Origin of the sequence: Burkholderia sp. 28_3, from assembly GCF_003253915.1 — a bacterium.
Taxonomy (GTDB): domain Bacteria; phylum Pseudomonadota; class Gammaproteobacteria; order Burkholderiales; family Burkholderiaceae; genus Burkholderia; species Burkholderia cenocepacia.
In genome coordinates this window covers 114,145-168,887 of the sequence record NZ_QKZF01000010.1, presented here as the reverse complement: position 1 = coordinate 168,887, position 54,743 = coordinate 114,145, and the positions used below count along the sequence as shown (strand labels likewise).

Sequence of the window (54,743 nt, the reverse complement as noted above, 5' to 3'; positions counted from 1 at the left end):
CGACCTGGTTCTGCACTTGCGGATCGAGTTCCTTGTAGTCCGCGCGCAGGCGGCCTTCTTCGTCGACGTGCGGCGTCGCGCCGTACAGGCTGTCCTTCAGGAGCCCGTACACCTGCTCGATGCAGCCTTCGTGCGTGCCCTTTTCCTTCATCACCTTGAACAGCAGCGACAGGTACAGCGGCATCATCGGGATCGCCGAGCTGGCCTGCGTGACGACGGCCTTCAGCACCGACACGCGCGCATCGCCGCCGTGCGCGGCCAGCTTGTCGCGGATCGACAGCACCTTCTTGTCGAGATCCTTCTTCGCTTCGCCGATCGAGCCGTTCCAGTAGATGTCGTGCGTGATCTGCTCGCCGAGGTACGTGAACGCGGTGGTCTTCGCGCCGTCGGCCAGCACGCCGGCGTCGGCCAGCGCGTCGATCCACATCTGCCAGTCCTCGCCGCCCATCACCGCGACGGTGCCGTCGATCTCTTCCTGCGTCGCCGGTTCGAGCGAGACTTCGCGGATCACTTCCTTGTCGGTGTCGAGGCCGCGGAACGTGACGGCCTTGCCGACCGGCTTGAGCGTCGAGCTGATGGTTTCGCCCGTCTTCGGATGCGTGCGGCGCGGCGCCGCGAGGCTGTAGACGACCAGATCGACCTTGCCGAGATCCTGCTTGATGGTGTCGATCGTGACCTGCTTGACCTTGTCGGAGAACGCGTCGCCGTTGATGCTGCGCGCATACAGCCCCTTTTCCGTGGCGAATTTCTCGAACGCGGCGCTGTTGTACCAGCCGGCCGTGCCCGGCTTCGTCTCGCTGCCGGCACGCTCGAAGAACACGCCGAGCGTGTCCGCGCCCGAGCCGAATGCGGCCGAGATCCGGGCGGCGAGGCCGTAGCCGGTCGACGCGCCGATCACGAGCACCTTTTTCGGGCCATTGGCGATCGGGCCGTGCGAAGTCACGTAGTCGATCTGTTCCTTGACGTTGGCTTCGCAGCCGACGGGATGAGTCGTCACGCAGATGAAGCCACGCACGCGCGGTTTGATGATCATGGAAACCTCTGTCTATCTATCGGAAAGGCGGGGACGGCCTGAAATCGGAAAAATCCCGCGCATTGTAAAGGAAGCGGCTGATCGCGGGCGGGCGCGGCCGGAAGGTGCCGGACCGCCCGGATATTTCTCTCTTGACAGAAATAACTGAAAAAACTAAATTCCCCACCATGGAACTCACACCGATTGCCGAACGATTCATTCTCCACTGGGGCGAAATGGGCTCGCGGTGGGGCGTCAACCGCACCGTCTCGCAGATTCACGCGCTGCTCTACCTGGCCGGAAGGCCGGTGGCCGCCGACGAGATCGCCGAGACGCTCAACGTCGCGCGCTCCAACGTCAGCACGAGCCTGAAGGAGCTGCAGGCGTGGCGGCTCGCGAAGGTCGTGCACGTGCTCGGCGATCGCCGCGACCACTTCGAGACGTCGACCGACATCTGGGAACTGTTCAAGCTGATCGTCGAAGGGCGGCGGCAGCGCGAGATCGAGCCGACGCTCACGGTGCTGCGCGATTGCCTGACGAATCCGGAGATCGCGAACGAGAGCCGCGAGACCGAACAGCGCATTCGCGACACGCTGCAGTTCGTCGAGACGCTCACGACCTGGTCGGACGAGATGTTGCGGCTCAAGCCCGATACGCTGATGAAGGCGCTGGGCATCGGCGCGAAGATCAGCCAGACGGTCAGGCGCAAGCCGTCGAAGTAAGCGGTAACGGGAGAGCGGGCACGCAGCCCGCTTTTTTCGGGGTTGTTATTTCTGTCTGTACAGAAATAACTGTAAATAAAGGATGGATATGAACGCAGCCTTGCCGTCGACCCGTCAGCCCGAGCGCACCGGCGCACCGGGCATGACCGTGCTCGTCTGCGGCGCGAACGGCTTCATCGGTCGGGCTCTGTGCGCGCAGCTCGAAGCCGGCGGGCATCGCGTACTGCGCGGCGTGCGTCACGCCGCCGGCCCGTACGACGTCGCGATCGACTTCGCGCGAGACGTCGATCCGCAAGCGTGGCTCGCGCGGCTGAACGGCGTCGACGTGGTGATCAATGCGGTCGGCATGCTGGCCGATCGACGCGGCGCGACGCTCGACGCCGTGCATCGCGCCGCGCCGTGCGCGCTCTTTACCGCGTGTTGCCGTGCGGGCGTGCGGCGCGTGATCCAGATTTCGGCGCTCGGCGTCGAGCGCGGCGATACGCGGTACTTCGCGAGCAAGCACGTGGCCGACCGTTTCCTGCAGACGCTGCCGATCGACTTCCGCATCGTGCGCCCCGCGCTCGTCTACGGGGCGGCCGGTGCCTCCGCGCGGTTTTTCCGGATGCTCGCGAGCCTGCCCGTGCACGGGTTGCCGGCGGGCGGCCATCAGCGGCTGCGCCCCGTGCATGTCGACGATCTTGCCGAAGTCGTCGCGCGGCTCGTCGTGCAGGCGGGCGATTCGCCGGCGACGGGCAGCCGCGTGATCGACGTGGTCGGCGGCGACGAAGTCGAATACCGCGAGATGCTGGCCGGCTACCGTGCCGCGCTCGGATTTCCGCCGGCGGCGCGCGTGACGCTGCCCGGCGCGCTGGTCGGCGCGGCGGCCGCACTGTTCGGCGCGTGGCCGGGGGCGATGCTGACGCGCGACACGTGGACGATGCTGCGCGCCGGCAACACCGGCGATCCGGCGGCCACCGCGGCGGTGCTGGGCCGGCCGCCGCGCGGCATCGGCAGTTTCATCGGCGCGGATGCCGCCACGCTGCGCCGCGACGCGCTCGCGATGTGGCGACGCCCGTTGCTGCTCGGCGCGCTCGCGATCGTGTGGATCTGGACGGCGATCGCCAGCGCATTCATCCATCCAGTGCACGCGAGCCTCGCGCTGCTGGCGCCCGCGCACGTCACGGGGCTGCCCGCGCTGATCGCGCTCTACGCGGCCAGCGCGCTGGACTTCGCGTTCGGCGTCGCGACCGTCGTCGCGCCGTCGCGGCGCCTGTGGGTCGCGCAAGCGGCGCTGATCGTCGCGTATTCGGCGGTCATCGCGGTCACGATGCCCGGCCTGCTGGCCGAACCGTTCGGCCCCGTGCTGAAGAACGTGCCGATTCTCGCGATCCTGTTGATCCTGTTTTCAGAAGAAGAACACGCATGAATACCTATCTCGTCGTCAAGGCGCTTCACATCCTGTCGTCGGTGCTGCTGGTCGGTACGGGCTTCGGCACCGCGTTCTACCTGTTCTTCGCGAACCGCACGCGGTCGGTGCCCGCGATCGCGGCCGTGTCGCGACTCGTGGTGCGCGCGGACTGGTGGTTCACGACGCCGGCCGTGATCTTCCAGCCGGCGTCCGGGCTGTGGCTCGCGCACACGGCCGGCTGGCCGTGGCATGCGCCGTGGCTGCTCGCGTCGATCGTGCTGTACGCGGTCGCCGGGGCGTGCTGGCTGCCGGTCGTGTGGCTGCAGCTCGAACTCGCATCGATGGCGAAGCTCGCGCACGCGAACGGCGACGCCGCGTTGCCGGAGCGCTACTGGCGCTATGCGAAGCGCTGGGAACGGCTCGGTTATCCGGCCTTTTTCGCGATGCTGACCGTCTACTTCCTGATGGTGGTCAAGCCGATGTAAGTCCGTGGCCATCGCGCGGTGTGGCGGCGTATGCGGGAAAGCAGGCCATCGATCGATTCATGATGCTGGCGATAACGAGAAGGAGTGCAAAGCATGGGTTCGAGTGAATTGGTTCTGTACTTCGACGGACGATGTCCGCTATGTGTCGCTGAAATCCGGCGTCTCGGCGCTCGCGACACGCGACACCGGCTGGCGTTCGTCGATATCGCCGGGCCGGGTTTCGATCCGGCGCCGCTCGGCGTCGACCTGCCCGCGTTGAATCGCGAACTGCATGCGCGCCTGCCCGACGGACGCATGCTGACCGGCATCGACAGCATCGTCGCGGCGTATGCGCTGGTCGGGCGCCGCGGGCGAGTCTGGCTGCTTCGCATGCCGGCGATGCGTGCCGGGTTCGCGTTGCTGTATCGCCGCCTGGCGCGCAATCGGCATGCCGTGTCGCACTGGCTCGGATATCGCTCGCAAGCCTGCAGCGAAGGCGGCGCGTGCAGCATCGGCCGGGATTCCGATAGTGCAGCAGCGAATCGCCCGCCGCGCGATACCCCGCGCCGTATCGTCGTGAGCTGGATGTACGCAGCGGCGCTCGTTCACCTGCTCGTCGGCGTGGTGATGCCGTGGATTGCCGGCGCATCGTGGCTCGACGCGTATCACCGGGAGATCGAGCGGCATTTCTGGACGGGAACCGCACCCGAGGCCGCGCGTGTCCAGCAGGTGTGGTGGTTGTCGCTGATCGCCGCGACGGTGCAATGCGCGGCGGTCTGGATGCTCGCGCTCGTCCATCTCGGCAACCGCTTGCGGAAGCGGGAAGCGTGGGGCTGGTTGCTGGCCGGCCTGTTGATCTGGGCGCCGCAGGACATGCTGTTGTCGTGGCAGGCGCAGGTGTGGGGGCACGTGGCGATCGACGTTGCCGCGCTCGTCGCGATGGTGCCGCCGCTGGCCTGGCTGTGGAGGAGGGATACCGCATGAACACGTTGCCGGCTTTCGACTGGGCGCTCAACCTGCTGATCGTGCAGGGCGCGATGGGCGCATTCGATACGCTTTATCACCACGAACTCACGCAGGACCTGCCGCACCGCCCGCGTGCGCGGCTCGAGCTGGCGATTCATGCGGTGCGGTCCGTGCTGTACGGGCTCGTGTTCGCCTCGATCGCGAACGTCGCGTTTCACGGCGCGTGGGTCGCGGCCGTCGCGGCGGTCGTGCTCGTCGAAGTGGGGCTGACGTTGTGGGATTTCGTCGTCGAGGACCGGAGCCGCAAGCTGCCGGCGACCGAGCGCGTGCTGCACACGCTGCTGGCCGTCAACGGCGGCGCGTTGTTCGGGATGGTCGCGATGCAGCTGTCCGCGTGGGCGCACGAGCCGACCGCGCTGCAGCCGATCGATCCCGGCTGGCGCGGCTGGCTGCTCAGCCTGTTTGCCGTCGGCGTGACGGTGTCGGGCGTGCGCGACGGGATCGCCGCGTGCCGCGTCGCGCCGCGCGCGCCGGCCGCCAACCCGTTCGCCGGGCAGCGGCCCGGCAACGTGCTGGTCACCGGCGGGACCGGCTTCATCGGCGAAACGCTGGTGAACCAGTTGCTCGACGCAGGACATACGGTCACGTTGCTGGCGCGCGATCCGCTGCGCGCCGCCTACCTGTTTCAGGGGCGCGTGCGCAGCGTGACGTCCGTCGAACAGTTGCAGCCGCACGCGCGCTTCGACACGGTGATCAATCTCGCCGGCGCGCCGGTGCTGGGTGCACGCTGGAGCAAGCGCCGGCAGGCGCTGCTGCTCGCCAGCCGCGTCGGCGTCACGCAGGCGCTGATGCGCTGGGTCGAAACCGCCGAGGCCAAGCCGCGCACGTGGATCCAGGCGTCCGCGATCGGCTACTACGGCGTGCGGCCGGGCGACGAACGGCTCGACGAGCGTAGCGGCGCGGGCACCGGCTTCATGTCGGCGCTGTGCCGGCAGTGGGAGGCGGCCGCCGCGCCGCTCGCACGCCACGGCGTGCGTGCGGTGGTGCTGCGGCTGGGCGTCGTGTTCGGCCCGGGCGGCGCGTTGCGCCCGATGCTGCTGCCGCATTACTTCGGGCTGGGTGGCCGATTCGGCGACGGCGCGCAAGTGCTGAGCTGGATTCACCGCGACGACGTGCTGCGGATCGTGGCGCGCGCGATGTCGCAGGCGGGCATGCACGGCGTCTACAACGCGGTCGCACCGGTGCCGCTGACCCAGCGCGCGTTCGTGCAGATCGTGTCGAAGGTGCTGCGCCGCCGCGCGTGGCTGCACGTGCCGGCCGCGCCGCTGCGTGCCGCGATGGGCGAGATGGCCGAGCTGCTGCTGGACGGGCAGCGCGTAGTGCCCGCACGGCTGCATCAGGACGGATTCATGTTCCGCTTCCCGACGGCCGAGCATGCGCTGCGCGACCTGACGAATCGGCCGCACACCGATTTCGCGCACGCGGCCTGCCGTTTCCCGCGAGGTCGTGTATAAATTCGGCGTGAATGCGTTCGGCGCGTGTCGCGCGCCCCGAATGCTCCGCACCCGACCTCACAAGGAGACTGCATGCTGCGCATCCTCGGCAAGATTCCGTCCATCAACGTCCGCAAGGTGCTGTGGCTGTGCACCGAACTGAACCTGCCGTTCGAACAGGAAGACTGGGGCGCGGGCTTTCGCACGACCCACGATCCGGCCTATCTCGCGCTGAATCCGAACGCGCTCGTGCCCGTCATCGAGGATGACGACTTCGTGCTCTGGGAATCGAACACGATCATCCGCTACCTCGCGAACCGCTACGGCGGCGATGCGCTGTATCCGGCCGAGCCGCAGGCGCGTGCGCGGGTCGACCAGTGGATCGACTGGCAGGGCGCGGATCTGAACCGCTCGTGGGTCGGCGCTTTCCTCGGCCTCGTGCGCAAATCGCCCGATCACCAGGATCCGGACGGCATCGCGCAGTCGATCGCGGGCTGGACGAAGCACATGCACGTGCTGAATGCGCAACTCGACAAGACCGGCGCGTACGTGGCCGGCAACACCTTCACGCTCGCGGATATCCCGATCGGCCTGTCGGTGAACCGCTGGTTCGGCACGCCGTTCGAGCATCCCGGATTGCCGGCGGTGTCGCGCTATATCGAACGTCTCGCGACGCGCGAAGGTTTCAAGCAATACGGCGGCAGCGCGAATCCGTAATGCTGTGCCCGTAGCGCGTGATGCGGCGGCGCCGTCGCGGGCGGCGCTTCATCGCATCCGGCGGGCACCGGCCCGTCGTCACGCACCGGGCGCCGGCACCGCGTCGAGCACGCGCGCGAGAAACGCCTCGTGATTCCACGCGGCTTCCGGCCGCGACAGCCCGAGCCGCACGACCACCAGCTGACGGCTCGGCACCACGCTCACGAACTGGCCTTCGTGGCCGACCGCATGAAACGCGTCGGCCGGCATCGCGCGTGCGTGCGGATCGCGATCGTTGAACGGCTCCGGCACCTTGACCCACAGCTGCGCGCCGAATTCCTGCCGCGACGATTGCGGCGTCGCGCGCGTCAGGTAGCGCACCCACCCTTCCGGCAGCAGCCGCTGCCCGTTCCACACGCCGTCCTGCAGCAGAAGCTGGCCGAAGCGCGCCCAGTCGCGTGCGCTCGCATACATGTACGACGCGCTGACGAGCGTGCCGGACGCGTCGGGCTCGAACACCGCGCTGCGCATCCCGAGCGGCGCGAACAGCGCGCGGCGCGGCAACGCGAGGTAGTCGCCGGCGTTGCCGCCCAGCGCCTCGCGCATCACGCGCGCGACGATCGCGCTCGTGCCGCTCGAGTACGACCATTGCGTGCCGGGCGTCGCGACCAGCGGCTTCGCCGACGCGAACCGCGCGGTATCGGGCTGCGTGAACAGCATCACCGCGACGTCGGACAGCGGGTCGTCGTAGTCCTCGTTGAATTGCAGGCCGCTCGTCATCCGCAGCAGCTCGTCGAGTGTGATGGCCGCGCGCGGATCGCCGCTGCCGCGCCATTCGGGCAGCAGCGCCGACGCGTCCGGCGACAGCTTGTGCTGCGCGACCAGCGCGCCGACCAGCGCGGCCGTGACGGTCTTCGTCATCGACCAGCCGGGCAGCGGCGTGTCGGCCGTGAAGCCGGGCGCATAGCGTTCGGCGATCACCTGGCCGCGCCACATCACGACGACCGCGCGCGTGCGGCGCGGCCGCGCCGGATCGGGTTCGTCGAACGCGCGGTCGATGGCGGTTTGCAACAGGTGTGCGTCGATGCCGGCGGGCGGTGTGGCCGGTGCGGGCGGATCGGGTTGCGCGGGCGGTGGATCGGGGAGGGGCGGCAACCCGGCAGGCAAGGTGGCCGCCGCCGAGCCGGTCGGGGGCCCGACCGCGAGCGTGCAGCCGAGCCCGGGCCGGAAGTCGGCTTCGCGTTCGGCGAAGCCGGCGAACGTCGCCACCGCGCGATGATGGTCGGGATCGAGCGACGGGCGCACCAGTTTCAGCAGCGGATGGACGCCGGCCATGATGTCGACGTCGATCACGGACGCGGCCGGGCGCCCCGACACGAACACGCCGGAACACAGCGCCTTCGCCGCATAGCCGGTCGCGATCGGCGCGAGCCGGTACAGCATGTAGGCCGTGTAGCCGATCGCGGCAACGAGCGCGAGCGCGACACCGCGCAGCATCAGTTTCTTGAGGGGGATCGTCATGCGCGAGCGTCCTCGGTGGCGTGCCGGCCGGCAACGATCCGGCAGTGTCGCAGGTTCGGGCGACGCGTTGCAATCGCCGCCGCGTGACGCGCGATGACGGCCGCATGCGTGCGCGCTGCCGCGTGCCGACGGGGCGGCCGGCGGCGCGCGTCGGGGCGAGTTGATATCGGGCCGGCCATCGGCCGATAATCGTCCGGCATTGCTCTCCCAGTCCCATTGTCCAACCGAGATCGGAAAACGCCATGTCCTACGACAACAACAACCCGTTCGCCAAAATCCTGCGCGGCGAACTGCCGTGCGTGAAGGTCGCCGAAGACGACGCGACGCTCGCGATCATGGACCTGATGCCGCAGGCCGACGGCCACGTGCTCGTGATCCCGAAGGAGCCGGCCGCGCAGATCTTCGAGCTGTCCGGCGACGCGGCCGCGGCCGGCATCCGCATGACGCAGCGCGTCGCGGCGGCGGTGCGCGCGGCGCTCGAGCCGGACGGCGTGTTCATCGGCCAGTTCAACGGCGCGGCAGCCGGGCAGACGGTCCCGCATGTCCATTTCCACGTGATTCCGCGCTGGGAAGGCGCCGAGCTGCGGATGCATGCGCGCGACGTTGCCGACGCGGCGACGCTCGAAGCGCTCGCGCAGCGCATCCGGGCCCGCTTCGTGTAACAGCGTGATTGCCCTCGGCGCGGCGGCCGCCCACTAGCGGGCCGCTGCGCCGACCGGGCCTGTTTCAGCGGTCACACGAGGTAACACGTGTAACCGCCCGGGAAACTCGTCCGGCCAGGCCCGGCGCTAGACTCCGCGCATTGTTTCATCGAGCGACAGGAAGGGCGGATCGCCTCTTCATGCCGGCCGCCGCGTGGTGCGGCGGCGCGGCCTTCGCGAGGTGCCATGCGTCTTTCTCGCCGGGAATCGAGCCATGTCCAGACTTGTTATCACGCTTGCCCTGATCGGCGGCCTGTCCGGCTGCTACGTCGCGCCGCCGTACGGCTACGCGCCCGCGCCGGCCTACTACGGTTACGGCTATGCGCCCGCGTATTACGCACCGCCGGTGAGCGTCGGCATCGGCGGCAACTTCCGCATCCGCTGATCCGGCTTCGGGCCTCGGCTCCGGGCCCGGCCGCACCGGCCCGGTCGGCCGCCGTTAGCTGGACGATGCGCGCGAATTCACGCGCCGCATGAAGGCGGCGCACGGCGCCCGGGGTGCGCGGTTCCTATACTTCACAGGAAAGCGCATCCTCGCGAGGCCGTCATGACAGTTACCCCCAAGGTCGTCGTCCTGTCGGGCGTCGCCACGCTCGTCTATCTCGGGCTCGCCGTGCTCGGCAGCGGCGGGTTCGCTGCGTTCTTCTCGCATCCTCAGTCAACCGTCGTGGCGATCGCGACACTCGCGATGGCCGTCGCCGCCCTGTTCACCGAAGGCAACCTGAGCAGCGGCGAACGCGAGAACCGCGACAACCGCTGGGTGCTCGCGGCGTTCGCGGTGAGCGGCTTCCTGCTCGCATACCTGCCGGCGCTGACCGACCGCCTCGACATCTGGACCTTCGGTGGCGACACGGTGCGCTGGATCGGCGTCGGGCTGTACCTCGTGGGCGGCGTGCTGCGCATATGGCCCGTATTCGTGCTCGGCAAGCGCTTCAGTGGGCTCGTCGCGATCCAGCCAGGCCATACGCTCGTGACCGGCGGCATCTACAGCCGCATCCGCAATCCGAGTTATCTCGGCCTGGTCGTCAATTCGCTCGGCTGGGCGCTGGTGTTCCGCTCGAGCGTCGGCGTGCTGCTGGTCGTGCTGACGCTCGTGCCGCTCGTCGCGCGAATCCGTTCGGAGGAGGCATTGCTGCGTTCGCAATTCGGCGCCGAATACGACGCGTATTGCGCGCGGACGTGGCGGTTGCTGCCCGGCGTGTACTGACCCCGTCATCTTTTCCCCGACCGTCGTCCGGATGCCCGTTACCGGCGTGTGCAGATGTGTTGCCACGTGTGTCTCGAGCGTGCGATCGCGTGCATGACCGGCGCGCCGCAACGTGGGGTCGGACCGATGCGGGAGCCAATGCCGGCAAGGGTTTCAGCCGGATTCTACGGCCCCGTTGAATGTCTGTGATTCGTAAACAACTTGTTACCACAATGTCCACGGCAAGGATGCGGGACCGGTGCTATTCTTCGCCGCAAGCTCATTGAAATGAATTGGTCCGCGGTTCGGCACAATGTCTGGCCCGACGTCGATCGATTCAGATCGTCGTACCGAGCGGACCTCGATAACCAGAATTGCGAACAAGGAAGAATACGGGAATGTGGAAGAAAATCGCCCCCGCTCTCGTCGTCGCCGCGTTGACCGGCGCGACTGCACTGCCGGCAATGGCCGGTGACTTGAACAACGCGCTCGGCGGCGCGCTCGGCGGGGTTGCCGGCGCAGCGGTCGGCGGCGCGGTCGGCGGCAGCACGGGCTCCGTCATCGGCGGCGCGATCGGCGGCGGCGCCGGCGGCGCGGTGACGTCGAACCGTCGCGAGCGCACCGGCGCGATCATCGGCGGCGCCCTCGGCGGCGGCGCGGGTACCGCGGCCGGCAACGCGATGGGCGGCCGCACGGGCGGCCTGCTGGGTGCGGCGGTCGGCGGCGGCGCCGGCGCGGCGCTCGGCGGCAACATGTCGCGCAGCTCGTACGATCGCGATCACGGCGACCGCGGCTACCGTCACCGCAAGCACCGTCACCACCGCGACTGGGACTGATCGCTGCTGGCGCGGCACGGTGCGCGATCCGCGCACCGGCGCGCCGACGGCGTCGGGACTTCGACGCGAACCTCAGCCCGGCAGCCTGCCGGGCCGCTTCGCCGGCCAGACCGGCGATGCGCCTCCGGCTTCAATCAGCCACTGCCATGGGCCCGATCGACGGGCCGGCCATCCTCCTCCCGCCGTTTCCCCCATTTCGCTTGTCGACGACATCGCGTCCCGCGCATGAATGTGCCCGGACGGGATGGGCCGAATGTCCTCTGCTTTCCGTTCGCCGCGTCGGCTCGTTCCAGCCTGACGTGAGCGTATCCCGCGACCCTGCTGCAGCGATCCGCTGTCGCGCGCTTGTCGATCGCCCTCGATCCGCTTAACGGGACGTGTTGAATTGCGCATGGGTACGCCGTATTGCCGGGTACGGACGCATCGCGCGCACCGCGCAACCGTCAGGATTTCCCTGATGGTCGGCATGCTCCGCAACGCCTCCCGACCGCGCGTCGCGGGCGGCGGCGGGTAGTGGGAAATCGAATGGATGTCATCGCAACATTTAATTGGTCGATCGAGATCGACTTCGCTATCGTCGGCGATGCTCGCGTACGGAGTCGAACCGTGCCGCTGTCCGCGCCTCGCCGCATGATCGCGAGCGCCGCGGCCCGGCCGCCGGCCCGCCGCGTCCGATGAACCGGACGGACCCGACGCGAAGCCTGGCCGACCGACCGAAGGCGCATGCGCCTTCAAGCCACCCCGGCAACGATGTCCCGCCCCGCATGCGTGCCCCACGCGCATGCGGACCGCCCGATGCCGTTTGCGCCCGGGGCCGGACCAACCCATTGCCTGGATGCAATATGTCTAAGACAACGTATTACGCGCCGCATGGCGGCCACCCGCCGCAGACGGATCTGCTGACCGATCGCGCGATGTTCACCGAGGCGTACGCGGTGATCCCGAAGGGTGTGATGCGCGACATCGTCACGAGCTGGCTGCCGTTCTGGACGCACACGCGCCTGTGGGTGATCGCGCGCCCGCTGTCGGGTTTCGCGGAAACCTTCTCGCAGTACATCGTCGAAGTGAATCCGGGCGGCGGCAGCGACAAGCCCGAGCAGGACAAGAACGCCGAAGCCGTGCTGTTCGTCGTCGAAGGCGAAGCCGAGCTGACGCTGCAGGGCCAGAAGCACACGCTGAAGCCGGGCGGCTATGCGTTCATCCCGCCGGGCGCGGACTGGACGCTGCACAACGTCAGCGATGCCGCGGTGCGTTTCCACTGGGTGCGCAAGCACTATCAGGCGGTCGACGGCATTCCGTTGCCGGAAGCGTTCGTGACCAACGAGCAGGACGTCGAGCCGATCCCGATGCCGGGCACCAACGGCGCATGGGTGACGACGCGCTTCGTCGACATGAGCGACATGCGTCACGACATGCACGTGAACATCGTGACGTTCGAGCCGGGCGGCGTGATTCCGTTCGCTGAAACGCACGTGATGGAGCATGGCCTGTACGTGCTGGAAGGCAAGGCTGTTTATCGGCTGAATCAGGACTGGGTCGAGGTGGAAGCCGGCGACTTCATGTGGCTGCGCGCGTTCTGCCCGCAGGCTTGCTATTCGGGTGGGCCTGGCCGGTTCCGTTATCTGCTGTACAAGGATGTGAACCGTCACATGAACCTGACGCTGAACCCGGCGCGCTGAAGCGTCGCGCAAGTCGGATATGAAAACCCGCTGGTGTGAGCCGGCGGGTTTTTTTTCGGGGTTCCGCGCGGGTTTCCTTGGATGTCGGGTGGCGACCCGGAACGGCCCTTCAGATTTTATCCAAAGCGGCCAATCGTTGCCACCTGCGGCGGGATTTTATAGCCACGCTCGACGAGTATCTTGGCCTCGGCGCGACTGCGGAATCATTCCCGATTAAATCGCTTCTCCCGCAGGGTGCCGTTGGAACCTTCAACGGAGTCGTTCTGCCAAGGGCGGCAAGAACGGACACAGCGTGTACGATCTGGTCTTCAAGAAAACCATCCAAGGAGAGAGGAATGAATCCGGAACAGGCCCGAGCCGAAGAAACCGAGGCGATGGAGCGCATGGTGGCCGCCACGCTGCGCGTGCAGAGTACGTTCGCCTCGATGCAGAAGCAATTTCCGCCGCAAGGCAGCGGCGAGCCTTCGCCGTTCGCGCTGCAAACCTTTGATGCTGCCCTGCAGGAACTTGAAGACGCACAGGCCGCGTTCGATGCGCTGCTGAACGATCTGATCGACGGTAACCGCTAAAGGCTACGCCCTTATCCGAACCGATTGTCGACGATCTAAAAAGCTGTGTCGAACGGCCGTTCGTAGCCGGCAGCCGCCGGTCGTGATCTCCAGCAACTGGCCGAACGGCGAACTTCGAGCAGTCCCGTGCGGGCCGCTGATAAGCTCGGGCAGCCAAAGCAACTTTTCCCGGTCACATGAGCACGCACCCCACCGCAGCCCCTGCACCCGTCACTCCAATGATGCAGCAGTACCTGCACCTTATCTGACAAGGCTTCGCGCGCAAACCTACGCTCACCTTTTTGAGGATCGTCCGCGAACGCCCCCCTTGAGCCATTCGCTGATAGCAAAAGCGATCATTCCGCCTGCGCGTTGAGGAATGAGCGGATTCTTTGAGCGCCTTCTTCGGGACTGCAAGTCGACGTATCCAGACGCATCGAGTAGGGCCTTGAGTAAGCTGGATGCCCGAATTGGGATCGCGCCATTCCTTCTCCACGGTCCGGCCTGCTGCGTTCACGCTCTTCCAGAACATCCAATGGGCAACAAACACCTATCACGTACGTGCGGCGAGGCGCGAGTGCAGAAATACATTCTTCGAAGGCGGTTGTATCTCGCAGCACAAGATCGAGAACAATCCCGAAATGACTTGCAGCTACGCGCTTCAGGGTGGACTGCAGATTGAGGTGATGTATCCTGAGCGCCTGATTCAACTCTTCATCCGATCTCATGTCACGCCTACGCGACATTTCGACGAATGCATCGAGCGATATGTGGAACATCGGCGCTTCCGAGCTATTCTGAAGCGCCTTGGCCAAGCTGCTTTTTCCCGCGCTGGTAGGTCCGTGCAATACGATCGCGATCTGTGTCATATGTCTCGCCGGCAACTCTAAGTCGATCCGTGCTGACAATTGTCGGCGATATTCTCAGCGCAGTCGATTGTCCGTTCATGGCCGAAAGGCGCCGATTCTCCCCGCATTCCCCCGTAACTCGTAACGAGTCTGTTTTCATCGGCGATGCGTATCGCTACAGCCCGAGCGCACCCGCCGCAAGCATCGCAACCTCCAGCCGTGTATCGGGCGACAACTCGTCTTCCATCAACCACACGGCCGACAGTCCCGACCACGCGAGAATCCACTGCAGCAGCCGGCGCCGGTCGAGTTGTGCGGTATCGGCCACGACCGCGACGCGCCGCCCGAAACGCACGGGATCGACCGCGATGTCGTGTGCGGGATTGCAGAACAGATTCGCGTAGTCGAACGTGCGCTCGCCGCGCAGCCCTTTCGGGTCGATCGCGCGCCAGCCGCGATCGCCGAAATGCAGGATGTTGTCGTGATGGATGTCGCCGTGCAACACGACTTCGTCGACGGACGGCTCGGCGAGCAACTGGCGAGCGATCGCCGCGGAGCGGCGCAGCACATCGTTGTCGGCATCGCTCGATAGCAGCGCATAGAACCAGTCGTGCAGCGGCACGACCGCAGGGCACTGCGGCGCACGGTGCGCGTGCAGCCGCGCGACGACGTCGCAAGCGATGCGCATCGTGTCGTCGTCGTGGCCGGCTGCCGACAATGCGGCGAGCGACGGCGCCGGCTGCGCGCGTTCGAGCAGGATCGCGTCGCCGTCGTGCCGCCACACCTGCGCGGCGCCTTGCCCGTTCCACCAGGCCATCAGCGCATTGCCGCGGCGTTCCTCGTCGCACGTCGCGACTTTCAGCATCGCGGGCCGCGCGTGCCAGACGACCGGCAACAGGCCGCCGCTCGCGGTCAGGATCGGGCCACCGTCGGGAACGAGGCCCCACAGGTCGAGGTATCGGTCGAACATCACGCGATGGTACAGGCGAACCGGCTCATGCGCCTCGCCTGCCCGGCCGCGACGACATGCCGCAGACCCACATACGCGCCGCGAGCGGGCCCCGGTGCGCTTTCCTAAATAAAATTTAGCCAGCCAAACTTTGGCTAAAGAATGTTCCGGTTTCGCGCCATCCCTTCGACAATGCGCGCCTTTCGTGACCGATCGGCGCCGCTCGCGCGCCGGCCGTCGCGGCACTGAAGAAGGAGCCCCGACATGACCGACCCCACCGCCAACCCATCGCCGCCGCCCGCGCCGCCATCCGCACCGCCGCGCCGCCGCCGCGTCTGGCGCACGCTCGCGGGCGCGTTGCTCGGCCTGACGCTCGCATGCGCGGGCATCGGCGCATGGACGATCGATCGCATCTGGACGCAGTTGCCGTCCGTCGAACACCTGGCCGTCTATCGTCCCGCGCTGCCGCTGCGGATCTTTTCGCGCGACGGCGACCTGCTGGCCGAATACGGCGTCGAGCGGCGCGAGTTCGTGCCGCTCGAACGCATTCCGCCGCTGATGCGGCACGCGCTGCTCGCGGCGGAGGACGCGAAGTTCTACGAGCACGGCCCGGTCGATGTCGGCGGTCTTGCGCGCGCGACGTTCGCGAACGTCGTGACGGGCCAGCCGGGCCAGGGCGGCAGCACGATCACGATGCAGGTCGCGCGCAACTTCTACCTGACGCGCGACAAGGTGCTGAGCCGCAAGCTCGCCGAGATCCTGATGGCGGCCAAGCTCGAACGCGAATACAGCAAGGACAAGCTGCTCGAGCTGTACATGAACGAGATCTATCTGGGCGAGCGCGCATACGGCTTCGCGGCCGCCGCGCACGTGTACTTCGGCAAGCCGCTCGATGCGCTGAGCGCGGGCGAGGCGGCCGTGCTCGCCGGGCTGCCCAAAGCGCCGTCCGCGTTCAACCCGGTCGTCAATCCCGCGCGCGCGACCGCGCGGCGCAACTACGTGCTCGGCCGGATGCACGCGCTCGGGCAACTCGACGATGCGACGTATCGTGCGGCCGTCGACGCGCCGATCGCGCTGGCGACCACGCCGCCGCCCGGCATCGTCGCGGCGCCGTACGTCGCCGAGCGCGCGCGCCGGATGATGGTCGAGCGGTTTCACGACGACGCGTACACGCTCGGCCTCGACGTGACGACGACGATCTCGATGCGCGACCAGCGCGCGGCCGAAGCCGCGCTCGAGCGCACGCTGAGCCGCCAGGCGCGCGCGAAGCGCGAGACGCGCAACGGGCTCGAAGGCGCGCTCGTGTCGCTCGATGCGGCCACCGGCGACATGCTCGCGCTGGTCGGCGGCGCGGATTTCAATCGCAACGTGTTCGACCATGCGCTGCAGGCGTATCGCCAGCCGGGGTCGAGCTTCAAGCCGTTCGTCTATTCGGCGGCGCTGGAGAAGGGCTACTTCCCCGGCGTGCTCGTCGACGATACCCAGCGCACGCTCACGCACGCGGAAACCGGCGCGCGGCCGTGGCGTCCGCGCAATTTCGGCAATCGCTACGAAGGCTTCATCCCGGTGCGGCGCGGGCTCGTGCGTTCGAAGAACCTGGTCGCGGTCAGCCTGATGCAGGCCACCGACGCGCGCTACGTGCAGCAGCACGCGGTGCATTTCGGCTTCGACGCGCAGCGCAATCCGGCGTCGCTGCCGCTCGCGCTCGGCGCGGGCGCCGTGACGCCGCTCGAACTCGCGAGCGCCTACAGCGTGTTCGCGAATGGCGGGACGCGGATGGAGCCGCGCCTGATCCTGTCGGTGAAGCAGCGTCACGGCGGCGCGATGTACGAGGCGACCGTGCCGGCGGGCGAGCGGGTCGTATCGGCGCGCAATGCGTTCGTGATGGACAGCATGCTGCGCGACGTCGTGCGGGCCGGCACCGCGCGCGGCGCGCTCGCGCTGCGGCGTGACGACGCGGCCGGCAAGACGGGCACGTCGAACGGGTCGAAGGACGTATGGTTCGCCGGCTATTCGTCGGGCATCGTCGCGGTCGCGTGGCTCGGCTACGACACGCCGCGCCCAATGGGGCGCGCGACCGGCGCGACGCTCGCGCTGCCGGTCTGGCTCGACTACATGAAGACGGCCGTCGACGGGCGCACGCCGGTCGCGGCGATGCCGCCCCAGGACGTCGCGCTCGTCGACGGCGACTTCGTCTACGCGGAATACACGCGCGGCACGTGCACGGCCGACGTGCCGGCGTATATCCGCAGCCGCTTCGCGTGCGGCGGCGCGGCGGCCATCGATGCGCCCGACGCGCCGGCCGACAACGGCAAGCGCGACGAGCCGATGCCTGCCGCCGTCGATGCGGCCGAGCGCGAACGCGTGCTCGACCTGTTCCGGACCGACGACTGACGCGCGCCATGCATACGCTCTATCTGATTGCGATCGTCGCGGAAGCGATGTCGGGGGCGCTGATGGGCATGCGCCGCGGGATGGACCGCTTCGGCCTCGCGCTCGTCGGCGCGGTGACGGCGCTCGGCGGCGGCACCGTGCGCGACGTGCTGCTCGGCCACTATCCGCTCGGCTGGATCGCGCATCCCGAATACCTGGTGATCACGCTCGTCGCGGCGACCGTCGCGTCGTGGGCGGCACGGCACGTCGCGCGGATGAAGACGCTGTTCGTCACCGTCGATGCGATCGGCCTCGCGGCGTTCACGATCATCGGCTGCGACGTCGGCGCGTCGACCGGCACGGCGCCGATCATCGTCGTGCTGGCCGGCGCGATCACGGGCGTGTGCGGCGGGATGCTGCGCGATTTACTCTGCAACGAGATGCCGCTGATCCTGCGCGAGGAGCTGTACGCGAGCGTCGCGTTCGTCACGGGTTCGCTGTATGTCGGGATGCAGCATCTCGGCATCGACACGGGGTTCGCGACGCTCGTCGCGCTGGCGGCCGGCTTCTCGATGCGGATGCTCGCCGTACGGCTCGGCTGGAAGATGCGGAGCTTCGGCGCGGCGGACGTCGAGCATTGAGCGCGCGCGCCGGCATTCAGTCAGGCCGCATCAGCTGAAAGACGTGCCCGCGCTACGCGGGCACCATCACCGGCGGCGTCCCGTCGCCGGTTTCCACCATCTTCACCGCGAAGCCGTAGCACTGCGCGATATGAGCAGGCGTCATCACGTCGCGCGGTGCGCCATGCGCGACGATCGTGCCGTCGGCGAGCATCGCGATCGCATCCGCATGCCGGGCGGCGAGGTTGGGATCGTGGACGATCGCGAGCACGCCGAGCTGCCATTCGCGCGCGACGGCGCGCACGGTATCGAGCAGGCGGTGCTGGTGTGCGAGATCGAGCGCGGCGGTCGGCTCGTCGAGCAGCAGGTAACGCGGGCCGGGTTCCGTCGTGTCGTGATCGGGCCACAGCTGCGCGAGGACGCGGGCGAACTGCACGCGCGCGAGTTCGCCGCCCGACAGCGTCGTGACGTCGCGGCCGACGAGCGCGTCGGCGCCCGCGCGTTCGAGCGCGCGCCATGCGATGTCGCGATCGCGGTGCGACGTCGCACCGCTGCGCCGCGCATGCGGATAGCGGCCGAGCAGCACGATTTCGTCGACGCTGAACGGGAACGCCGGCTGCGCGGCCTGCGGCAGCACCGCGCGCAGGCACGCGAGCCGCGGCGCGTCGATGCGTGCGAGCGGTTCGCCGTTCAGCGTGACGTCGCCCGTCACGCGCACGCCGTGCGGCGCGACGCTGCCGGTCAGTTCGCCGGCGAAGGTTTTCAGCAGCGTGCTCTTGCCTGCGCCGTTGCGGCCGAGCAGCGCGGTCACGCGGCCGGGTTCGATCGACAGGGACAGGTCGCGCAGGATCGTGCCGTGCCGGCGGGCGACGTCGAGGTGGTGGGCAGTCAGCATGGTCGTCGTGAAGAAGGAATTACCCGCCGAGCGCGCCGCGGTTCTTCCACAGCAACGCGAGGAAGAACGGCGCGCCGAGCAGCGCGGTCAGCACGCCGAGCGGAATGTCGGCGGGCGCGGCGACCGTGCGCGCGGCGAGATCGGCCGCGAGCGTCAGCAACGCGCCGAGCAATGCGGCGCCGGGCAGCACGATGCGCTGGTCGGGGCCGCACGCGAGGCGCACGCAATGCGGCGCGACGAGCCCGATGAAACCGATGATGCCCGCGCACGACACGAGCGCGCCGACCGCGAGCGCGACCGCGACGAGCACGCGCCGCTTCAGTCGCTGCACGGGCACGCCGAGATGCAGCGCTTCGGTTTCGCCGAGCTGCAGTGCGTTCAGCGCGTCGCGCTCGCGCACGAGCAGCACGCCGCCGAGCGCGACGCACGGCGCGACGGCCGCCAGCGTCGGCCATTGCGCGCCGCCGAGGCTGCCGAGGCTCCAGAAGGTCAGCGAGCGCAGCTGTGCGTCGTCGGCGACGAACGTGAGCAGCCCGATCGCCGCGCCGACCAGCGCATTGATCGCGATGCCGGCGAGCAGCAGCAGCGGCAGCGCGAGCCGGCCGCGCGACGCGGCCAGCCGGTAGACGAGCGCCGCGACCGCGAGCCCGCCCGCGAACGCGGCCACGGGCAGCGCGGCCGCGCTTGCGTGGGCGGCGAAGAGCGCGGGGCCGAGCACGATCAGCGTGGTCGCGCCGAGCGCGGCGCCGCTCGATACGCCGACGAGCCCGGGATCGGCGAGCGGATTGCGGAACAGCGCCTGCATCGCGGCGCCGGTCGCGCCGAAGCCGCCGCCGACCAGCAGCGCGAGCACGACGCGCGGCGCGCGGATGTCGAGCAGCACCGCGCGCGCCTGCTGCGCGGCCGGGTCGCCGCTCAGCGCGGCCCAGGCTTCCGCCAGCGGAATGCGGTACGCGCCGACGCACAGCGCGACGACGGACATCACGCCCACGAGAATGGCGAGCGCGGCCAGGACGAACGGCGCGAAGCGGCGCGACGTGCCGAGGCGCGCGGCGCCGGCGCGCGAGGCGGACGATGGCGCGTTGAAGGGCGAGGCGTGAGCGGGCATCGGGTCGATCCGGATTCAGGCGAGCGCATCCGACAGGCGTCGGTGCAGGGTCGTGACGGCGAGCGGCAGGCGCGGGCCGAAGCCGAGCAGGAACAGCGCGTCGAGCGACACGACGCGCCGCGCGCGGCCGGCCGGCGTCGCGCCGAAGCCCGGCGTCGCGAGCAGCGCGGCGTGGCCGCCGACGGCCGCCAGCCCTTCGTCGGAGATCAGCACGACGTCGGGCGCGGCCGCCGCGAGCGCCTCGGTCGTCAGCGGCTTGTAGTGATCGAAGCCCTGCATCGCGTTGCGCGCGCCCGCGTAGCGGATCATCGCGTCGGCGGCCGTGCGCTGGCCGGCGACGAGCGCCTGGGTGCCGGTATGGTTCAGCACGAACAGCACGCGCGGCGGCTGCGCGCCGCCGGGCACGCGTGCGGCGACCGCGTCGCGCGCGGCCTGCCAGTCGCGATCGAAACGCTGCAGCAGCGCGGCGCCGGCGTCGCGCACGTCGAGCGCCTGCGCGACGCCGGTGATCTTCGCGCGCACCGATTCGACGTCGTGGCGCTCGTCGAAGGTCGTCACCGTGACGCCGGCGCCTTTCACCTGCGCGATCGCCGTCGGCGGGCCGGCTTCCGCCGAGGCCAGCACGAGATCGGGCCGCAGCGACAGCAGCCCTTCGGCCGACAGCGCCCGCTGGTAGCCGACCTTCGGCAGGCGCTTCGCGGCGTCGGGATACGTGCACGTCGTGTCGGCGCCGACGAGCCGGTAACGCGGCGTCTCGGCGCCGCCGAGCGCGAATGCGGTTTCCGCGAGCGCGCCGCCGATCACGATCACGCGTGTCGGCGCGGCGGCCGCGCCCTGCGCGAACGCGCCGCCGGGCAGGGCGCCCGCGAGCGCGCCGGCCGCCGCGCCGGCCAGCAGCGACCGGCGGCGCGGATCGAACCGCCGCGCGCTCACCGCGCGGCTCCGCGTGCGGCCGCCGGCAGCGTCGCGACGAGCGCGCGCCAGTCGTCGCGCTCGACCTTGCCGGGCTTGCGCTCGCCGAACAGCAGCGCGACGTGGTCGCCCTGCCGGTCGAACAGTTCGAGCGACGTGACGATGCCGTCGCTCGTCGGCTTCTTCACGACCCACGCGGCGGCGATCAGGTCTTCGCGCACATGCAGGTTGAAGCCCGGATCGAGCACGTTGATCCACGCGCCGACCTCGCGCACGTTCGCGACGGGGCCCGTATGGATCTGGATCATCCCCGCGTTGCCGACGAACACCATGATCGGCTGGCCGCTTTTCGCGGCCTGTTCGAGCACGTGGCGCAACGCATGCGCGGTTTCGACCGGATATGCGTAGCGCGGATCGGCGAGGCGCAGCGCCTGCATGCGGCTCACGCCGAAGCGTTGCGTGATGCCGAAGAACTGGTGCGTGTCGGTCATCGCGTCCCACGCGGCGCGAAGGCCCGCGACGTCGATCTCGGTGTCGGCGCGCTCGGGCGTTTTCGCTGCGGCGGGCGCGACCTCGAGGCCCGGCTCCTGCGACGGCGCGCGCCAGCGTTCGACGAACGCGTCGTATGCGGCGTGATCGCTGTGCGCGCGCAGGTAGACCTTGTGGATCGCATGACCTTGCGCGTCGAAGAACTGCAGGCTCTTCAGCGGGCCGTGCGCGGTCTCGTCGCGCACCGCGAACGCCGACACCCAGTGACGATAGAAGATGCGCAGGTCGATGTCGCCGAGCGCGAGCCCGACCGGGCCGTCGTGGCTCATCTGCGCGTACTCGCCGTCCTTTTCGTGGACGGCCGTGTCGTTGCGCGTCAGCGCCATCACGCGGCCGAGGCGCGGCATTTCCTCGAACATCGCCGGAAAGCGCGCGTCGAGCCGCACGACGTGCTCGCCGACGAACGCGGCGAGCGCCTCGCCTTCGCTGACGCCGAGCGCCTGCGCGACGTCGCGGTTGCGCAGCTGACGCTCGGTCTTGAGCTTGATGAACGCGTCGCGCAGCGCGGCGGCCGCGCGGGCCGGCGTGGCCGATTGACCGGGAAGGGCGGATTGCATCATGTCGGACTCCTTCGAGTAACGGTTGGGGTAGGCGCGCGGGCAACGCGCATCAGAAATCCACTTTCATGCTGACGGCGACCGTGCGGCCGGGCGACGAATACGCGTCGAGCACCTGCGAATCGGCCGCGATGCCGCGCACGTCCGACCAGTTCCAGTACTTGCGGTCGAACAGGTTGCGGATGCCGATCGTCGCGCTCACGTGCTTGTTGAAGCGGTAGCCGCCGCGCAGGTCGACGACGAACGACGACGGCGGCGTGAAGCACGCCTTGTTCGAACAGTCGGACTTGTCGACGTCCTTGTCGCGTTTGGCGGCCTGGAACAGCAGGTCGGTCTGCACGAACCAGCGTTCGGTCGGCTCGTACCGCACGCCGAACACGGCCGAGAACGGGTTCACGGTGTTCAGCGGCTGGCTGGCCGCGCCGTCGTTCTGCGTCGAGCCCTTCGTGAACGCCATCGCCGTCTTCAGCGTGATGCCGTTCGGCATCACCCATTCGGCGCGGCCTTCGAGGCCATGAATGCGTGCGTCGGCGAAGTTCACGTACTGGAACACGAACGGGTCGACCGGCCGGCCGCTGCCGGCGATCGTCGTGCGCGAGATGAAGTTGCGGTAGCGGCCGGTGAACGCGGCCGCGCTGTAGCGCACGATGCCGTAGCCGGTGCCGGCCTTGCCGCGCAGGCCGGCTTCGAACGTGTCGCTGGTTTCGGGCTTCAGGTTCGGATTGCCGATCGACGTGTAGCCGTACACCGGATTCGAGAAGCTGCTGTTCACCTGGTCGGGCGTCGGCGCGCGGAAGCCGTGCGCGTACTGCACGTACGGAATGACCGCGGGCGTGATCTCGTAGAGCACGGCGACGCGCGGCGACAGTTCGTTCGCGCTCGTCGACACGGCCTTGCCGGTGAACAGCGGATCGTTCTCGGTCGGGCTCAGCCGGTACGTGTCGAAGCGCAGGCCCGGCGTGACGAGCAGGCGGCCGTAGCCGATCTGGTCCTGCACGAACGCGCCGAACAGCGTGTAGTCGGTGTCGGGGAACGCCTTGTTCGGGAACGCTTCGCCGACGCCCGGCACCGTGCCGTCGCGCAGGTTGGTCACGCGCGACAGGCTGCCGTCCAGGCCGACCAGCAGCTTGTGCGCGAGCGGGCCGGTCGCGAAGCCGCTCTCGGCGAACGCGGCGCCGCCGAACGTGCGTTCCTTGTACTGGTTGTCGCGCGAACGCGAGGGCAGCTTGCCGCGCGTCTCGAACGCGTATTGATCCTGCTTCGCGTCCTGGTAGTAGAACTGCACGTGCGCGGTTTGGAACCAGCGGAACGCGTCGTCGCGAAAATCGTAGTCGACGCTGAAGCGGTTGCGTTCGAGCCGGTCGTGGGTCGTGAGGCCGAGCGTGGTCGGCGCATTGATCGCCGACAGCACGTCGGTGCTCACGCGCCGCTGCACCGTTTCGGCGGTGAACTTGATCGTGTCGCGCGTGGTCGGCGTCAGCACGAGCTTGCCGAGCAGCGATTCCGAATACACGTCCTGCGGGTTCGACGTCGTGCGCAGCGTGCTTGCCGTGTTGTTGCCGCCGCGCGTGTCGACCTCGTGGCCGCGCCGGCCGTCGGCGATGATCATCCCCTGGACGCGATCGTTGCCGCCCGCGGCCGACACGGTCGCGCCGATGCTGCGATCGGTCGAGTCGTAGCTCGGCCGGAACGAGAAGTAGTAAGGCTTGTTGTAGACCGACAGCAGGTCGCGCGGGTCCTTCGTGATGAAGTTCACCGCGCCGGTCAGGCCGTCGCTGCCGTAGAGCGCCGACGCCGGCCCGCGCAGGATCTCGATGCGCTTGAGCGTGTCGAGATCCGCGTAGTCGCCGCGGCCCGCTTCGAGCGGCCCGAACGAGAACGCGTTCGGCAGGCGGATGCCGTCTTCCATCAGCAGCACGCGATTGCCTTCGAGGCCGCGGATGTTGATGCTCGAATCGCCGTCGCGGCCGCCGCCGAGCGCGGCGCTGCCGGGACGGTACGCGGTGCGGCGCACCGTGATGCCCGGCTCGTAGCGCAGTGCGTCCTTGATGTTGGTGGCCTGCTGCTCTTCGAGATCCTCGTCGGTGATCACCGACACGGACGCTGCCGTGCGGCTCGCCGCGGTGGCGGTGCGGGTGGCCGTGACGGTGACGGGATCGAGCAGCGCCGCGTCGCCGCGCGTGGAGGCGGCCGCGGTGGTCAGGACGGCGGACGGCGGGGTGGCGCCTTGCGGCGACGAATCGGCGTGAGCCGGGGCGGCGGACAGGCCGAACGCGCCGAACAGCGCGGCACAGATCGGCCGCCGCGCCAGCGTATAGCAATGCACAGGTGGTCTCCCATTGACGATAACAAGCCCGAAGGCTGGCTGGGTGACGCGTTCACCTGGCTGGCCCGTTTGCGCGCGACAGGCGGCAAACGGCGATGTGAAAGGCAACTGACAACTTTAACAGTGTAAATGAGAATTATTATCAATACAAGGACGCCAGACGGCTCATGCGAGTGAGCGCTCGCCTGCGCGGCTCGGGCGAGCCGGGGGAAGTCTCGAGAATCTCAGGCCAGCGCTTCGATGCGGATCAGCAGGTTGCGCGCATGCGCGATGAATGCGTCATGCGTGGCGCGATCGCCGTGACTTTCGATACCGGCCTGTTCGGCGAACGCGATCTGCTCGGTGTAGAGCTCGACGAGCGCACGGCGTGCATCAGGGGGAAGCGCGCGGATCATCGACACGATCAGCAGTTCCTGCGCGCGAAGCATGCCGGACAGCGATTGAGCGTTCATGCTGGCCTCCTCGGACGATGCGGCGGCGAGCCGCTCTTTCCATACTAGGCGGTCGGCGCGTGCAGTGGCGGGGAGGGGGGGGCGGCGCGCGGCGGGCGCCGCGCGTTTCAACGCGAACGCCGCGAACCGACATTCGCGGCGTGCATCCTGCCCGCGCGAGCCGGCGCGGGCACGAAGGCGAACGGAATCAGCCGGCCGCGGTGGCGGACTGCGCGTCGCGCACGACCTGCGCGACGCGTTCGACGAACTCGGCGTCGACGCTCGACAGCGCTTCGCGCTTGCCGTCGGGCATCTCGACCATCAGCCGATACGTGATGTCCTGCGTGGTCCACGCGAGGTAGCCGACCACGGCGAGCATCACGCCGACCACGAGCGCGGCGCTCGATGCGGCGATGCCGCCTGCGACGGCGATGGCCGCGCCGATCAGCGAGATCAGCGACGGCACGAGACGGTTCTTCGGAATCTTGACGACGTCGACGTGGCGGATGTCACGCAGTGCGAATACCTGCCCGGCGGCCGACAGGCCGTTGCGCGTGACCATGACGCCACGTTCGTTGAATGCGTTTTCCATCGTGTGTTGCGTGGACGAAAACGCGCAGCGTAGCAGGTTTCGTTGCCGCGTCAAACGAGACCGACTGCCGCACGATGCGTGCGGCGCGGCCGAAAGACGGGAAGCGGGTGGCGCGCAGACGCGTTCAGAACTGCAGCCGGCCGTCGCCGTAAAGCCGGCCCGGCACGTGCGACGCGACGACCTCGGCGATCTCTTCGTCGGTCGATTCGGCCGGCACGATCTGGCGCCGCGCGGGGGCGTCGAGATGCATCGTCCATTCGACGAGGCGATACGGGCGGCCCCAGGGGCGCTGCATTTCGACCGAGACGCGGCAGCTCTGGACCGGCAGCGAGTGTTGGCACGTCAGAATCGCGTGCAGATGGCTGAAAACGGTATCTTCGATCATCATGGCCTCCGATCCTGTCTTGTGGGCAATCGATGGCGGCGCCGTCGGCGTTTAAAAAAAAAGCCGCCGATGCTCAGGCGGCCAACAGGGGGGGTGAGAGCATCCTCTCAGCCCAGAATTAAGCGAAACTTAAAAGCCCATAAAAAAGCGCCCCGCGTGGAGCGGGGCGCTTCTTGCCGTCGTGATCCGCAGGTTGAGCGGACAGTTAAGCGGATGCTTTAGAACTTGTGACGGATACCGATACGTGCGGCGATCTGGTTCTTCGAACCCGTGCCCGACGTGTTGAAGTAGCTCGTGCTCGAACCGATCTGCGCTTGCACGCCGCGGCCCGAAGCCTGCTGGTACACGACCAGGCCGTACACGTCCGTACGCTTGCTGAGGGCGTAGTCCGCGATACCGTTGACCTGGTTCCAGTGCCACGAGTTGCCGTTTTGCGTCGCGTTCGTGTACGTGTAGCCGAGGCCGCCCGACAGTGCCGGCGTGAATGCGTACTTCGCGCCCGCTTCGTATGCGTTGTAGAACGTGCCGCCCGAGCCCGACACCGTCGAGAACTGCGTACGCGTCCACAGCAGCCATGCCGTTGCCGGGCCCCAGACGTAGCGGCCACCCACGCCGTACGTGCGGAGGTCGCGGACGTTGCCGGTGCTCAGGTTCGCGATCGACGTCGAGAAGGCCGGCGTCGACTGGCTCGGGAAACGGATGTCCGTGTACGCCGCGCCGACCGAGATCGGGCCGTTCGCGTAGTTCAGGCCGAAGCTGTATGCGCGCGACGAACCGCCGGTGTTGTTGGTGCCCGTGCCCTGTGCGCCTGCGAAGTCGGTCGAGTTCGAGAAGCCGTACAACGCGCCGAACGTGAAGCCCGAATAGTTCGCGCTCTGGAACTTCACGGCGTTGTTGATGCGGCTCGACGTGAGCTGGTCGATGTCGTTCACGTGGTACGCATAGTTACCCGCGACCGTGTTGCCGCCCGTCGAGTAGTTCGAACCGAGGATGTCGGTCGAGAACGAGTATTGGCGACCGAACGTGACCGTGCCGTATTGCGACTGGCTCAGGCCGACGTAAGCCTGGCGACCGAAGATCGCGCCGCCCTGGCCGATCGAGCCGTTGCCGCTGTTGAAGCCGTTTTCGAGCACGAAGATCGCCTTCAGGCCGCCACCGAGGTCTTCGGTGCCGCGCAGGCCCCAACGGCTGCCCTGGGCCACGCCGTCGTCGTACTTGAACAGCTTGCCCGTGCCGCCGTTGGCGGTCTTGCTGTGGTTCACGTAGCTGATACCGGCATCGATGACGCCGTACAGGGTCACGCTGCTTTGTGCGTGTGCCGTGCCGGCCGTTGCTGCCAGGGCGGCGATGGTCAACAGTTTCTTGTTCAAAGGATTCTCCGAGCGAATAAATGGCGTGTCCAGTTGCGGTTCCGGCGCTCTCTGCGGGCGCTTTCACGGACCGGCGCAACTTTATCGGCGGGCCACGTAATGAATATGACAGCGACTGTCATATGAAGAATGTGTGGTGCCGATGCGACATTAGGGCCTGCTTGCATAGGGAACGTGCATGCGTTGCCACGAGAACGGCCGCTCGCGAGGCGCGCGACGCCGCGAATACTCGCGTATTCGCAAGGAGCGCAACGCGGCGAGCGGCCGTTCTCGTGGCAACCCCAAACTAAAAATTCAATCCACGGGAATGCCTGAAATCGCCCGCATGGCGGCGTCGTTCGTCGCTTGTTTGGCGCGGCCAAACGGCGCTCCTCACTCCTGGCCCTGCGAGCGATTTCAGGCATTCGCATGCACGTTCCCTATGCAAGCAGGCCCTAAATTCTGCCCGGGATGTACATCCGGGGTTATACCGAATTTGTCTGTCGTTCGACCTCGATCAGGAATATGCACATGAAATAAGCTTGGTTGGTGGCGCCCGGGCCCCGTGCCACGATCCGTGCTCCAACAAACGACACGGGACAAGAGGACACCCCATGCGACATTCGATCCTGACCGGCCTCGGCGTACTCGCCGCCGCGCTGGCATTCGCCGCGCCCGCCGCGCACGCCGACCCGCAAACGCTGAAGATCGGCACGATGAGCGGCCCCGACGCGCAGATCTGGACCGAAGTGACGAAGGTCGCCGCGCGCGAAGGCCTCGCGATCAAGGTCATCGAATTCAACGACTACGTGCAGCCGAACGCGGCGCTCGATTCCGGCGATCTCGATGCGAACGGCTTCCAGCACCAGCCGTTCCTCGACAGCCAGATCAAGCAGCGCGGCTACAAGATCGTCAACGTCGGGCTCACCTATACCGCGCCGATGGGTTTCTATTCGAAGAAGCTCAAGTCGCTGAAGGATTTGCCGGTCGGCGCGAAGGTCGGGATCCAGAACGATCCGTCGAACGGCAACCGCGCGCTGTTGCTGCTGCAGAAATACGGGGTGATCAAGCTGAAGCCGGGCGTCGGCACGAATGGCGTGAACGCGACGCCGCTCGACGTCGCCGAGAACCCGAAGAAGATCAAGATCGTCGAACTCGACGCCGCGCAATTGCCGCGCGCATTGCCCGACGTCGACGCCGCGTCGATCAACACCGACTACGCGGTCAAGGCCGGGCTCACGCCGGTGAAGGATGCGATCGCGATCGAGGATCTGCGCGGGCCGTACGCGAACCTGATCGCGGTGCGCGCGCAGGACAAGGACAAGCCGTGGGTGAAGAAGCTCGTCGCGGCCTATGAATCGGACGACGTGCGCAAGTTCATCGACCAGAAGTTCGGCGGCGCGATCGTGCCGGCGTTCTGAACGGTCTTCGCGCGTAGCGGCCGGCGACACGGTATCGGCCGGCGGCGCGACGCGCGCTTCGGAAAGCAAATCGCCCGCGCAAGCGGGCGATTTCGTTTGACGCAGGCGAGGGCCGGCGACGCGCGCCGCGGCCCGGCGCGCGGGCCGGGCGTCCAGGCTCAGGCCGACAGCAGCGAACCGGTGCGGATCGCGGTCGCGCCGGCGATGCGCGCGACTTCCATGCCGGCCGTCGCGAAACGGACGATCTGGCGCGCGTACAGCACGCCCGACACGCTGCTCTTCAGCGTGACGACGCGATCGGTCAGCGGATCGACGATGTCGGCCACGGCCTGGCCGGCCTCGATCATCACGCCGACCGGCGTACGGAATACGATCACGCCCGACACGAGCGCGACGAGCGGATCGGTGCCCGCGAGCGGCGTGGCCGGATGCGCGAGCGGCGGCAGCGGCGCCGGCGTGCCTTCGACGACACCGCGCTCGGTCAGGTATTCGACGATCGCCTGGGCATCCTTTTCGGCGAACTCGTACGACACGTCGCGTTCGCTGCGCAGTTCCACCGTGACGGAAATCGCGCCGTTCGGGATCGGGAAGCGGTCGCCGAAGCGGCTGCGCAGATCCGACCAGCAGAAGCTGTGGATTTCGTCGAATGGATTGCCGACCGAGTTCAGCGCGAGCAGCGACGCCTGCGCATCGAGGTAGCGCGCCAGCGGTTCGACGTCTTCCCAGAGGTCGGGGTTCGTGTAGAGGTGCATCACCGCATCGCTGTCGCAGTGCAGGTCGAGCACGATGTCGGCGTCGAACGACAGCTTCTGCAGCGCGAGGCGCTGCGAATCGAGTTCGGTGCGCGGTTTCTGTTCGTCGAGCGCTTCGCGCATCGCGGTGCGTACGACCGCGAGATTGCGCTGCGCGTCGTTCGTGAGGCGGTCTTCGACGCGCGGCAGCACGAGCGCCGCGAGATCGTAGAAGTTACGGTTGAAGTTCTGCATCGAGCCGAGCTCGAAGCGGCCGAGATGATCGCCGAACACGTGTTGCGACAGGCCGATCGGGTTGGGCACGGGCACGATGACGACTTCGCCGCGCAGCTTGCCGGCCGTCTCGAGCGCGGCGATCTTGCGGCGCAGCAGCGTGGCGACCAGCATGCCGGGCAACTCGTCCGCGTGCAGCGACGACTGGATGTAGACCTTCTTGCCGCCGCGCGGGCCGTAGTGGAAGCTGGTGATCTGGCGTTCGGTGCCGACGGCGGGGGAAATCAGCGGATGGGTCTGCGTTTGCATGATGGGGGGAGTGCGGCGCAGCCGCGAATGATCCGTGTGCGTGGAAGAACGATTGTACGTTGCCTTCCTCGCCGCCATCAAACCGGCGCCAGAACAAGCGGTTTTCCGTTGAGAATCATCAGCTTGGCGCAGAAAAAATAACGGCGCCCGCGTCGCGCGCAAAAAAAAACGGGCTCCGTGCGGAGCCCGTTCCCGTCGCGCCGAATCGCGCGTCCGTCGGCCGTATTACTTGCCGTAGACGTCGAAATCGAAGTACTTCTTCGCGATCTTGTCGTACGTGCCGTCCTTGCGCATCGCGGCGATCGCGCCGTCGATCTTCGCCTTCAGGTCGGTGTCTTCCTTGCGCAGGCCGATACCGGCGCCGTTGCCGAGCGTCTTCGGATCGTCGAGATCCTTGCCGGCGAAGTCGAAGTTCGCGCCGCGCGGGGTCTTCAGGAAGCCGATCTCGGCTTGCACCGCGTCCTGCAGCGCGCCGTCCAGACGGCCGGAGATCAGGTCGGCGTAGACCTGGTCCTGGTTCTGGTAAGGCACGACGTTCACGCCCTTCGAGGCCCAGTACGTCTTCGCGTAGGTTTCCTGGATCGTGCCCTGCTCGACGCCGACCGACTTGCCCTTCAGCGATTCGGCCGTCGGCATCAGGCCCGTGCCCTTCTTCGTGACGAGGCGCGTCGGCGTGTTGAACAGCTTCGCGGAGAACGCGATCTGTTCCTGACGCGCCGGCGTCATCGACATCGACGACAGCACGCCGTCGAACTTGCGGGCCTTCAGCGCCGGGATCATCCCGTCGAAGTCGTTTTCGATCCACACGCACTTCGCGTTCATGCGGCGGCAGATTTCATTGCCGAGATCGACGTCGAAGCCGACCACCTTGCCGTCGGCGCCTTTCGATTCGAAAGGCGGGTAGCTTGCGTCGACGCCGAACCGCACGGTCGACCAGTCCTTCGCGTACGCGCTGCCGGCCGATACGGCGAGCAGGGCGACGGTCACAGCCGCAAGAATCTTTTTCACTCGGTGACTCCTCGTTTTGTTCGATGGGTGCGCGGTTGTGCCGCGCCGTAAGCCTTCGGCCCGCCGCGGCTTCGCGTCGGACAGTCCGTTTCGCCCGCCCGATGGGGGCGCGCGACGTGCGCAAGATTATCAAGACAAAATACCGGCGGGGCGCCTAGGACAAGCCCCGATACCGGGCCCGGCGGCGGCGCGCGGGGTGCGCCGCCGTTTCATCCACAGGAACGATTCAGCCGAGCGTTTCGTTGACCGCGCGCTGCAGGCAGGTGACGAAGTGCGACACGGCGGGCGTGGGCAGCAGGTCGCGCCGCGCGATGATCGACAGGTCGAAGCGCGGCATGCTTTCGTCCAGTTCGGCCGTGCGGATACCGAGCGGCGCGACCATCGCGGCGAGCGGGCGCGTGAAGCAGCCGATCACGTCCGAGCGCGCGACGAGCCCGAGCGTCACCGCGAACGACATCGGCGAACGCAGCAGACGTTTCGGCAGCGGCAGCCCGTGCGCCTCGAACATCCCGACCATCACGCTGTGCGGAAACTGCTCGGCGCCGACGGTGACGATCCATTCGGCGTCGAGCAGTTCCTCTAACCGGCGCGCGTGCGCGAGCGGGTGGCCGTCGCGCATCACGATCGTGAATTCGGTCGACAGCAGCGGCAATTGCGTGAAATCGCGGTCGAGCGCGGGCACATGGTGCATTGCAGCGATGTCGAGCGTGCCGTTGCGCAACTGCGCGAGCGCGTCGGGCACCGTCACTTCCTCCAGATGCAGGCTGACGTTCGGCATCGACTGGCGGAACGCCGTCACCGCGTGCGGCAGCGCGGTCAGCGCGATCGACGGCATCGTGCCGACCGCGACGCGGCCCGACATCTCGCCTTTCACCTGCTCGACGGCCTCGACCGTGCGGCGGACGTCGCCGAGCAACTGCTCGGCGCGCGGCAGCAGCGCCTCGCCGCAGGCGGTCAGCTCGACGCCGCGCACGCTGCGCGCGAGCAGCTCCGCGTTGAGCGCCGTTTCGAGTTCGCGGATCGTATGCGTGATCGCCGGCTGCGTGACGCCGAGCTCGCGCGCGGCGGCGCGCAGGCTCTTCAGGTGCGCGGCGGAGACGAACGCCTGGAGCTGCGCGATGTTCAGGGGATTGCGGATGCGGGTCATCGGTCGGGTCCGGTTGGCGCGAAAGGGGGCGGCGGGTTCATGCTTCAGGCGGCGATCCGGACGACGTCACGCATCGGCGCGCGCGCGGAACGCCTGCCGATAGCGCTGTGGCGACGTGCCGACGATGCGCGCGAAGCGCTCGCGAAACGCGGTGACCGAACCGAACCCGGCTTCCGTCGCCACATGTTCGATCGACAGCTCGGTCACCTCCAGCAACTGCTGCGCATGCCGCACGCGCGCGGTCTGCAGCCATTGGCCGGGCGACGTGCCGGTCTGCTCCTGGAAGCGCCGCGTCAGCGTGCGCACGCTCGTCGACGCCTTGCGCGCGATCGCGTCGAGCGTCAGCGGCTGACGCAGGTTCGCGTGCAGCCAGTCCAGCAGGTCGTGCAGCCCGTCGCCGCCGGCCGGCCATTCGGGCGCGATGAACTGCGCCTGCCCGCCTTCGCGCACGCGCGGCGCCACCGCGCTGCGGGCGGCATCGACGGCGACCGCCGCGCCATAGTCGGCCTGGATCATGTGCAGGCACAGATCGAGGCCGGCCGCCGCGCCGGCCGACGTCAGGATCCGCCCGTTGTCGACGAACAGCACGTTCGGATCGACGTCGACGTTCGGGTAGCGGCGCGCGAGTTCGGCGGCCGCGAGCCAGTGCGTCGTCGCGCGCAGGCCGTCGAGCAGCCCGGCTTCCGCGAGCACGAACGCGCCGCTGCAGATCGACGCGATCCGGCAGCCGCGCGCGGCCGCCGCGCGCAGCGCGTCGAGCACGCGGCGCGACGTCGGCGCGAGCGGCACGGAGGTGCCGGGAACCATGATCGTGTCGGCGTCGGCCAGCGCATCGAGGCGAAACGGCGGGCGCAGCTCGAACAGGTCGCCGCCGACGCGCGGCTGGTCGCTGCACACGCGGACACGGTACGCCTGCGCGACGTTGGGCGCCCGCACGCGCGCGAACGTGTCGCACGCGACACCCAGATCGAACGGGACGACATCGGGCAAAGCAAGCACGGCGACCGTGTGCATGGCATTCGTGGCCGTGGCCAGAATCCGTTGAAAGATGTCATTCTAGCCAATGGCTCGAACCCGCACTACACGCGACAATCGCCGCGGACTACCTGGAGCCCTGCCGATGACACAAGACGATCGCAACGCGTTGCGGAACCTGCAATACCTGTCGCTGCTGGAGGCGACCACCCTCGTCGCGCTGGTGTGCGTGGCCGTGCCGCTCAAGCATCTGGCCGGTTATCCGGTCGCGGTATCGATCATGGGCCCGATTCACGGCATCGCGTTCGCGATGTACGTGTGGGCGGTGGTCGGCACCGCGTCGAGCGGGCTGTGGAGCAAGGGCGAGGTCGCGCGGCTCGTGCTGTCGGCCGTCGTGCCGTTTGCGGGGCTGGCGAGCGCCGGCTGGATCGCGCGCAGGCGGCACGCGCGATGATCTACCTGGTGCTGAAGGCCGTGCATCTGGCCGCCGTCGTCACGTTCGTCGGCGGGCTGCTGTTGTCGTCGGTCGCGGTCCGGATCGCGAACCTCGCCGTGCATCGCGCGGTGCGGCGCTGGGATCGCACGGTGACGGCGCCCGCGCTCGCGATCGTGTGGATCGCCGGCATCGCGCTCGCGCTGAGCGGTCACTGGTTCGGCACCGCATGGCTGTTGGTGAAGCTCGCGATCGTCGTCGCGCTGTCGGTGCTGCACGGAATCCTGGCCGGCACGCTGCGGCGCATGGCGCGCGACGATCTCGTCGTCGTGCCGGCGCCGTGGCTCGGGCAGACGGCGGGCGCGGTGCTCGTCGCGATGGCGCTCGTCGTCGGGCTGGCCGTGATCAAGCCGTTCTGACGCGGCGAATCAGGCCAGCGCGAGCTCGACCGCCGCCAGCGTACGACGCCGGATCCAGCCGCTTCCCAGCCGGATCGCGAGCCAGTACGGCGCGAACAGGCAGCGCGTGCGTGCGCTCGGGCAATGGACGAAGGTTTCGGTGCGCAGGATGTGCGCGCCCGAGGCGAGCCCGACCACCTCGAACCGGAGTACCAGCTTCGCGTCGCGCGGGTCGTCGTGCCGGATGAAGGCGTCGGCATCGGCGATGGTGCGCACGTCGGGCGCCGGGCGCCAGAAGCGCCCGATCAAGCCGAGCGACAGCGACGTGTCGTCGCGATGAAGCGGCGTGAAGGCGTCGAAGCCGAAGCGCGCGCGGCCGGGGCCGGCCGGTACGTTGCGCAGCGCGCCGGCGATGGCCGCCGGGAATTCGCGCACCGTCAGCAGCGTGTCGATGACGGGATCGGCGCGCATGTCGAGCGACGCGACGACGTCGATGATGCGCGCGGGCGGCGCGCCGATCGGCTGCGATTCGTGCACTTCGTGGAAGCCGAACGACGGAATGAACGGCGGCTTGCGCGCCGAGGCCCGGGTGCTCGATTCGGAGACGATGCCGAGGGTGTTCATCGCGACTCCTGAAGGCAAAACGCGATCGTAGCACCGGGCGCGAACGGGCGTCGCGCCGTTTTCACGGAGCGCGTCACGCTGCGCCGCACGGACAAAAAAAGCCTGGAAACTCGCGTTCCCAGGCCTGGAGACCATCAACGACGATGGTGGAGGAGACGATGTCGTCCCGATGCGCGCCGCCCTTCTGCAGGCGACGTCGCGCATGTCCCGGGCTCAGATGGCCCAGCCGCCGAGATAGAACGTGACGAGCACGGCCGCGATGAGCACGGTGCCGACGTTGAGCTTGCGGAATTCGCCGCTGGCGAGGCGGCCGATCACGAGCGTCGAGAAGCCGAGCATGATGCCCGTCACGATGTTCGCGGTCAGCACGATGAACACCGCGCACACGAGGCCCGACATCGCGTCGACCATGTCGTCCATGTGCAGCTTGCTCACGCTGCCGAGCATCAGCAGGCCGACGTACATCAGCGCCGGTGCGGTGGCGTACGACGGCACGAGGCCCGCGAGCGGCGAGAAGAACATCACGACGAGGAACAGCAGGCCGACCACGGCCGCCGCGAGGCCCGTCTTCGCGCCGGCGGCCACGCCGACGCTCGACTCGATGTAGGCCGCCGCCGGCGCGCCGCCGAGGAAACCGGAGAAGATCGAGCTGATCGAATCGGCGGTCAGCGCACGGCCGCCGTTGATGATGCGGCCGTTCTCGTCGAGCTGGCCGGCTTGGCCCGCGACCGCGCGGATCGTGCCGGTCGCGTCGAACACGGCGGTCATCACCAGCGCGAGCACGCTCGGCAGCACGGCCATCGACAGCGCGCCCTTGATGTCCATCGCGCCGATCAGCGATGCGTGGCCCGGCGCGCTCAGCGACGGCAGCGCGAAGATGCCGCGGTATTTCACGCCCGGATCGAAGATCAGGCCGAACACCGAGATCGCGATCACGACGAGCAGGATGCCGCCCGGCACGCGACGTTTTTCGAGGCCGAAGATCGCGGCGAGGCCGATGACCGACATGATGACCGGGAACGCGGTGATCTGGCCGAGCGAGACCGGCAGGCCGGCGCCCGGGTTCTTGATCACGAGGCCGACGTCGTTCGACGCGATCAGCAGCAGGAACAGGCCGATGCCGATCCCGGTGCCGTGCGCGACGCCCGCGGGCAGGTTGCGCAGGATCCACGAACGCACGCCGGTGATCGAGATGCCGGTGAACACGAGGCCCATCAGGAACACGGCGCCGAGCGCGACCGTCGGAGGCAGCCCCTTGCCGAGCACGAGGCCGAACGCGGTGAACGCGGTCAGCGAGATCGCGCAGCCGATCGCGATCGGCAGCTTCGCCCACAGGCCCATCAGCAGCGAGCCGAACGCGGTGGTGAGACACACCGCGACGAACACGGCGCTCGTGTCGAAGCCGGCCTTGCCGAACATGCCGGGCACGACGAACACGGAATAGACCATCGCGAGGAAGGTGGTCACGCCGGCAATGATCTCGCGGCGCTGCGTGCTGCCGCGCGACGCAATGCCGAAGTAGCGGTCGATGACTCCCTTGGTGCCAAAGTCAGTTTCTTCCGCGCCGACGCCGACCGTCGGCTGCACCGGGGTATCACTCATGAGCTTGCTCCTTTATCAGCATGCTGAAACGGCCCGTAGCGAACCGTCGTCAGGGTGTCTCGTATCTAGTTGGGATTGTTCGGCAACGTCGTGGGGACGCATGACGCGTGATGCGTGTCGTTACGTGCGAATCGAGACGATCGCGAGGGTGTCGCGTCGGACGACGCGTGGTGTGGGCGACCCCGTCACGTGTGCTTTGCCGTAGCGAAGGTTAGGCGAGCCGCCCATCACGTCCCATCGGGCGAAGAGCATGCAGCGCATGTCGCAGCGCTTATATCGGCGTGCAACGGGGCTCCGTCGTGTCGACCCGCGTGTATACGCCTAGTTCGAATCCGTTAAGGCGACTATTTGAATGCAGGGTCGACGGGTGGGGCGCCTGCGGGTGAGGCATTGGATTTTACGAACTGCTTTCAGGATGAACCGGGAAGCCGGTGCGAACCGGGGCGGGTGACGGGGTTCATCGCCGTGCGCAACCTGCATCCGGACGATGCAGCCGGCGCGCGTGCGCGGTTTCCGTGTCGGCACGGGCCTCAAGCGTGCGCGAGATGCGCGAGATACGCACAGAACATGTCGGCCATCGCGGCCGAATAGGCATCGATTTCCGCCGGCGTGCGCGCCGTTTCGGAGAACGCCTTGCCGCCCGTGGTGAGCGTCGTCAGGATCAGCTCGCACGCGAGCGCATGCGTCGCGTCAGGCGCGTCGGGCAGCGCTTCGCGCATGAACGCGCTGAACGCCCGGTTGCCCTCGACCTTCACTTCCCGCGCCTCGGGAGCGTCGCGATAGAGCGGGGCGGCATCGTCGAGGGCGATGCGCATCGGCGCCTCGTCGCATTCCGAACGGATGAACGCGTGGACGGCGGTGCGCAGCCGCTCCGGGGGCGTCTTTCGCGTGTCTTGCAGTATCCCGCACAGCATGTCGTACGTCTGCCGCCACTCGTCGTGCTGGAGCCGGAACAGCACGGACGCCTTGTTCGGGAAGTACTGGTACAGCGAGCCGACGCTCACGCCGGCCCGCTCGGCCACGCGCGCCATCGTGAAGCGCTGCGCACCTTCACTCGCCAAAACCTGAATAGCCGCCTGCAGGACGTCCTCGACGAGACGGGTCGAGCGCGCCTGCCGAGGCTGCTTGCGCGTGGCGATCGGGGCGTTTCGGCGGGCGGTCATGAGCGGTTTGCCAATGCGAATAGTAAAACCTGAATAGTTCGTCATATTCTAGTCGGGTGCAACGACGCACTCAACCGCTACCGGAGATATCGCATGACCACCCTGATGCTCGACCCGCTGGCTTCGCTGCTGGCGCGCCTGTTCGACGAAGCCGACGCGTCGTCGCCCGCGACGAGCCCGGCCTTCGCCAACGTGTCGCGCGACGAGCAAGCGCGGCTGATGCGCAGCAAGACGGACTACGCCGATCTGTATGCGCGCCTGAAGGACTACCCGCTTCCCGTGTCACGCGAGACGGGCATGCTGCTGTACATGCTCGCGCGCAGCGGCGGCGCGACGGCAATCGTCGAATTCGGTACGTCGTTCGGCATTTCGACGCTGCATCTCGCGGCCGCGCTGCGCGACAACGGCGGCGGGCGGCTGATTACGAGCGAGTTTGAACCGTCGAAGGTCGTGCGCGCACAGGCGAACCTGACGGCGGCAGGATTGGCTGATCTCGTGGAGATTCGCGAAGGCGATGCGCTGCGTACGCTGGCTTACGATCTGCCGGATGCGGTCGATCTGCTGCTGCTCGACGGAGCGAAGGCGCTGTATCCGGAGATTCTCGCGCTGGTCGAGCCGCGGCTCAGGGCGGGAGCGTTCGTCGTGGCCGACAACGCGGAATACAGCCCCGACTACCTTGCTTACGTGCGCGCACCGGAAAACGGCTATCTGTCGGTGCCGTTCGGCGGCGACGTCGAATTGTCGATGCGGACACGCTGACCAGACGGAACGAGGGTGTCGGCGATTTCACGCTTCCCCGCACCAAATATAGGATCACTGATTGAATTGGGACACGGCGAAAGGCGACGGGATGATGCCCGTCGCTTGCGACGCCGTGCGTGTCACTTCAGGAACACGTAGCGCGCGAAGTACGGGAAGCGGCCGACCGCATGCTCGGTTGTGCACGTCGCAGCCGGCGGCGTGCCGCCCGCCGTGTCGAGCCGCTGCACGAAGCGCACGCCGGCGAGCGTGCCGGTTGCGGCCGGCACCGCCGCGAGCAGCAGCTGCGGAACGCTGGCCGCGCTTGCGCTCGGCATTTCCGCGAGCTTCTTGCCGGTAATGCGGCTGCCGTCGAGCGCTTCCCACGACGGCCCCGCGCCGTGCCGCACGACGAGCGTGCCGCTTTCATCGAACAGCATCGCCTCCGGGCGCTTGAAGGCCCACGCGAGCCGGTGGTCGGCATCGTATTCGCACGCATAGATCTGCACGCCGGTCGCGGTGGTCGTCAGCACCGGCGTGGCCGGTGCCGGCGGCGCGAGGCCGGCGGCCTCGTCGGCGTGTGCGGGCGCGGTGAAAGCCGACAGGGAAAGACTGGCCGCAGAGGCCAGCAGCATGTCGCGTGTCAGGGAGCGGCTTGGCATGACGGGGCGTCCTTTCAAGTCGGGTGACGGTCGTACGGCGTCGATCCCGTCAACGTTAGACGCCCATCGCACAGGCTGCAATACGGAAATGACAATCGCGGCGATAGTCGCCGCGATTGCCGCAGGGCGCGCGCGATCAGCGGATCGCGACCGGATTGATGTTGACCTGCGTGGAGCCGACGTACAGCGGCTGGCCGAGCACGAAGAGGAATTCCCACGCCTTGTCGCGCACCAGCGCGCGGCTGTCGATCAGTTCCAGGTTGTAGATGCCGCGCTTCGCGAGCATGTACTGGTTGATCGGGAATTCGTCCCGCGTGTGCGGATTCGGATAGACCTCCGACGCCCACGTGTCGCCGCCGAACGCGACGATCCCCTGGTCGGCCAGCCATTTCGCGGCTTCCATGCCGATGCCGGGCTCGACCTCGAGGAACTGCTCGTCGTCCTTGCCGACCAACTCCAGCCAGCCGGTGTTGAACAGCACGACGTCGCCCTTGCGCAGCGTCAGCCTCTGCTTCTTCAGCACGGCCTGGATGTCGGCGACCGTGAATTCGGTGCCGCCCGGCACGATCGGCTTGCCGTAGTAGGCGGTCATGTCGAGCACGACGCCGCGCGTGACGATCGGCGGCACCTTCTCGACGCCGAGCTTCTTCACGCCGTCGACGGTCACGAAATCGGCCGCGCGGTTGCCGTTGTAGTACACGTTGTCGATGCCGATGTGGCCGATGCCGTTGAGCTGCGTGCCGACGCCGGTCCATGCGTTGACGAGTTCGTCGTTGAACGTGAACTTGTTCGGACCGAGGCTCTTGCCGGCCTGCTGGCCGACCTGCACGTTGTACAGCCGGAAGCTGCGGTGACGGAACGCCGGCAGGTTCTTGTCCACCGGCACGGCCAACGGATAGGCCTTGCCGACCTTCACGAGGCCGACCGCCTGCTTGACGACGTCGGGCGTCAGCAGGTTGGCCGCGCCGATTTCGTCGTTCGCGCCATAGACGGACGGATACCAGTCGGCCGCCGGAGCGGACGGGGCGGCGTGGGCCGCTTGCGCGGCCGCGAACGGCAGGATCGCGGCGAGCGCGAGCCGGGCGAGCGTTGTTTTCATTTCAGATTCCTGTAGCGTGTTACGCCGCGGCTTGCGCGAGCGTCGGATAGTCGGTCAGGCCGCGGGCGCCCCCGCCGAACAGCGTGTTGCGATCGTGCGGCGCGAGCGCGGCGCCGGTGCGCAGCCGCTCGGGCAGGTCGGGGTTCGCGACGAACGGGCGGCCGAAGGCGACGAGGTCGGCCCAGCCGGCGGCGATCGCTTCGCGGGCGCGCTCGGCGGTGTACGCGCCGGCATAGATCAGCACACCCGGGAACGCGGCGCGCAGTTGCTGCTTGAAGGCGACCGGCATCAGCGGCGCGTCGTCCCAGTCGGCTTCCGCGATGTGCAGGTAGCCGACGCCGAGTTCGCCGAGCAGCTTCGCGGCGGCGAGATAGGTGGTTTCCGGATCGTCATCGACGCAGCCGTTCAGCGTGGTCAGCGGCGCGAGGCGGATGCCGACGCGCGACGCATCGCCGGTGCCGTCGATCAGCGCCTGCGTGACTTCGCGCAGGAACCGCAGCCGGTTTTCCAGCGAGCCGCCGTACGCATCGGTGCGCGTGTTCGCGTTCGAGTCGATGAACTGGTTCACGAGGTAGCCGTTCGCGCCGTGCAGCTCGACGCCGTCGAAGCCCGCTTCGATCGCATGGCGGGCGGCGGCGCGGTACTGGTCGACGATCTCGCGGATCTCGTCGATCGACAGTGCGCGCGGCTCGGACGCCTGCACGAAGCCCGGCGTGCTGCCGTCTTCACCGGCGACGAACACGTTCACGCCCTTCGCCTGGAGCGGCGACGACGATACCGGTTGCTGGCCGCCGAGCAGGCTCGTGTGACTGAGCCGGCCGACGTGCCACAGCTGCGCGAAGATGCGGCCGTGCGCGGCATGCACGGCGTCCGTCACCTTGCGCCAGCCGGCGACCTGCGACGGCGTGTGAATGCCGGGCGTCCACGCGTAGCCCTTGCCGAGCGGCGCGATGTAGGTGCCTTCGCTGACGATCAGGCCCGCACTCGCGCGCTGCGCGTAGTACGCGGCCATCAGTTCGTTGGCTTCGTCGCCGGGCTGGCTGGCGCGCGAGCGCGTCATCGGCGGCATCACGATGCGGTTCGGCAGCGTCAGCGTACCGAATTGCAGCGGTTGGAACAGCGGGTCCTGGGTCATGATGGTGTCCTGTCGGTGCCGCGGCCTGCGGGCCGCGGGCGGGTCATATCGGATGAAGGCGCGGTGCGCTCAGTCCCACTTCGGCGCGAGGCCGGCCGGGTCGACTTCGCGGCCGTTGCGTTCGAGCGCGGCGATCTGCGCCATGTCTTCGTCGGTCAGGCGCAGCGTCTGCGCGAGCAGGTTGCTGGCGAGGTTCTCGCGCTTGGTCGACGACGGAATCACCGAGTAGCCGAGTTGCAGCGCCCACGCGAGCGCGACTTGCGCCGGCGTTGCGTCGTGACGCTGCGCGATCGCGCCGATCACCGGGTCGCCGAGCACCTTGCCGTACGCGAGCGTCATGTACGACGTCACGTGAATGCCTTCGGCGTTCAGGAACTCGACCAGCTTGCGGTTCTGCAGGTACGGGCTCAGCTCGATCTGGTTCGTCGCGATCGCATCCTTGCCGACGGCCGCGATCGCTTCCTTCGTCAGTGCGATGTTGAAGTTCGAGATGCCGATCTGGCGCGTGAGACCCTTCGCCTTCGCGTCCGCCAGCGCGGTCATGAACGCGTCGATCGACACGCCGTTGCCCGGGGCCGGCCAGTGGATCAGCGTCAGGTCGACGACGTCGGTGCGCAGCTTGCGCAGGCTGTCCTCGAGGCTGGCCGCCAGTTTCTCCGGCGCGTAGTTGTCGACCCAGATCTTCGTCGTGAGGAACAGGTCTTCGCGGCGTACGCCCGATGCGGCGATCGCTTCGCCGACTTCGGCTTCGTTGCCGTAGATCTGCGCGGTGTCGATCGCGCGGTAGCCGACGTCGAGGCCGTTGCGGACCGAGTCGATGACGACCTGGCCTTGCAGGCGGAAGGTACCGAGGCCGAATGCGGGAATCTTGCTCATCATGTGCTCCTGAAAGAGTTGGAACGATTGCGGTATGGAAGTCATTCTGGCGCTTGAGACTGATGAAATAAACGCCTTTAGAGGTCAAAAATATTTGATTTGAAATCAAATATTGATCGGCCATTCGCCTATCTGAAGGTGCTCGCCGGTCTTATGCGGCGAGCGTCCGTGGATTCGTTTTCGGATGGAACGCAGGCAGCACGTCCGATGCGATCTCGGCCATCGTCTCGTCGAGCGGCCGCTGGTTGCGGCGAAAATGCAGGCCGATGTGCTGCACGCCCGCATCGCGCATCGCCGCGAGTTCCTCCGTCAGCGCGATGCGCCCCGCGCGCGCGCCGAAGCGGTGCCGCTGCAGCGGTTCGTGCGGATCTTCCGCGAGGTCGAGATGGATGAAGCTCACGTACGGCTTGTCGCCCGCCACCGCACGCCAGTTCGCGGCGCGTTGCAGGTGGTCGGCCGGCGTGCCCGGATACGCGAGGCAGCCGTCCATGTGCTCGCCGATCCACGCGGGCGTCTGCTGGGCGAGGCCCGCGACGAGCAGCGGCACCGGCGAACGGGCCGCGGGCAGCATTTCCAGGCCGGGCGGCAGATGCCCGCGCGCGCCGTCGCGCAGCAGCGCGATCTGGTCGCGGAAGTTCGCGCCGCGCGACGCGAAGTCGCGGCCGAACAGCGGATATTCGACCGGCCGGTCGCCGCTCGCGACGCCGAGCAGCAGGCGCCCGCCGCTCAGCTCCTGGATCGTCGCGGCCGATTTCAGCGTCAGCAGCGGTTCGCGCAGCGGCAGCACGACGGCCGCGGTGCCGAGCAGGATGTCGTGCGTGATGCCGGCGAGGTAGCCGAGATACGAGAACGTTTCGAACACCTGTGCGGCGTCGCCGAACGACGGGTCGTACACCGGCACGTCGCGCACCCAGAGCGCGCGGAAGCCGAGCGTGTCGGCCAGTTGCGCGAGCTCCGCGTGGATGCCGAGGTCGGGCACGCCGGCGTGGCGGCCGTCATGCCGGCGTTTGGCGTTGCCGGACGGGGTCCAGTCGTTGTCGAGCGGCAGTTCGATGCCGATGCTGAAGCCGCCGGCGGCGAGCTTGTCGAGGGAGGTGGACATGATCGGGTTGCTCCGTTCAGACCGCGCGCAGGCTGCCGTCGAGGCGGTAGAAGTCGAGCGACGCCGCGGTGAAGAACGAGCGCGACGTGCCGGCGGCGAAGTCGTCGATATGCACGACGGTCGCGCGATCGGCTTCCTGCCACGAGATCGCGTAGGTCTCGCCGGCGATGCGTTGCCACGTGTATTCGACTTCGCCCTTCGCGCCCGCGTACGGGCCTTCGGTGATCGCGTAGCGCATGTGGCGGCCGTCCTCGTCGTACGCGTTGAGCGCGGTGAGGCCGTCGTAACGGACTTCGAAGGTCTTGCCGGCGAACGGCGGACGTTGGGTCGATGCGTTCATGCTGGGTAGCTCCTGCAAAAAAGTGACGTTCAATGGGCGAGTTCGACGGGTTCGGCCGTGCGTTCCGGCAGCCCGTGGCGGCGGTCGAGACGGCCGCTCAGCGCGGTGAGCGCAAAGGCGCCGAGCGTGACGACGGCGGCGATCCACGGCGTGTGGCCGAGGCCGACGTTCGCGACGATCAGGCCGCCGAGCGACGAGCCGCCGGCCACGCCGAGGTTGAAGGCGGCGATGTTGAAGCCCGATGCGACGTCGGTGGCGTCCGGCGCGAAGTGGCGCGCCTGCTTGACGACGTACACCTGCAGCCCCGGCACGTTGCCGAACGCCACGGCGCCCCACGCGAGCATCGTCAGCACCGCGAGCCATTTCACGTGGATCGTGAAGGTCAGCGCGAGCAGCACGATCGCGAGCAGCAGGAAGATCCGCTTGAGCGCCTTCACGGGGCCGACGGCGTCCGCGAGCTTGCCGCCCCACACGTTGCCGACCGCGACCGAGACGCCGTAGCCGACGAGCACGAGGCTGACCTGCGACGGCGTGAAGCCGGCGATTTGTTCGAGCAGCGGCGCCATATAGGTGAACGCGATCAGCGAGCCGCCGTAACCGACGGCCGTCATCGCATAGACGAGCAGCAGGCGCGGCTGGGCCAGCACGCGCAGCTGACGGGCGAGCGGCGCCGGCGGCGTCTGCGGCAACCCGCGCGGCACGAAGGCGACCGCACCGAGGAACGCGACCAGCCCGAACAGCGCGACGATCAGGAACGTCGCGCGCCAGCCGAAGTGCTGGCCGATGAAGGTGCCGAGCGGAATGCCGGCGACGAACGCGACGGTCATCCCGCTGAACATCGTCGCGATCGCGCTGGCGGCCTTGTCCTTCGGCACGAGCGTGGTCGCGATGATCGAGCCGACCGAGAAGAACACGCCGTGCGCGAGGCCGGTGAGGATGCGCGCGACGATCAGCGATTCGTAGCCGGGCGCCTGCCACGCGACGAGGTTGCCGACGGTGAAGAGCGCCATCAGCCCGGCGAGCAGCGCCTTGCGCGGCACGCGGCCGGTGAGCGCGGTGAGGAGCGGCGCGCCGATCGCGACGCTCAGCGCATACAGGCTGACGAGCAGGCCGGCGGACGGCAGGCTGACGCCGAGATCGGCGCCGATCGTCGGGATCAGCCCGACGATCACGAATTCGGTGGTGCCGATGGCAAAGGCGCTGATGGTCAGCGCGAGCAACGCGAGTGGCATGACGGGATCCGGGTTTCAGTAGGAATGGATCGCAGTGTGCCGGCTTTACTTTTGCTGAAAAACTGGTCTATAAACCAAATTGTTTTGATTTCAAGTCAACAATGAAAACCACCCTCGACGAACTCCAGGCCTTTACCGCCGTGGTCGACACCGGTTCGATCACGGCGGCCGCCCAGCAACTCGACCTCACCGTGTCGGCGACGAGCCGCACGCTCGCGCGGCTCGAGGAAAAGCTGAAGACCACGCTGCTGCGCCGGACCACGCGCCGGCTCGAACTGACCGAAGAGGGGCGCGCATTCCTGCAGGACGCGCGCGCGATCATCGAATCGGTCGAGAGTGCGGAAGAGCAGATGCTCGCGCGGCGCGAGATGCCGTCCGGACGCCTGCGCGTCGACGCCGCGACGCCGTTCATGCTGCACGTGATCGTGCCGCTCGTGCGCGGCTACCGCGAACGCTTCCCGAAGGTCGAACTGGAACTGAACAGCAACGAGGGCATCACCGACCTGCTGGAGCGGCGCACCGACGTCGCGATCCGGATCGGCCGGTTGAAGGATTCGACGCTGCACAGCCGGCGGATCGGCAACAGCCGGGTACGCATGCTCGCGAGCCCCGCGTACCTCGAAGCGCATGGCCAGCCGCGCAAGGTCGAGGATCTCGCGAAGCACACGCTGCTCGGCTTCACGCAGCCCGAATCGTTGAACGTATGGCCGATCCTCGGCGCGGACGGCGAAGCGTGCCGCATCGAGCCGGACGTGTATTCGTCGAGCGGCGAAACGCTGCGGCAGCTGGCGCTGGAGGGCACGGGCGTCGTCTGCCTGTCCGATTTCGTGACCGCGCGGGATCGCGAGGCGGGGCGGCTCGCGCAGGTACTCGCGCGCCAGACGCTCGACGTCCAGCAGCCGATTCACGCGGTGTACTACCGCAATACCGCGATTTCGTCGCGGATCGCGTCGTTCGTCGACTACCTGATCGAGGTGCTGGGCGGCGGCAGCGGCGGCGATGCGCCGGCGCGGCGCAAGGCCGCGTGGATGGTGCCGCAGTAGCGATACAGGGCAGGTGGGGCTGCCCGTCGGGAACGGGCGTGCCGCGCGGCGGCACGCCGTCGCGTGCGATTACGCCTCTTCGGCCCACGACATCCCGTCGCGCGCGAGCAGCGCCGACGAAGCCGCGGGCCCGAACGTGCCGGCCGTGTACAGGCGCGGCCGGTCGCCGAGCTGCTTCCAGCCGTCGAGGATCGGCTCGACCCACGACCACGCGGCTTCGAGTTCGTCGCGGCGCATGAAGTGCGTGAGGCGGCCGCGGATCACGTCGATCAGCAGCCGCTCGTACGCTTCCGCGCGCCGTTCCGGAATCGCCTGCTGCAGGTCGAGGTTCAGGCTCACCGGCACCATGTTCATCCCGCTGCCCGGCTCCTTCGCGAGCATCTGCAACTGGATCGACTCTTCCGGCTGGAGCCGGATCACGAGGCGGTTGCCGTAATTGCGCGGGCCGGTCGGGATGATCGAGAACGGCATGTCCGCGAACTCGATCACGATTTCCGACTGGCGGCGCTGCAGCCGCTTGCCGGTGCGCAGGAAGAACGGCACGTTCGCCCAGCGCCAGTTGTTGATGTGCGCGCGCAGCGCGACGAAGGTTTCCGCGCGGCTGTCCGCCGGCACGTTGTCCTCCTCGAGATAGCCCTTGACCGGCTGGCCGTCGACCGCGCCGGCCGTGTACTGGCCGCGCACCGTGTCGCGCGCGACGTCCGACAGCGACATCGGCCGCAGCGAGCGCAGCACCTTCAGCTTCTCGTCGCGTACCGCATCCGGGTCGAGCGACACGGGCGGCTCCATCGCGACGATGCACAGCAGTTGCAGCAGGTGGTTCTGCACCATGTCGCGCAGCGCGCCGGTATGGTCGTAGAAGCCCGCGCGGCTGCCGACGCCGACCGTCTCCGCCACCGTGATCTGCACGCTGCGGATGTTCGGCGCCTGCCACAGCGGCCCGAAGATCGGGTTGCCGAAGCGCAGCACCATCAGGTTCTGCACGGTTTCCTTGCCGAGATAGTGGTCGATCCGATAGATCTGCGATTCCTCGAAGTGCTTGCCGACCGCGTCGTTGATCGCCTTCGCGGACGCGAGATCGTGGCCCAGCGGCTTTTCGAGGACGACGCGCGAGTGCGCGTCGACGAGGTGCGCGGCCGACAGGTTGTCGCAGATCGTCGTGAACAGCTCCGGCGACGTCGACAGGTAGAACACGCGGACCGCCTCGCTCCGCGCCGCTTCGGCGAGCCGCCGGTAGTCGTCCGGCGCGTTCACGTCGATCAGCACGTACTTGAACAGGTCGAGGAAGCGGCTCCACGCGTCGGCGTCGAACGCCTTCTCGTCGATGAACGGGCGCGACTGCTCGTCCATGAACTTGCGATAACCGTCGATGCCCCAGTCGCGGCGGCCGACGGCGATGATGCGCGTCTCGGGCGGAAGATTGCAGTGCAGGTGCGCCATGTACAGCGCGGGCAACAGCTTGCGGGCGGCCAGGTCGCCGCCGCCGCCGAAGATGATCATGTCGACGGGCCGGTCGGCCGCGGTCTGGGAAGGCTGATTCGTCATGGGAGGTTCGCGGTTTGAAACGGTGAACGTGAAACGAACGTCGAGGGCATCGGGCGCCGGATGGCCGGCGCCGGTACGGCAAAACGCTAATAGTGCACCGTTTTGATGGATTGCGTATGCGTTCCCCCGGATGTAACAAGGCTTGCATTCCTGCCGATGGCTTGATTATGATTGAGCGCTCACTCATTAAAGGAATTGAACGTGGCCCGACCGCGTAGTCCCGACAAGCACGAAGCCATCCTCGCCGCGGCCGCGCGCGCGCTCGCCGAGGACGGCGCGAGCGCGACGACCGCGCGCATCGCGAAGCTCGCCGGCGTCGCGGAAGGCACGGTGTTCACCTATTTCGAGACCAAGGATGCGTTACTGAACGCGCTGTACCTGAGCCTGAAGGCCGACCTGCGCGACGCGATGATGACCGGGTTTCCGGAACACGCGCCGGCCGAGCAGGCCGTGCGGCATGCGTGGAACGGCTATGTGTCGTGGGGTGTCGCGAATCCGGACGGCCGGCGCGCGCTGCGGCAGTTGGGCGTGAGCGGCCGCATCGACGACGCGCATCGGGCGGCCGGCTCGGAAGGCTTCGGCGAGATCGGTGCGCTGCTGCGCGAGCAGGTCGCCGCGTCGGGCGCGCTGCACCGCGACGAAGCGCATGCGTTCTGCGCGGCGTTGTTTACGTCGATCGCGGAAACCGCGATGGAGTCGATCGCGCGCGATCCGGCGCGGGCCGATGCGTACCGGGAAGCCGGGTTTCGCGCGTTGTGGGCCGTGTTGCACGCGGTGTGAGTCGAGGTTCGTCGTCGTGGCGGCGCATGGTGCGACGACGGGTAGCGCGTTTCAAGCCGGGCGATGCACGTCGCGGATGATCGACACATCGCCCACATTAATGAGTGAGTAATCATTCATTTTCATCGTTTCATCATGCTCAAGGAGCGAAAAATGTCGAAAGTCTGGTTGGTAACGGGGGCCGCACGCGGCCTCGGGCGAGCGATCTCGGAAGCGGTGCTGGCGGCGGGCGACCGGCTGGTGGCCGGCGCGCGCGATCCGGCGCGACTGGCCGATCTGGCCGAACGGTATGGCGACCGGCTGCTGCCGGTCGAACTCGACGTCACCGACGAAGCGGCGGCCGCGCAGGCCGTCGCGACGGCACGCGCGGCGTTCGGCCGCATCGACGTGCTGGTGAACAACGCGGGCTACGGCCACACGGCGCCGTTCGAGCAGATGAGCGCCAACGCTTTCCGCGACCAGATCGAAACGAACCTGTTCGGCGTGATCAACCTTACGCGCGCGGTGCTGCCGACGATGCGCGCGCAGCGTGCGGGGCACATCTTCCAGGTGTCGTCGGTCGGCGGGCGCACGTCGACGCCCGGATTGTCCGCGTATCAGGCCGCCAAGTGGGCGGTCGGCGGGTTCAGCGACGTGCTCGCGAAGGAAGTCGCGCCGTTCGGCGTGCGTGTGTGCACGCTCGAACCGGGCGGGATGCGTACCGAATGGGCCGCACGGGCGAAGCGCGGCCTCGACGATCTGCTGCCCGACTATCAGCCGTCGGTCGGCAAGATTCTCGACCTGCTCGGCGCGTATGGCGGCCATGAAATCGGCGACCCCGCACGCATCGCGGCGCTGATCGTCGACCTGTCGCGCCGCGACGACGTGCCGCTGCGCCTGCTGCTCGGCGGCGATGCGCTGTTCGTCTGCGAGCAGGCGGAGCGGCAGCGCGCGGAAGAGGCGGCGCGGTGGCGGGACGCCACGTTGTCGACGCAGTTTCCGGACGCGAAGCTGCCGGATGGGCTCGATGCGTTGAAGGCGATCGAGTAACGGCGGGCGGCAGCACGGCGCGTGGCGTTCAGCGCGCGCCGTGCTGCCGTTGCGCGGCTTTCTCCCATGCCGCGCCGGCGGCGTCGATCGCTTCGAGGATCGGCGACGGGTTCCACGTGCCGGGCTTCCACACCGCGACGATCGAATGGACAAGGCTGCCGTGCCCGACCTCCGTGTCGATGCGCGTGACGGACGGCCAGCGCCCGGCGTCGAAATGCGTCGGCAGGAAGCCCCAGCCATGGCCGTGCTGAAGCAGGTGACGCACGGTTTCGAGTTCGTTCGCGTACACGAGCCGGTCCGAGACCTGCAGCAGTTGCGCGAACTGCGTGCCCAGCGAGCGGTGCATCACGACCTGCGGCTTCGCGGCGAGCGCGGGGACCGTGACCGGCGACCCGGTGGCCGGAAACAGGTCGGCCGACGCGTAAAAGCCGATCTCGATCGCGCCGACCGCCCGCCATTCGAGCTCGGCCGCGACGAACCGGTTGCGCGCGAGACTGATCGCGACCTGCGCGGCGCCGGACACGAGCGCCGCCTCGGCTTCGTCGCGCGACGCGCTCCAGGTACTGACGTCGATGCCCGACGCGGCGAGATCGTCGATCAGCGCATGCAGCAGCGTGCGCGGCACGAAGGGATCGTAGGCGATGCGGATCGCGTCGGCGATGCCGGACGGCACGCCTTTCGCCGCGGCGCCGAACGCCTGCGCCTGCCGCAGCAGCAGGCGCGCCTGGCGTTGCAGGCGCTCGCCCTCCGACGTCAGCGACAGCGACCGTCCGCTGCGCGCGAACAGCGCAAAGCCCAGTTCGATTTCGAAGAATTCCAGCAGCTCGCTGACGGTCGAGCGGTCCTTGCCGAGATGCGCGGCGGCCTTCGTGATGCTGCCGTGTTCGGCAATGCACGCGAACGCCTCGATCTGCGCGAGCGAGTAAGTCAGTGCGCCCATGATGTCCCTTCCGGCGGATGCGGGGGATTTTCCCACATGTGCCGTTTTGCCTCGTCGACGCGCGCACTCGATACTGGTTTCGAGGGCGCGATGCGGTAGCCGTCGCCGGCGCGATCGACCCGCGTATGCCGCGCGTCGGACGCCGGTGACGATGGCGCCGCCCCCTGAAACGTTCGGGCCGTGCGGCGGAAACTTTCTTGCGCAGGCGCGACCGGACATCGTCGACAAGGACACCCATGAAACCGAGGTTCGATCGTTCATTCGGCATCGCGCTCGCGGCGGCGGTCGTCGCGGGCAGCGCAGCGACGGCGTCGTTCGCGCAAGTCGCGTCGTCTGCCGCGGCGCCGGCCGCCGCGACGTGCGGCGGCGTCGCGCTCGCCACGTGCCCCGCGCCGTTCGACGCGACGCTGCCCGACCCGAAGCGGATGCTGACGTGGAGCCAGCCGGATCGCGTGATCGGCTTTCGCAACGACTATCGCAACTATCCGGGCGACGTGTTCCACCATCGCGCGGCCACGCCGTTGGTCGATGCCGCCCGCATGCTGACCGACGTGTCATACGAAGTGCACGGCAAGCGCTACACGCTGAAGGACTACCTGAAGCATCAGGACGTGGCCGGCCTGCTGGTGCTGAAGGACGGCAAGATCGCATACAAGTATCTGGGCGACGGCAACACCGATACGACGTTGTGGACGTCGCGCTCGGTCGGCAAGTCGGTCGTGTCGACGCTCGTCGGTGTCGCGTTGCGGGAAGGGAAGATCAAGTCGCTCGACGATCGCGTGACCGATTACGAGCCGGACCTGAAGGGCACCGCGTGGGACGGCGTGACGCTGAAGCAGTTGATCCAGCACACGTCCGGTGTCGCGTGGAACGAGAGCTACACGAATCCGGACTCCGATTTCGCGAAGCTCACGCAATGCGAGGCGCGGCCCGGCACGTACGCGTGCGTGCGCACGCTGGTCAAGGGGCTCGGTCGCGCGCATCCGCCCGGGCAGACCTGGTCGTACAGTTCCGGCGGTGCGTGGCTGCTCGGCGACGTGCTCGAGCGCGCGACCGGCATGTCGCTCGCCGCTTATCTCGAAAAGACGATCTGGAAGCCGTACGGGATGGCGAGCGACGGTGTGTGGCACGCGTATCGCGCAGGGCGGCACGACGTCGGCGCGCACGGTTTCAATGTGACGCTGGAAGACTGGGGACGCTTCGGCGAATTCGTGCTGGGTGGCGGCAAGCTGCCCGACGGCACGCGGATTTTGCCGGACGGCTGGCTCGACCAGGCGTCGGACTGGACGCAGGCGCGGCAGTCGGTGTCGGCCGGGCATCCCGACGGCATCTACGGCTACCAGTGGTGGAACAACGCGGTGCCGGTCGATGCGAAGGGCACGGACCCGACGCCCGCGGCGTCGTTGCGCGGTTCGCTGTGGGCGCTCGGCATCTTCGGTCAGGTCATCATGGTCAATCGCGCCGAGCATCTCGTGATCGTGCAATGGTCGACGTGGCCGAAGGCCGAGCCGTCGTTCGATACGCTGCCGCTCGAAGCGTCGGTGTTCTACAGCGCGATCGCGCGGGAACTGCGGGATTGAGCGTGCGTGCCGCGGCCATCCGGCCGCGGCGCATTTCCTGCCGCAACGCACGGAAGGCCGGACGCGTGTTCGCCGGCTTTCCGTAGCGACGAGGTCGCGCTCGCCGCGCTCGAGGCCGTCAGCGGCCCAGCGCGTAAAACTCCGCGTTGGGCCGCATGTTCGTCACGTTCGCGAGGCGGTTGGACATCCCGAAGAAGGCCGAGATCGCCGCGATGTCCCAGATGTCGTCTTCGGTGAAGCCGTGCGTCTTCAGCGCGTCGAAGTCCGGTTCGCCCACTTGATGCGCGGCCTGCGACACCTTCATCGCGAAGTCCAGCATCGCCTTCTGGCGCGCGGTGAGGTCGGCCTTGCGGTAGTTGGTGGCGACCTGGTCGGCGATCAGCGGGTTCTTCGCGCGAATGCGCAGGATCGCGCCGTGCGCGATCACGCAGTACTGACACTGGTTCGCGGCGCTGGTGGCCACGACGATCATCTCGCGTTCGGCCTTGCTGAGGTTGCCCGGCTTGTCCATCAGCGCGTCGTGGTACGCCATGAACGCGCGAAACTCGTCCGGGCGGTGCGCGAGGGTGAGGAACACGTTCGGGACGAAGCCCGATTTTTCCTGGACGGCCGCGATGCGTGCGCGAATGTCGCCGGGCAGGTCTTCGAGCGCCGGCACGGGAAAGCGGCTGACGGGGGCGTTGTCTGGAGCAATCATGAGGTCTCCTGGATAAAGTGGCACGAAGGGCGATCAGGCATTGACGTCGACGACGACGCGGCCGCGCACCTTGCCGTCGATCAGTTCCGCCGCCAGCGGAATGGCGTCGCTCAGGCCGACCTGATGGCCGATGGCGCCCAGCTTCTCGACGTCGAGATCGGACGCGAGCCGGCGCCAGGCTTCCAGCCGCTCGGCGCGCGGACACATCACGCTGTCGATCCCGACGAGCGTGACGCCGCGCAGGATGAACGGCGCGACGGTCGCGGGGAAGTCCATGCCGGCGGCGAGGCCGCAGGCCGTCACCACGCCGCGGTAGCGCGTGGTCGCGCACACGTTGGCGAGGACGTGGCTGCCGACCACGTCGACGGCGCCGGCCCAGCGCTCCTTGCCGAGCGGCTTGCCGGGTACGCTGAATGACGCGCGATCCAGAATCTCGGCCGCGCCGAGTTGCCGCAGATAGTCGGCATCGGCCGGGCGGCCCGTCACGGCGACGACCCGGTATCCGAGTCGCGCGAGAAGGGCCGTCGCGACGCTGCCCACGCCGCCGGCCGCGCCGGTCACGACGATCTCGCCGTCGTCCGGCCGCACGCCGTGCCGTTCCAGCGCCATCACGCACAGCATCGCGGTGTAGCCGGCCGTGCCGATGGCCATCGCCTGTTGCGGCGAAAACGCGGACGGCAACGGCACCAGCCAGTCGCCGTCGACCCGCGCCTTCTGCGCGAGGCCGCCCCAGTGCGTTTCGCCGACGCCCCAGCCGTTGAGCACGACCCGGTCGCCCGGACGGTGATCCGGGTGCGTGCTCGCTTCGACTTCGCCGACCAGGTCGATGCCCGGCACCATCGGGAACTTGCGCACGACCGGGCTCTTGCCGGTGATCGCCAGCCCGTCCTTGTAGTTCAGCGTCGAATAGCCCACGCGGATCGTCACGTTGCCGGCGGGCAACTGCGCGTCGTCCAGCGTGTGCAGCCTCACGTGCTGGCCGGTCTCGTCCTTGTCGATCACGATGCCCTGGAACATCCGTCCTCCTTTCTAGACCGATCGTCTAGTTAATGGTAAAAAAATTCAGCGTCGAGGCAATCCATTGAAGAAAAACTGCGCGAACAGCGCGAGCGGCTGGTCGCAGCGTTCGAGCTTCGCGCGCAGCACGGCGCCTTCCCAGCCGATCCAGAAGAATGCGGCCAGCTCGGCGGGGGCGGCGGCATCCGCCAGTTCGCCCGCCTGCTGCGCGTCGGCCAGGCATTCGGCGAGGCGGCGCTGCCAGTCTTCGAACGTCGCGCGCAGACGCGCGCGGAAGCTCTCGGGCAGCGTGCCCATTTCCTGGCCGAGGTTGCCGATCAGGCAGCCGCGGTGGTACGCATGGCGGGCCATGCCGTCGCGGGCGTCGTCGACGAACGCGCGCACGCGCGCCAGCGGCGAGCGTTCCAGCTGGCTGAAATGGCGGTCGAGCTTGCGGGCGAAGAACTCGGCGTAGCGGTCGATCAGTTCGAGGCCGAACGCTTCCTTGCTGTCGAAGTAGTGATAGAACGAGCCTTTCGGCACGCCGGCGCGCCCGAGGATCTCGTCGAGCCCGGTGGCCGAAAAGCCCTTTTCGGTGAGGATCTCGAGCCCGGTGCGCAGCAGCATGTCGCGCGTGGCGACGAGGTCGTCGTGCTGCTTGGGTGGCCGGCCGCGGCGGCGCGGCGGATCGATGCGCGTGTCCATGGCCGAATAATAGACCGTTCGTCTCAAAAATCAAGCGGAGGGCGAGCCGGCGTCCGGGCGGATCCGCGGACGCCGTAGCGGCGACGGGGTCAGCCCGTGTACCCGAGCTCGGCGCTGATCAGCGTGGCCTCGTGGCGCAGCGCCGTCGCGACCGGCCCGTCGATCGACGCGTCGAAGCCGCCCGTGGCGCCCAGCGCGGTGAGTGCGCCGCACATATGCCCGTTTGCGTCGAATAGCGCTGCCGACACCGCGCTGATGCCCTTCAGGTTCGTGTCGCGGACGCTGGCGAGGCCGGCCGCGCGGATCTCGCGCTGCAATTTGCCGACCGGATCGCGTCGGTCGAGCTGGGCGCGCAATTCGGCCGGCGCCGATGCAAGCTCTTCTTCCGCGAGTTTCCGCACGCGAGGTTCGTCGAGCAGCGCGAGGAACAGCCGGCCCGTCGCCGACCACAGCAACGACATGACGGAGCCCGCGCGCACGTTGACCGTCACCGGCAGGCCGGGCTCCTCGAACCGCATGATCGTCGGCCCGCGGTTGCCCATGATCGCGACGAAGCACGTCACTTCGAGGCGCTCGCGCAGGCGCACCAGCGACGGCTCGGCGAGTCGTATCGGGTCGGCCATCCGCATCGCGGCGAGCCCGATCGAGATGCATTGCGGTCCGAGCACGTACTGCTGCGTGCCGCGATCCTGCGTGACGAACGACGCTTCCATCAGGCTCGCCAGATATCTGTGCACTTTCGCGGGATTCTCGTCGAGCCGTGCCGCGAGCGCGGTCAGCGTCGCGCGGCCGCCCGATGCCGCGAGTTCCTTCAGCACGAGAAGGCCGGTCGACGCGGATTGAACGCGTTGCCTGCGGTCCCGCTCGGCGGGTGCGGTCTTTTTCGTTCCGGTGATTTTTTTCATACGGCGGATTCTAGCCCGACGGCCGCCGACGGCGGACCGCCAAGGTTTACCCCAGTCCTGCGATTACGCAATGCGTATTAGATTTACGCTAAATCATCGCACCGGAGTCAATCATGTCCGCCATCGAGCATCACGCGTCGTCGAAATGTCCGTTTCATCCCGCGCCGGCAGCGGCGACCGCGCCGA

56 protein-coding genes (2 of these 56 only partly in view) are annotated in these 54,743 nt (G+C 68.0%); 23 read left to right on the top strand and 33 right to left on the bottom strand.

The window, feature by feature from the left end; translation table 11 throughout:
* Positions 1-1,033 carry the 5' portion of an enoyl-ACP reductase FabV gene (gene fabV / locus DFS13_RS21795; protein ID WP_006483953.1) on the bottom strand. The gene continues 170 nt to the left of window position 1, outside the view, so only the first 1,033 of its 1,203 coding nucleotides appear in the window; its start codon is at positions 1,031-1,033; its stop codon lies beyond the left edge, outside the window.
* A 167-nt stretch (positions 1,034-1,200) separates the two neighbouring features.
* Here fabV and DFS13_RS21790 point away from each other — a divergent pair, with 167 nt between their 5' ends.
* The 6 genes from DFS13_RS21790 to DFS13_RS21765 all read left to right on the top strand — a co-directional run bounded on the left by DFS13_RS21790 (position 1,201) and on the right by DFS13_RS21765 (position 6,764).
* Positions 1,201-1,734, top strand: a complete 534-nt coding sequence (locus DFS13_RS21790) for a GbsR/MarR family transcriptional regulator (RefSeq protein WP_006480371.1) — start codon at positions 1,201-1,203, stop codon at positions 1,732-1,734.
* Positions 1,735-1,822: 88 nt separating this feature from the next.
* A complete protein-coding gene (locus DFS13_RS21785; RefSeq protein ID WP_111442113.1) occupies positions 1,823-3,142 on the top strand; it encodes an SDR family oxidoreductase in 1,320 nt (439 codons plus the stop codon).
* On the top strand, positions 3,139-3,609 hold the full coding sequence (locus tag DFS13_RS21780) for a DUF2269 domain-containing protein (RefSeq protein WP_006485758.1): 471 nt from the start codon (positions 3,139-3,141) through the stop codon (positions 3,607-3,609). The genes DFS13_RS21785 and DFS13_RS21780 overlap by 4 nt, the downstream gene beginning before the upstream one ends.
* A gap of 93 nt (positions 3,610-3,702) precedes the next feature.
* Positions 3,703-4,572, top strand: a complete 870-nt coding sequence (locus tag DFS13_RS21775; protein ID WP_058902398.1) for a thiol-disulfide oxidoreductase DCC family protein — start codon at positions 3,703-3,705, stop codon at positions 4,570-4,572.
* Positions 4,569-6,068: a TIGR01777 family oxidoreductase gene (locus tag DFS13_RS21770; RefSeq protein WP_006485764.1), complete on the top strand. Its 1,500-nt coding sequence runs from the start codon at positions 4,569-4,571 to the stop codon at positions 6,066-6,068. The genes DFS13_RS21775 and DFS13_RS21770 overlap by 4 nt, the downstream gene beginning before the upstream one ends.
* 72 nt (positions 6,069-6,140) lie before the next feature.
* A complete protein-coding gene (locus DFS13_RS21765) occupies positions 6,141-6,764 on the top strand; it encodes a glutathione S-transferase family protein (protein ID WP_111442112.1) in 624 nt (207 codons plus the stop codon).
* A gap of 78 nt (positions 6,765-6,842) precedes the next feature.
* Here the strand turns inward: DFS13_RS21765 and DFS13_RS21760 are convergent, their stop codons facing one another.
* The gene (locus tag DFS13_RS21760) at positions 6,843-8,264 is read right to left on the bottom strand and encodes a serine hydrolase (protein WP_111442111.1); all 1,422 of its coding nucleotides are present in this window, start codon (positions 8,262-8,264) and stop codon (positions 6,843-6,845) included.
* A gap of 242 nt (positions 8,265-8,506) precedes the next feature.
* Between DFS13_RS21760 and DFS13_RS21755 the strand changes: the two genes are divergently transcribed.
* The 6 genes from DFS13_RS21755 to DFS13_RS21735 all read left to right on the top strand — a co-directional run bounded on the left by DFS13_RS21755 (position 8,507) and on the right by DFS13_RS21735 (position 13,235).
* Positions 8,507-8,926: an HIT family protein gene (locus tag DFS13_RS21755; protein ID WP_006485763.1), complete on the top strand. Its 420-nt coding sequence runs from the start codon at positions 8,507-8,509 to the stop codon at positions 8,924-8,926.
* Positions 8,927-9,179: 253 nt separating this feature from the next.
* Positions 9,180-9,350 carry a hypothetical protein gene (locus tag DFS13_RS40360; RefSeq protein ID WP_166677921.1) on the top strand — a complete coding sequence of 57 codons (171 nt, stop codon included), beginning with the start codon at positions 9,180-9,182 and terminating at the stop codon, positions 9,348-9,350.
* Between the two features lie 162 nt (positions 9,351-9,512).
* Positions 9,513-10,172, top strand: a complete 660-nt coding sequence (locus DFS13_RS21750) for an isoprenylcysteine carboxylmethyltransferase family protein (protein WP_034203200.1) — start codon at positions 9,513-9,515, stop codon at positions 10,170-10,172.
* A gap of 377 nt (positions 10,173-10,549) precedes the next feature.
* Positions 10,550-10,987: a hypothetical protein gene (locus DFS13_RS21745; protein WP_006496212.1), complete on the top strand. Its 438-nt coding sequence runs from the start codon at positions 10,550-10,552 to the stop codon at positions 10,985-10,987.
* An 842-nt stretch (positions 10,988-11,829) separates the two neighbouring features.
* Positions 11,830-12,666, top strand: coding sequence for a bifunctional allantoicase/(S)-ureidoglycine aminohydrolase (locus DFS13_RS21740; RefSeq protein ID WP_006487082.1), 837 nt, complete (start codon positions 11,830-11,832; stop codon positions 12,664-12,666).
* 335 nt (positions 12,667-13,001) lie between these two features.
* Positions 13,002-13,235: a hypothetical protein gene (locus DFS13_RS21735; protein WP_006487081.1), complete on the top strand. Its 234-nt coding sequence runs from the start codon at positions 13,002-13,004 to the stop codon at positions 13,233-13,235.
* Positions 13,236-13,570: 335 nt separating this feature from the next.
* On the opposite strand, the gene DFS13_RS21730 is transcribed toward DFS13_RS21735, so the two are convergent.
* Both DFS13_RS21730 and DFS13_RS21725 read right to left on the bottom strand, forming a co-directional pair.
* Complete coding sequence (locus DFS13_RS21730; RefSeq protein WP_012493593.1) at positions 13,571-14,083, bottom strand: chloramphenicol phosphotransferase CPT family protein; 513 nt, start codon at positions 14,081-14,083, stop codon at positions 13,571-13,573.
* A gap of 154 nt (positions 14,084-14,237) precedes the next feature.
* Positions 14,238-15,032, bottom strand: a complete 795-nt coding sequence (locus DFS13_RS21725) for an aminoglycoside phosphotransferase family protein (RefSeq protein WP_062910199.1) — start codon at positions 15,030-15,032, stop codon at positions 14,238-14,240.
* A 243-nt stretch (positions 15,033-15,275) separates the two neighbouring features.
* Between DFS13_RS21725 and DFS13_RS21720 the strand changes: the two genes are divergently transcribed.
* A complete protein-coding gene (locus DFS13_RS21720) occupies positions 15,276-17,405 on the top strand; it encodes a penicillin-binding protein 1A (protein WP_006496214.1) in 2,130 nt (709 codons plus the stop codon).
* A gap of 8 nt (positions 17,406-17,413) precedes the next feature.
* A complete protein-coding gene (locus DFS13_RS21715; RefSeq protein WP_006485872.1) occupies positions 17,414-18,025 on the top strand; it encodes a trimeric intracellular cation channel family protein in 612 nt (203 codons plus the stop codon).
* A gap of 52 nt (positions 18,026-18,077) precedes the next feature.
* Here DFS13_RS21715 and DFS13_RS21710 read toward each other — a convergent pair whose 3' ends face one another.
* From DFS13_RS21710 to DFS13_RS21670, 9 genes are all read right to left on the bottom strand, one after another.
* A complete protein-coding gene (locus tag DFS13_RS21710; RefSeq protein ID WP_006485871.1) occupies positions 18,078-18,899 on the bottom strand; it encodes a heme ABC transporter ATP-binding protein in 822 nt (273 codons plus the stop codon).
* 19 nt (positions 18,900-18,918) lie between these two features.
* Positions 18,919-20,007, bottom strand: a complete 1,089-nt coding sequence (locus DFS13_RS21705; protein ID WP_034203205.1) for an iron ABC transporter permease — start codon at positions 20,005-20,007, stop codon at positions 18,919-18,921.
* Positions 20,008-20,022: 15 nt separating this feature from the next.
* Complete coding sequence (locus DFS13_RS21700; protein WP_034203206.1) at positions 20,023-20,940, bottom strand: hemin ABC transporter substrate-binding protein; 918 nt, start codon at positions 20,938-20,940, stop codon at positions 20,023-20,025.
* The gene (locus DFS13_RS21695) at positions 20,937-22,028 is read right to left on the bottom strand and encodes a hemin-degrading factor (protein WP_034203207.1); all 1,092 of its coding nucleotides are present in this window, start codon (positions 22,026-22,028) and stop codon (positions 20,937-20,939) included. The genes DFS13_RS21700 and DFS13_RS21695 overlap by 4 nt, the downstream gene beginning before the upstream one ends.
* 49 nt (positions 22,029-22,077) lie before the next feature.
* Positions 22,078-24,351: a TonB-dependent hemoglobin/transferrin/lactoferrin family receptor gene (locus DFS13_RS21690; protein ID WP_111442110.1), complete on the bottom strand. Its 2,274-nt coding sequence runs from the start codon at positions 24,349-24,351 to the stop codon at positions 22,078-22,080.
* Positions 24,352-24,575: 224 nt separating this feature from the next.
* Positions 24,576-24,803 (bottom strand): hypothetical protein, encoded by a 228-nt coding sequence (locus tag DFS13_RS21685; RefSeq protein WP_006489213.1) that lies wholly within the window; start codon positions 24,801-24,803, stop codon positions 24,576-24,578.
* A gap of 187 nt (positions 24,804-24,990) precedes the next feature.
* Complete coding sequence (locus DFS13_RS21680; RefSeq protein WP_012493589.1) at positions 24,991-25,374, bottom strand: DUF6232 family protein; 384 nt, start codon at positions 25,372-25,374, stop codon at positions 24,991-24,993.
* Positions 25,375-25,498: 124 nt separating this feature from the next.
* Positions 25,499-25,759: a DUF2866 domain-containing protein gene (locus tag DFS13_RS21675; RefSeq protein ID WP_011548992.1), complete on the bottom strand. Its 261-nt coding sequence runs from the start codon at positions 25,757-25,759 to the stop codon at positions 25,499-25,501.
* Between the two features lie 218 nt (positions 25,760-25,977).
* The gene (locus DFS13_RS21670; RefSeq protein WP_006491809.1) at positions 25,978-27,129 is read right to left on the bottom strand and encodes a porin; all 1,152 of its coding nucleotides are present in this window, start codon (positions 27,127-27,129) and stop codon (positions 25,978-25,980) included.
* Positions 27,130-27,722: 593 nt separating this feature from the next.
* On the opposite strand from DFS13_RS21670, the gene DFS13_RS21660 reads away from it, so the two are divergent.
* On the top strand, positions 27,723-28,529 hold the full coding sequence (locus DFS13_RS21660; RefSeq protein WP_006489221.1) for a MetQ/NlpA family ABC transporter substrate-binding protein: 807 nt from the start codon (positions 27,723-27,725) through the stop codon (positions 28,527-28,529).
* A 158-nt stretch (positions 28,530-28,687) separates the two neighbouring features.
* On the opposite strand, the gene DFS13_RS21655 is transcribed toward DFS13_RS21660, so the two are convergent.
* The 4 genes from DFS13_RS21655 to DFS13_RS21640 all read right to left on the bottom strand — a co-directional run bounded on the left by DFS13_RS21655 (position 28,688) and on the right by DFS13_RS21640 (position 32,972).
* A complete protein-coding gene (locus tag DFS13_RS21655; RefSeq protein WP_111442109.1) occupies positions 28,688-29,803 on the bottom strand; it encodes a succinylglutamate desuccinylase/aspartoacylase family protein in 1,116 nt (371 codons plus the stop codon).
* A 225-nt stretch (positions 29,804-30,028) separates the two neighbouring features.
* The gene (locus DFS13_RS21650; protein ID WP_006489206.1) at positions 30,029-30,811 is read right to left on the bottom strand and encodes an ABC transporter substrate-binding protein; all 783 of its coding nucleotides are present in this window, start codon (positions 30,809-30,811) and stop codon (positions 30,029-30,031) included.
* Between the two features lie 226 nt (positions 30,812-31,037).
* Positions 31,038-31,958, bottom strand: a complete 921-nt coding sequence (locus tag DFS13_RS21645; protein WP_006494179.1) for a LysR family transcriptional regulator — start codon at positions 31,956-31,958, stop codon at positions 31,038-31,040.
* Between the two features lie 66 nt (positions 31,959-32,024).
* Positions 32,025-32,972, bottom strand: a complete 948-nt coding sequence (locus DFS13_RS21640; RefSeq protein ID WP_006491810.1) for a GlxA family transcriptional regulator — start codon at positions 32,970-32,972, stop codon at positions 32,025-32,027.
* A gap of 106 nt (positions 32,973-33,078) precedes the next feature.
* Between DFS13_RS21640 and DFS13_RS21635 the strand changes: the two genes are divergently transcribed.
* On the top strand, positions 33,079-33,387 hold the full coding sequence (locus DFS13_RS21635) for a DUF3817 domain-containing protein (RefSeq protein WP_006482618.1): 309 nt from the start codon (positions 33,079-33,081) through the stop codon (positions 33,385-33,387).
* Positions 33,384-33,785, top strand: coding sequence for a CopD family protein (locus tag DFS13_RS21630; protein WP_058902386.1), 402 nt, complete (start codon positions 33,384-33,386; stop codon positions 33,783-33,785). Before DFS13_RS21635 ends, DFS13_RS21630 begins: the two co-directional genes overlap by 4 nt.
* A gap of 9 nt (positions 33,786-33,794) precedes the next feature.
* Here DFS13_RS21630 and DFS13_RS21625 read toward each other — a convergent pair whose 3' ends face one another.
* From DFS13_RS21625 to DFS13_RS21615, 3 genes are all read right to left on the bottom strand, one after another.
* A complete protein-coding gene (locus tag DFS13_RS21625) occupies positions 33,795-34,388 on the bottom strand; it encodes a hypothetical protein (protein WP_058902385.1) in 594 nt (197 codons plus the stop codon).
* Positions 34,389-34,601: 213 nt separating this feature from the next.
* Positions 34,602-35,990: an NCS2 family permease gene (locus tag DFS13_RS21620; protein ID WP_006494183.1), complete on the bottom strand. Its 1,389-nt coding sequence runs from the start codon at positions 35,988-35,990 to the stop codon at positions 34,602-34,604.
* 530 nt (positions 35,991-36,520) lie between these two features.
* Positions 36,521-37,198, bottom strand: a complete 678-nt coding sequence (locus DFS13_RS21615) for a TetR family transcriptional regulator (protein WP_111442108.1) — start codon at positions 37,196-37,198, stop codon at positions 36,521-36,523.
* A gap of 48 nt (positions 37,199-37,246) precedes the next feature.
* On the opposite strand from DFS13_RS21615, the gene DFS13_RS21610 reads away from it, so the two are divergent.
* The gene (locus tag DFS13_RS21610; protein WP_006482616.1) at positions 37,247-37,912 is read left to right on the top strand and encodes an O-methyltransferase; all 666 of its coding nucleotides are present in this window, start codon (positions 37,247-37,249) and stop codon (positions 37,910-37,912) included.
* Between the two features lie 122 nt (positions 37,913-38,034).
* On the opposite strand, the gene DFS13_RS21605 is transcribed toward DFS13_RS21610, so the two are convergent.
* The 7 genes from DFS13_RS21605 to DFS13_RS21575 all read right to left on the bottom strand — a co-directional run bounded on the left by DFS13_RS21605 (position 38,035) and on the right by DFS13_RS21575 (position 44,337).
* Positions 38,035-38,553, bottom strand: coding sequence for a DUF3455 domain-containing protein (locus DFS13_RS21605; RefSeq protein WP_043204452.1), 519 nt, complete (start codon positions 38,551-38,553; stop codon positions 38,035-38,037).
* Positions 38,554-38,689: 136 nt separating this feature from the next.
* A complete protein-coding gene (locus DFS13_RS21600; RefSeq protein WP_111442107.1) occupies positions 38,690-39,652 on the bottom strand; it encodes a cyclase family protein in 963 nt (320 codons plus the stop codon).
* 19 nt (positions 39,653-39,671) lie between these two features.
* Positions 39,672-40,787 carry an alkene reductase gene (locus DFS13_RS21595; RefSeq protein ID WP_111442106.1) on the bottom strand — a complete coding sequence of 372 codons (1,116 nt, stop codon included), beginning with the start codon at positions 40,785-40,787 and terminating at the stop codon, positions 39,672-39,674.
* Positions 40,788-40,856: 69 nt separating this feature from the next.
* Positions 40,857-41,663, bottom strand: a complete 807-nt coding sequence (dkgB, locus tag DFS13_RS21590; protein WP_034178340.1) for a 2,5-didehydrogluconate reductase DkgB — start codon at positions 41,661-41,663, stop codon at positions 40,857-40,859.
* Between the two features lie 151 nt (positions 41,664-41,814).
* Positions 41,815-42,765 (bottom strand): LLM class oxidoreductase, encoded by a 951-nt coding sequence (locus tag DFS13_RS21585; RefSeq protein ID WP_062885018.1) that lies wholly within the window; start codon positions 42,763-42,765, stop codon positions 41,815-41,817.
* 16 nt (positions 42,766-42,781) lie between these two features.
* Positions 42,782-43,105 (bottom strand): hypothetical protein, encoded by a 324-nt coding sequence (locus DFS13_RS21580; protein ID WP_006482596.1) that lies wholly within the window; start codon positions 43,103-43,105, stop codon positions 42,782-42,784.
* 29 nt (positions 43,106-43,134) lie between these two features.
* Positions 43,135-44,337 (bottom strand): MFS transporter, encoded by a 1,203-nt coding sequence (locus tag DFS13_RS21575; RefSeq protein ID WP_006482611.1) that lies wholly within the window; start codon positions 44,335-44,337, stop codon positions 43,135-43,137.
* A 101-nt stretch (positions 44,338-44,438) separates the two neighbouring features.
* Here DFS13_RS21575 and DFS13_RS21570 point away from each other — a divergent pair, with 101 nt between their 5' ends.
* A complete protein-coding gene (locus DFS13_RS21570) occupies positions 44,439-45,380 on the top strand; it encodes a LysR family transcriptional regulator (protein ID WP_006482606.1) in 942 nt (313 codons plus the stop codon).
* 69 nt (positions 45,381-45,449) lie between these two features.
* On the opposite strand, the gene zwf is transcribed toward DFS13_RS21570, so the two are convergent.
* Complete coding sequence (gene zwf, locus DFS13_RS21565; protein ID WP_048987685.1) at positions 45,450-46,925, bottom strand: glucose-6-phosphate dehydrogenase; 1,476 nt, start codon at positions 46,923-46,925, stop codon at positions 45,450-45,452.
* A gap of 201 nt (positions 46,926-47,126) precedes the next feature.
* Between zwf and DFS13_RS21560 the strand changes: the two genes are divergently transcribed.
* Together DFS13_RS21560 and DFS13_RS21555 are read left to right on the top strand one after the other, a co-directional pair.
* Positions 47,127-47,705, top strand: coding sequence for a TetR/AcrR family transcriptional regulator (locus DFS13_RS21560; protein WP_105866598.1), 579 nt, complete (start codon positions 47,127-47,129; stop codon positions 47,703-47,705).
* A gap of 153 nt (positions 47,706-47,858) precedes the next feature.
* The gene (locus DFS13_RS21555; RefSeq protein WP_048987679.1) at positions 47,859-48,734 is read left to right on the top strand and encodes an SDR family NAD(P)-dependent oxidoreductase; all 876 of its coding nucleotides are present in this window, start codon (positions 47,859-47,861) and stop codon (positions 48,732-48,734) included.
* A 28-nt stretch (positions 48,735-48,762) separates the two neighbouring features.
* Here the strand turns inward: DFS13_RS21555 and DFS13_RS21550 are convergent, their stop codons facing one another.
* Positions 48,763-49,674 carry a LysR family transcriptional regulator gene (locus DFS13_RS21550; protein WP_006482585.1) on the bottom strand — a complete coding sequence of 304 codons (912 nt, stop codon included), beginning with the start codon at positions 49,672-49,674 and terminating at the stop codon, positions 48,763-48,765.
* A gap of 236 nt (positions 49,675-49,910) precedes the next feature.
* Between DFS13_RS21550 and DFS13_RS21545 the strand changes: the two genes are divergently transcribed.
* Entirely contained in the window at positions 49,911-51,254 is a 1,344-nt protein-coding gene (locus tag DFS13_RS21545) for a serine hydrolase (protein ID WP_111442105.1), read from the top strand.
* A gap of 118 nt (positions 51,255-51,372) precedes the next feature.
* Here DFS13_RS21545 and DFS13_RS21540 read toward each other — a convergent pair whose 3' ends face one another.
* From DFS13_RS21540 to DFS13_RS21525, 4 genes are all read right to left on the bottom strand, one after another.
* Positions 51,373-51,951, bottom strand: a complete 579-nt coding sequence (locus DFS13_RS21540; protein ID WP_111442104.1) for a peroxidase-related enzyme — start codon at positions 51,949-51,951, stop codon at positions 51,373-51,375.
* Between the two features lie 33 nt (positions 51,952-51,984).
* Positions 51,985-52,968, bottom strand: coding sequence for an MDR family oxidoreductase (locus DFS13_RS21535; RefSeq protein ID WP_111442103.1), 984 nt, complete (start codon positions 52,966-52,968; stop codon positions 51,985-51,987).
* A 45-nt stretch (positions 52,969-53,013) separates the two neighbouring features.
* The gene (locus DFS13_RS21530; RefSeq protein WP_111442102.1) at positions 53,014-53,652 is read right to left on the bottom strand and encodes a TetR/AcrR family transcriptional regulator; all 639 of its coding nucleotides are present in this window, start codon (positions 53,650-53,652) and stop codon (positions 53,014-53,016) included.
* 89 nt (positions 53,653-53,741) lie between these two features.
* Positions 53,742-54,557 carry an IclR family transcriptional regulator gene (locus DFS13_RS21525; RefSeq protein WP_048987674.1) on the bottom strand — a complete coding sequence of 272 codons (816 nt, stop codon included), beginning with the start codon at positions 54,555-54,557 and terminating at the stop codon, positions 53,742-53,744.
* Between the two features lie 113 nt (positions 54,558-54,670).
* Between DFS13_RS21525 and DFS13_RS21520 the strand changes: the two genes are divergently transcribed.
* A protein-coding gene (locus DFS13_RS21520) for a cytochrome P450/oxidoreductase (RefSeq protein WP_111442101.1) crosses the window boundary here: on the top strand, positions 54,671-54,743 show its 5' portion. It continues 2,273 nt past the right edge of the window; only the first 73 of its 2,346 coding nucleotides appear in the window; the start codon lies at positions 54,671-54,673; its stop codon lies beyond the right edge, outside the window.

Excerpts from the sequence above, each read along its gene's own strand:
- DFS13_RS21790 (WP_006480371.1), top strand. The coding sequence starts at position 1,201 with ATGGAACTCACACCGATTGCCGAACGATTCATTCTCCACTGGGGCGAA.
- DFS13_RS21785 (WP_111442113.1), top strand. The coding sequence starts at position 1,823 with ATGAACGCAGCCTTGCCGTCGACCCGTCAGCCCGAGCGCACCGGCGCA.
- DFS13_RS21780 (WP_006485758.1), top strand. The coding sequence starts at position 3,139 with ATGAATACCTATCTCGTCGTCAAGGCGCTTCACATCCTGTCGTCGGTG.
- DFS13_RS21775 (WP_058902398.1), top strand. The coding sequence starts at position 3,703 with ATGGGTTCGAGTGAATTGGTTCTGTACTTCGACGGACGATGTCCGCTA.
- DFS13_RS21770 (WP_006485764.1), top strand. The coding sequence starts at position 4,569 with ATGAACACGTTGCCGGCTTTCGACTGGGCGCTCAACCTGCTGATCGTG.
- DFS13_RS21765 (WP_111442112.1), top strand. The coding sequence starts at position 6,141 with ATGCTGCGCATCCTCGGCAAGATTCCGTCCATCAACGTCCGCAAGGTG.
- DFS13_RS21760 (WP_111442111.1), bottom strand. The coding sequence starts at position 8,264 with ATGACGATCCCCCTCAAGAAACTGATGCTGCGCGGTGTCGCGCTCGCG.
- DFS13_RS21755 (WP_006485763.1), top strand. The coding sequence starts at position 8,507 with ATGTCCTACGACAACAACAACCCGTTCGCCAAAATCCTGCGCGGCGAA.
- DFS13_RS40360 (WP_166677921.1), top strand. The coding sequence starts at position 9,180 with ATGTCCAGACTTGTTATCACGCTTGCCCTGATCGGCGGCCTGTCCGGC.
- DFS13_RS21750 (WP_034203200.1), top strand. The coding sequence starts at position 9,513 with ATGACAGTTACCCCCAAGGTCGTCGTCCTGTCGGGCGTCGCCACGCTC.
- DFS13_RS21745 (WP_006496212.1), top strand. The coding sequence starts at position 10,550 with ATGTGGAAGAAAATCGCCCCCGCTCTCGTCGTCGCCGCGTTGACCGGC.
- DFS13_RS21740 (WP_006487082.1), top strand. The coding sequence starts at position 11,830 with ATGTCTAAGACAACGTATTACGCGCCGCATGGCGGCCACCCGCCGCAG.
- DFS13_RS21735 (WP_006487081.1), top strand. The coding sequence starts at position 13,002 with ATGAATCCGGAACAGGCCCGAGCCGAAGAAACCGAGGCGATGGAGCGC.
- DFS13_RS21730 (WP_012493593.1), bottom strand. The coding sequence starts at position 14,083 with ATGACACAGATCGCGATCGTATTGCACGGACCTACCAGCGCGGGAAAA.
- DFS13_RS21725 (WP_062910199.1), bottom strand. The coding sequence starts at position 15,032 with ATGTTCGACCGATACCTCGACCTGTGGGGCCTCGTTCCCGACGGTGGC.
- DFS13_RS21720 (WP_006496214.1), top strand. The coding sequence starts at position 15,276 with ATGACCGACCCCACCGCCAACCCATCGCCGCCGCCCGCGCCGCCATCC.
- DFS13_RS21715 (WP_006485872.1), top strand. The coding sequence starts at position 17,414 with ATGCATACGCTCTATCTGATTGCGATCGTCGCGGAAGCGATGTCGGGG.
- DFS13_RS21710 (WP_006485871.1), bottom strand. The coding sequence starts at position 18,899 with ATGCTGACTGCCCACCACCTCGACGTCGCCCGCCGGCACGGCACGATC.
- DFS13_RS21705 (WP_034203205.1), bottom strand. The coding sequence starts at position 20,007 with ATGCCCGCTCACGCCTCGCCCTTCAACGCGCCATCGTCCGCCTCGCGC.
- DFS13_RS21695 (WP_034203207.1), bottom strand. The coding sequence starts at position 22,028 with ATGATGCAATCCGCCCTTCCCGGTCAATCGGCCACGCCGGCCCGCGCG.
- DFS13_RS21685 (WP_006489213.1), bottom strand. The coding sequence starts at position 24,803 with ATGAACGCTCAATCGCTGTCCGGCATGCTTCGCGCGCAGGAACTGCTG.
- DFS13_RS21680 (WP_012493589.1), bottom strand. The coding sequence starts at position 25,374 with ATGGAAAACGCATTCAACGAACGTGGCGTCATGGTCACGCGCAACGGC.
- DFS13_RS21675 (WP_011548992.1), bottom strand. The coding sequence starts at position 25,759 with ATGATCGAAGATACCGTTTTCAGCCATCTGCACGCGATTCTGACGTGC.
- DFS13_RS21660 (WP_006489221.1), top strand. The coding sequence starts at position 27,723 with ATGCGACATTCGATCCTGACCGGCCTCGGCGTACTCGCCGCCGCGCTG.
- DFS13_RS21655 (WP_111442109.1), bottom strand. The coding sequence starts at position 29,803 with ATGCAAACGCAGACCCATCCGCTGATTTCCCCCGCCGTCGGCACCGAA.
- DFS13_RS21645 (WP_006494179.1), bottom strand. The coding sequence starts at position 31,958 with ATGACCCGCATCCGCAATCCCCTGAACATCGCGCAGCTCCAGGCGTTC.
- DFS13_RS21640 (WP_006491810.1), bottom strand. The coding sequence starts at position 32,972 with ATGCACACGGTCGCCGTGCTTGCTTTGCCCGATGTCGTCCCGTTCGAT.
- DFS13_RS21635 (WP_006482618.1), top strand. The coding sequence starts at position 33,079 with ATGACACAAGACGATCGCAACGCGTTGCGGAACCTGCAATACCTGTCG.
- DFS13_RS21630 (WP_058902386.1), top strand. The coding sequence starts at position 33,384 with ATGATCTACCTGGTGCTGAAGGCCGTGCATCTGGCCGCCGTCGTCACG.
- DFS13_RS21625 (WP_058902385.1), bottom strand. The coding sequence starts at position 34,388 with ATGAACACCCTCGGCATCGTCTCCGAATCGAGCACCCGGGCCTCGGCG.
- DFS13_RS21620 (WP_006494183.1), bottom strand. The coding sequence starts at position 35,990 with ATGAGTGATACCCCGGTGCAGCCGACGGTCGGCGTCGGCGCGGAAGAA.
- DFS13_RS21615 (WP_111442108.1), bottom strand. The coding sequence starts at position 37,198 with ATGACGAACTATTCAGGTTTTACTATTCGCATTGGCAAACCGCTCATG.
- DFS13_RS21610 (WP_006482616.1), top strand. The coding sequence starts at position 37,247 with ATGACCACCCTGATGCTCGACCCGCTGGCTTCGCTGCTGGCGCGCCTG.
- DFS13_RS21605 (WP_043204452.1), bottom strand. The coding sequence starts at position 38,553 with ATGCCAAGCCGCTCCCTGACACGCGACATGCTGCTGGCCTCTGCGGCC.
- DFS13_RS21600 (WP_111442107.1), bottom strand. The coding sequence starts at position 39,652 with ATGAAAACAACGCTCGCCCGGCTCGCGCTCGCCGCGATCCTGCCGTTC.
- DFS13_RS21595 (WP_111442106.1), bottom strand. The coding sequence starts at position 40,787 with ATGACCCAGGACCCGCTGTTCCAACCGCTGCAATTCGGTACGCTGACG.
- dkgB (WP_034178340.1), bottom strand. The coding sequence starts at position 41,663 with ATGAGCAAGATTCCCGCATTCGGCCTCGGTACCTTCCGCCTGCAAGGC.
- DFS13_RS21585 (WP_062885018.1), bottom strand. The coding sequence starts at position 42,765 with ATGTCCACCTCCCTCGACAAGCTCGCCGCCGGCGGCTTCAGCATCGGC.
- DFS13_RS21580 (WP_006482596.1), bottom strand. The coding sequence starts at position 43,105 with ATGAACGCATCGACCCAACGTCCGCCGTTCGCCGGCAAGACCTTCGAA.
- DFS13_RS21575 (WP_006482611.1), bottom strand. The coding sequence starts at position 44,337 with ATGCCACTCGCGTTGCTCGCGCTGACCATCAGCGCCTTTGCCATCGGC.
- DFS13_RS21570 (WP_006482606.1), top strand. The coding sequence starts at position 44,439 with ATGAAAACCACCCTCGACGAACTCCAGGCCTTTACCGCCGTGGTCGAC.
- zwf (WP_048987685.1), bottom strand. The coding sequence starts at position 46,925 with ATGACGAATCAGCCTTCCCAGACCGCGGCCGACCGGCCCGTCGACATG.
- DFS13_RS21555 (WP_048987679.1), top strand. The coding sequence starts at position 47,859 with ATGTCGAAAGTCTGGTTGGTAACGGGGGCCGCACGCGGCCTCGGGCGA.
- DFS13_RS21550 (WP_006482585.1), bottom strand. The coding sequence starts at position 49,674 with ATGGGCGCACTGACTTACTCGCTCGCGCAGATCGAGGCGTTCGCGTGC.
- DFS13_RS21545 (WP_111442105.1), top strand. The coding sequence starts at position 49,911 with ATGAAACCGAGGTTCGATCGTTCATTCGGCATCGCGCTCGCGGCGGCG.
- DFS13_RS21540 (WP_111442104.1), bottom strand. The coding sequence starts at position 51,951 with ATGATTGCTCCAGACAACGCCCCCGTCAGCCGCTTTCCCGTGCCGGCG.
- DFS13_RS21535 (WP_111442103.1), bottom strand. The coding sequence starts at position 52,968 with ATGTTCCAGGGCATCGTGATCGACAAGGACGAGACCGGCCAGCACGTG.
- DFS13_RS21530 (WP_111442102.1), bottom strand. The coding sequence starts at position 53,652 with ATGGACACGCGCATCGATCCGCCGCGCCGCCGCGGCCGGCCACCCAAG.
- DFS13_RS21525 (WP_048987674.1), bottom strand. The coding sequence starts at position 54,557 with ATGAAAAAAATCACCGGAACGAAAAAGACCGCACCCGCCGAGCGGGAC.